We start from the raw sequence: 57,671 nt of genomic DNA, 5'->3' as shown, positions 1-57,671 counted from the left end.
CTCCTTGTCGGCCTACGCCCGTCCTTGCGTCCCCTGAGCGTCCCCTGGCGGTCCCTGCGGAGCTGCCCCTGAACGCCCACAGGCGAGTCCGGCGCAAGCTGAGGCCGCATCCGGACTCTCGCGCAGCGGATTCCCCTTCCAAAGCAAAGAGGCCCCGCCCCCGTAGGTAGGGGCGGAGCCTCGGAGCCCTGGACGGGCCGACACACCTGCAGCCACTCCGGCCCCGCCGACACCACGACGCCCGGGTGACCGGGAGCGCGTGGCGCCCCGCGCGCGGCCCGGGATCCGGTTTCAGGGCACTCGATTCGGGCCACGTTGGAGTCATGACAAGGGCATATAGCGCCTGGGCGTCGGACTGGCGGCGGCTCCGATGCCTCGGAGGATTGACGAGCCGGTGAAGCGGGCGGTTCATGCGTGGATCGAGCTGGGCGGGACACGTTCCGGGAGTTGGTTGACGGCTTATCCCACTGACGCTGGGCAGGCAGTGGCCGATGAGTTGCCGGCTCCGGCTGATGAGCAGTTGTACGTGCTCGGTGTGGCGCACCGCGCTTGTCTCGATGCGGGCCGCGGTCCTCCGGCGGGAGGCGGGGCCGTGTTGGATGAGCCCCTCCAAGAGCTCTTCGTGGATACGCCTCCGGGCGGTCACACGCACCCGAACCGGCTGCCTACGCCCTGCGGTCGCTTTCCGTTCTGCCAGGATCTTCACCCGGATCCCACGAAGGAGGACATCTATCCGATCTGGTTGGTTAAGGAACTGCATCGCCTCGGGGCGAGGATCAACTCGTCAGATCCTCTCCGCCGCAAGGTTGTTTGGCCGACGACTCCGGTGTGCAGACGTTGCAACAACACGTGGATGTCCGCTCTGGAGAACGATGTCTCAGGGATCTTGCGGCCGATGTTCCTCCACACCCGGATGGTCAGCGAGGTCGACCAGAGGCGCTTGGCGCTACGGGCGGTGATGAAGGCCATCTTGCACGATGTCCGTCGTCCCCCATGGGTTCGGTCAGAGTCTCAATATCTTTCGGCAGCCTCACCCTGATGTCCACGTCTGGATCGCCGCCTATCACGATCCAGACCCCCTTCCGCTGATACTTCGACCCATCTACGCGGAGTCGACAGAGGAAGCCGAAAAGCTCAGCGGTTGGTGCGTGACGTTTGCAGTTGTCAGGGTTGCCTTCCAGGTCTTCATCGCTCTCGTCGAGGGGGAGCTCGCTCCTCTGCCTGACTTCCGTGGCTCGGTCGTTCAGGTGTGGCCGCCAACAGGTTCGGATCTCGACTGGCCTCCGCCGTACAGGTTCGGCAGCGAGTCCCTTCGGGCTCTGGCAGCCCGCGTGAACGACAACAGAGAGGTGGTCGAGATGGAGGTCACGCTCGTCGAGGCCGTACGAGAGCCAGCCCCTGCCACGGATGTCGACGTGACCTAGGGAGGCTGCCCTCTGAGGCGTTCGACCCTGCAACCGCAGAGGACGGTGCACGTGATCATCAGACGCGCACGAGCGAGAGGATCGTTGCCACGCTGGACAGGGCCGCCAGAAGAAGGAAGGGGTGGGGATTGGCCGACGATGGTGCGCGTGAGGGCGGTGCCGGCCCAGGGGCCCAGGGCTGCGGCAATGCGGGGGGACGCCAAGCAGGGGTGGCGAGGCAGCCGTAGTGGGTGTGCCGAGCAGTCGGTGACCGCAGCGGCGGGCCGGTCTACTGCGGTGATTCCCGGCCCGGGCGGTTTCAGGCGCTAGGGGCGGGGCGGAAGCCCGTGCCCAGATGCCGGGGCTGGGGGATAGTAAATAATGACCTCCAGGGTGGCGCCATCACACCCCCGAAACCATCGGCATTACACCCAGTCGGCGTGAAAAATTCCATCGACCGCATTTCCCAGGAACCGGTATAGCTGATGTCAAGCGGGTCGAATATCGATCAATTCACCTCCAACGCAGGCGGCGAGCCATTCCAGAGCTTCTCGCGGAAATTGCTCATCATCGCACTCCAAAAGGATGGAACACGAGAGCGGATCGGCAGATTTGACGACATCCACTACTCGCCAATACTCGTTTTTCGGCGAGAACCAGTAGAGCCACTGCCCAAGCTCCCAACCTCGCTCCTCCTCAAGCCTCGCCTTCTCGCCCGATGAAGCAGCTCGCCAACGATGAAGCCAGGCAACCTTATCCGCTTCGGACATTTCCTTCGAGAATTTTTCCGCAAAATGCCTGGGGAGTCGGGAAGCTACTTCGGATTCTCGCTCCATCAGTTCCGGCCCGAAATCCTTGAGGATGTGTACTACGGCAACCAACTCATCGACCGCTGCCTCAGTTCCTCGAATTTCGATCTGTGTGAAAATTTCCATAGCTACCTTTCTCCCGAAGAGTGGGGGTGGGGAACACAAGTCCCACCCCCGACCCTGCGGTGATACTACTGTTCCCTACCGCTATCCCGAACCATGGCTTCGTACATAAGTTTCATGTGCTCAGGTCGGAGCATGTACTGATCGACTGCCTTCGTCGTGTCAACGACTAGCGGCGCAGACGGGTGATCCTTAGCCATCTTCTCCGGCACTGCATTTGCCCGCAGATATTCAAGGAAAGGCTTCTCGACATCGAAGGCCTTGATCACCGTGTCGTTGAATCCCTGAGCGTGACGCTTCTCCACGAAGTCTTCAGCCCTCGACTTCACGCCAAAGTTCAGGAAAATGGCCTTCTTGGTGTTTCTGAAAGTAACGAAACCGCCGGGGAGAATTCTCACCCTCTCATTTCCAGGGCCTTCCACACGATAAACTGTCACGACACCTTGTTTACCTATGTAGCGCGCCGAAATGGCGCCGCTCGCCATAGGGCCGACAGTCATCGCGGTTTTGTACCAAGAATTCCGGACCTTGCACACCCAGTCCGATTCTCCTGACACGCAAGGAAGATCCGGAATGTTTGATGATCCTACGGATTCTGGAGTGCTACATCCTCCTGCTGCCGCATAGACACACACACCATTGACGTGATGCCCGTCTACGTTTTTATACCCCTCCTTGCCCTCCTTGGTTGTTGGAGCAGGATCTGGACCCTTCTTCCAGACGGTCATCTCCACACTTGACTTCCGCCCGTATGTTACGACCGTCTGCAGCACCCCGGTTGACCCGTCGCTGAACTTAAACACAGTATGTCTGGTTTCGTTGTATGTCCAGCCAGACAAACCTCCGGTCCAGAATCCCTTGTTTTCCTCCAGGTATTTCCGTTCTGCCGCGCCCCCCTCGTCTGTAATAAGGGGCTTTAGGCCTGACGGGTCGGACATCGTAACGGGCGTGTTGTTTGCATAGGCGTAGCCATTCAGGGACTCGTGATCCTCAGCAGCCAGGACCGGGTCGACTGAAAGGAACCGGCCCACGGCCGAATCGTACTCACGGGCACCCACGTGCGTCAGGCCGGTGGAGACGTCAACCGGCTTGCCCAAGAATCCCTTGTCGTCGGGCCAAGCCGGCGGATTTGCGCCACGCCCTTCTCCAAAAGGCTTCGTATAACGACGCTTGATCGATTGCGTTGTCGCGTCGACCACCAGCCCAGCCGTATCATGCGGGTCGTCCACGATCCAGCTGAGGCCGGTATTAGTACGGACCGCTTTCCCATCCCCCGCGCCGTAGTAGCGAGTGGCTGAGAAGGTTTTTGTGCCCGGTGCGTAGTGGAGTTCCTGACCAGGGAGATAAAGTACGCTCTCGCTCGCGCCGGTTCGCAGCAGAATGTCACCGTTTGCGTCATACAGGTAAGTGGTTGTTGCTCCTCCCTCCGTCAAACTCGAGATGCGACCCTCCACGCTCCACTGCAGGTTCTGCAGTGCCCCGGACGACCCCTTTCGAGAAAGAGTGTTGCCGGTTTCATCGTACGTATACGAGTCAGTCTGATTTCCCGTGGTTCTGCTCTTCAGAGTGTGCGGCTGTCCGCCGCCATTTGCGTTTACGACGGGGTAATTGTAGAGAGTCTTGACATCTCCGGCGGTGGTGTGCACCGTCTGCGAGTCACGAAGACCACCGACCTTGTACGTCCAGCTGTTCCAGTACGGGGCCGGACCGCCGAGTGCGGTAATAGATCGAGCTGCCGCACAGTCGCCGGATGTCGGCGTCCACGCTTCCGTCAGACGCCGGTGCCCGTCATACGCGAAACATTGCTTGTCTCCATCAGCCTTGTTTGCGGAGGCGAGAACGTTTCCACTCGCGTCATGGGTGTAGTCGATGTCACTGGTGTAGCCGCTGTTCGTCTCGTCCAACGTGCGGCTATTGATCAGCCTCCGCGTACCGTCCTCGTATCGGTTCATCATTTGGAGGCGTTTTGCCGTGGCAGATGTGCCTAGGATCGTCTCTTCGACTTCTCCGAATGGGGAATAGCCGATGGAACGGACGTAATCAGCCATGCCTTCGACACCTGAGGGAAGGCCCAGTTCGTTATATGTGTAGGCAACCGTCTCCAACGGCAGCCCGCCGATCGCAGGGAAAATCGTGTTGGCCACCGTGCCATCGAGATTGTAGGTCGTGGGCGTGGTGTAGACCTGCGGTGCGCCCGCTAGGACCAGCGGATCCGACGCCGCCAGCACTGTCTTGACTCCTGCGACCCGGCCCATGGAGTCGTATCCGCTGACTACTTGGGAGTAGATCTTGCCCGCGGTTCCGCCGACATAGCGAATTGAAGCAGTCGGCTTGCCTTTGGACAGCGTGTCGTAGGTGAACTTGGTCAGCTGGTGAGCGCCGTCCTTCGTACCATCCCACGTGCCGGTCTTGCGGCCGAGCTCGTCCCACTCCTGGATAAGAGTCCGGGGCACGCCGCCCTGGGTTGTAGTTGTGGTGATCACTTGGTCGAGATCGTCGTAGGTGGTCGACAACGTCCCGGAATCGGGGTCGGTCTTCGTCAGTTGACGCCCCCGTACGTCATAGGTGTAGGACCACTTGGACCCGTCAGGACCGGTCATCTCCTTGACCTGACCCGCGGGCGTGTAGGCGTACTTCGTGCTCGTGTAGTCAGCGCCAGTAGGGACCGTTCCACTGTACTGACGGCGCTCGGTCACCCTTCCCTTGGCATCCGTGATCGTACGAACGCCGGAGCCTCCGGTCGCGGCAGTGGCAGCAACCTCGTTGCCCGTGTACTCCGTGCTTGTCTGCCATTTCGGCTGACCGTAGACACGAAATATCGAGGTCTTCGCTCGCCCGGCACCGTCGAAGATGCTCTCCGTGGATGCCGGGACTGAACCAGACGTCGTGCTCATCAGCGTGCCGCTGGGCATCACGTTGTCGTGCACCTGAGCATTGGCGATATAAGCCAGACCGCGATCGTCGTAGAGGTTCTCCGAGATCACGCGGCCACCGCTGGGAGACGGGGATTGCTTCTGGCGAGAGCGGAACTGAGAGTCGAAGATCTCGTACGTGGAGATGTACGTCGCCGCATCGGCCTTGAGCGAATCGGTCCGGATCCAGGAAGCCTGGGTCTGGCTGACACTGTAGGTGTAGACGATGCTGGCAGTGTCACCGAGTGCACGGGCTCGGTTCGGCTTCCATACTGATGTGAGCCGCCCAAGAGCATCGAAGCTCCACTCTGTGACAGCTCCGTCTATGTCGACAGTCTTGGTCGCGAACCCCCAGGCGGGATCGACGGAAGTGGTCTGGGCAAAACCCTTCGCGTCGGTTACGACCTTCTTGGTCAAGGGTCCGTAGCCCGTGTCCGACGGAGAGTATTCGGTTTGCTCGGTGTGGTTCAGCGCGTCCGTGGACGTCTTGACGCGTCCAAGCAGGTCGTAGGTGGATGTGCCGACCACCTGATAGGTCGGCTTCCCTTGCGAGTAGCCACTGACTCGGTACGAAGCAGTTATGTCGCCCTTGGTCGGAGCCACGCCCACAGCCTGACCGTCGTATGCAGTGGTCAGGTCCGAGAGCACATCGTCAGGAAGCGACGCTGAATCCCGGGCAGCGCAAGACACGGAATAGCTCTGCAGACGGGATGAATGCTGCACTATCCATGCTGTCGTGTTGGGTACGTACGTGGTGACAGCGCAACTCTCATCGCCCGACTTCGCGACGTCACCACTGTCCTCAAGCATGGTTGCCATGCCATACGTGGAGTCATAGGTAGTGGTCGTCGCCGTTGTGCGAGTACCGCCCGATACCTGCGCGCGTGTCGTCACCGTGCCAGGTTGGACGAACCACGCCTCTGTCGTTCCCCAGTCATACTCGTGTCTGGCTGTCCGATGTGACCAAGGGTCGGCGATATTACTGGTGAGCTCGATCGCACCGTCGTAGCTGATCGTCTCGCGTACGAAACCCGCGTACTGACGCGAGTCATCGATGGCTTTGCCCGTGGAGTCGGTGACTTTCTCCACGCGTGGGGTGTCGTCGAGCTCCTTGTCACCATCGAGGCCGCGCATGTAGAGGGTGAACGTCTTGCCCTTGGGGCCGGTCTCGTCGCCCGTGGTCGTCGTGACCTTTGAATAGCCGCGCCACTGGGACCAGGTGCGGTACTTCTCCTTGGTCATGCCGTCGTCGTCGGCATAGGCCCAGCCGGCTCCGCCGGCGTAGTCGTAGTACGTCTCCTGGGTGTCGCCGCCTCCTGTGGGATCTTCCTGGAAGACGGAAGTGACCACGTACTTGTGGAACCAGTCGAGCTCCGGCGTGCCCCCTCCTGCCTGGGACCAGTAGACAGGGAAGCACCGGAGGCTGTTCTTGTCCGGCGAGGTAGGCATCTTGGTGCCGCTGATGCACTCGGGGGCGGAGTAGTTGACCGTGATGACCGAGCCGCTCTCCGACTTCACCTGCCGAACACGCCACTTGTAATACCGGAGGGTGTTGTCGCCGCCCTCGACGTGGTTAGGCAGCTGGTCGCCATAGAAGACGACGGGCGGCATGGGGGGGACGTCAGTTCCTCCTGCCTTACCCGTAGAGCGGATCGACTTCAGCCAGAGACTCGGCGCCGAGGCGTCACCGGAGGCCGGGAAGGAGTGGTCCAGGTGCCAGTTGTCCACCTGTCGGTTGGTGGTACCGGTGCCGGTCCACACGTACGTGTTGACGTCGGTGAGGCGGTAGCGGGTGAAGAAGGCTGGACCGATCAGGCCGGTGCAGGCCTTGCCTGTGTCGCACACCATGTCGAACGGGACGTCCGGCCAGTCCTTCTTGGTGTCCACGGTCAACGAGGTGCAGCCGCCGACCACGACACACCGCTGCGCGTATATGAAGGTGACCTTCTGTGCGGCGGGCTTGGTGAACAGCTGGTCGGCGCGCTGGCCGTAGTCGATCCTCTTGAGGTATCCGCCGCGGGTGTAGGCGGTGCCGGGCGAGGCGACGCCGGATTTGGCGTAATTGTTCTGTTCCTTGCCGTACCAGTAGGTCATGGCGTTGTTGTGGGTGTCGACGACATAGTCGAGGTTCCACCTCCACGCCTGGTTACAGAAGGAGGTATCGAAGCTGGCGCCGTGGCAGGGTTCACTGGCGTCATCACCGGAGACCGGTACGGTCCAGGTGGAGCTGGTGACTTCATCGTCGGCCGCCGTGCCGTGGTCGCTCCAGCCGGGGAGCTTGTGCTGGCCGAAGTAGTACTGAACACCGTCAGTTGTGGTGACGCGCCAGTACTCGCCGTTGTTGTCTCCGTTCGGGGCTCCGGTTAGGTGCTCGACCCTCGTGGCGTCATCGTTCTTGAGACGCCAAGTGCCACCGGCGGCCTCTGACTGCGCAGCCGCTGTGCAGCTAGCTTCATCGGCACAGTCGTTGACGAGTTCTGCGGCTTTGCCGTTCAGGACAAGGGCGGCATTCGCGTACTTCCAGCACAGGTCGCCCTTGCCGGTCTGGCCGTCCTCCTTACATGGGCCGTACTTGCGTTCGATGTACGACTCGGTGAGGGAAAAGCCTTCACCGACGACGGAGGTCTGATTGTTCTCGGCCGAGGTTCGGCCGTCGACACTGCCCGAGTTGTAGCTGATGGACAGCTTCGGAGCCGGTCCCGCTGTGGCAGGAGGGACCCGCATGGGGTAGTTCCAGTTGAAGTCGCCGGTGGATCCGCCGGCTTCCCACGTAGCGGAGGGCCCCAGCGGTGTCGCTCCGTAGTCACCTGCCGAAGACGAGGATCCGCTCTCCGCAGCCAGGAGCATCGGGCCCGCGGCCAAGCTCTTGGCCTGAACGTCCGCCGTCAGCGTCTTAGTCGCGGTGTTGTTGTCGCCGGCGATGGGCTGTCGTGTACGGCACTCGGCGCGCTCGGGGGTCGTGAGCGCACAGGCGGGAAGCTGCACCAGGCGCAGTCGGGCGCCGTAGTCGCCTCCGTACATCGAGCCGAAGGTCGAGTAGTTCAGCGAGAGCTTCATGGTCTCGCCGGCCGGTGCCTTTGCAGCCGTCAGCCCGAGCAGAACACCTGCCACGCCGGCGCGTTCTGTGGCGTTCTGGTCATGGACCTGCACGCGGACGCTGTTCGCGTCGGTGGTGACCTTGCGTGGGTCTTCCTTTTCCACGGCGCTCTTGCCCGGCGTGGCCTTGAGGGCCTGACGACCGTCGTGCAGTGCGATGGGCAGGTCGCCTGTCCCACTCTGGGCGGTCTTACCGGGGGCCGAGTTGAGCGTGACGGCGCCCGCGGTGGGCCAATGCGCCGCGGCGACAGCCTGCTTCGCGCGTTCCGCGGCGGGGCTGACGTGGTCGGTGGGGGCCTTGGCGTTCTGGTTCTTGAACGGTACGACCTTGTCGATCTTCGGCTTCGTGGGCTCGGGGAACTTGTTCCCGGTGCCGGCGGCCGTAGCACCCATGCTGGGCCCCAGCAAGGGTGGCAGGAGCGCGAGTGAGACGGTCACCGCGCCGCGAGCGAGCCAGCGGCCGAGGGTGCCGTGCACCCTCGGTCCGCGTGCGACAGGTTTCACAGTGGATCTTCCTGTTGTGAGTTGGGTAGGACGAAACGGACCCGGTGGTGTGCGGGCCGCGCTTGGGAAGGTGTGGGTGTGGCCCGGCCGAGACGGCCGGGCCACACCAGGTGAGCCGGGGCTTACTGCTCGCCCGCGTAGAGGTCACCGATCGTCGAGGCGGACATGGCGCCCGTCCAGACGCGGGCATCCGCGATGTGTCCGGGGAAGTAGCGCGTTAGGACGCTGTTGGCCATGCCTCGGCCGACCTCGAAGTTGCCGGTAGCCTGCCACGGCTGTGTGTAGCTGATGCCGGTGGATCCGCCGGACTGGGCCGTGTTCACGTACAGGTACAGCCCACCGCGGGTGACAGCATCACCGTCACCGCTGCTCCTGGCCTTCTGTGCGTCGTACACAACCGTCAAGCGAACCCACCGGTCCTTGTCCGCGACGTCGGATTGGGTCACGACCGTGTAGGTCGGGGAATTCACGTCGCTGTTCGGGCGAGCGAACTTCCACTTCCCGGCGCTGGAGCCGACGGGCTGTTCGTAATAGACGTACCAGGACCCATTGGTGGTGCCGTTCTGTCCCATGGCACGGACGTGGTAGGCCTTGGTCGTGTCCTTGAGCTTTTCGCTGTCCAAGCGGACCCAGGCCGTGGCCGTGAACGATCCGGTCTCGTCGACCAGCGGGCCCGTAACACTGGCGTAGGAGCTGGTGCCGTTCAGTGCCATCACTTGCCGGGTGGGAAGCCCGATGTCCGGATTGCCGACGGTGTCGGGATCGATGCCGAGAGTGGCTCCGTTGAGGGTCATCGTGCGTCCGTAGCCGGACTTGTCCATGATGGTGGTGCCGCTGGCAGTGGTCGCGTTCCAGTCTCCGGCCTTCGCTGCGATCGGATCGCCCACTACGCCATCGCTCGCGTCGTCGTCTTCGAGACTGGCTTCCTGAGCGATCTCATTTGCGGTCAGCTCACGAGACCAGGCCTTGACTTCGTCAATAGAGCCGGGGAAGTAGTCGACGTAATTGCCCTGCCAGCGGGCCCTTCCCACTTGGAGGGCGCCGTTCGCCTTCCACACGGACGGAACGGCGGTGGTCTCCTGCATCCGACCGTTGACATAGAGGCGCATCTGCTGGGCAGCCGCGTCGTAGATGGCCGTGAGATGAGTCCACACACCTGGGGTCGCCGCCTGCCGGCTCGTGGCCCGGTAGTACTCAATGGAGCCCGTGGCGTCAGTCTTGGGGATACGGAGCGACCAGGTCTTGGCCGAGTGCTCATAGGACAGGTAGAAACCGCTGCCAAACTGGCCGTCGAGACCGAGGACCGTCTTGTTGCCAGACGCCCCGGGGTTGAGCCGGACCCATGCCGACACCGAGTAGGACTTCGTGTTGTCGAACGGCGCTGCGGTGGAGGCGGCGTAGCCGGTAGTGCCGTCGGTGGCCAGGGCGCCTGAACCGGCGCGGGCTTGCGGCGTGAAGGATGCCGAACCTGCAGGCGTTAGGGGGCGCTTGGTCGCTCCAGGGTTGGTGTCGGCGCCGGAGCCGTTGAAGGACCACACACCGGTGGGCGCTTCGCCGCCCTTGACCTTGAAGCTGTAGTACCCCGTCAGGGAACTGTGCCCGGCAGCGTCGTAGCCCCACACCTGAATCGTGTTCTCACCGGGCTGGTCCGGAGAGACGGTCACAGTAGTTGCGGTGCCAACAGGGACGGTGATCGGTCCGTTCTGGGCACCGCTGTTGAGACGCCACTTGTACGACACAACGTCGGACTGGATTCCGGCCTGTGCCGCATCGGTGTCGACAGGGGTGAAGGTGAACTTCCCCGCTACGCCGACCCCACCTGCGGCAGGGTCCGTTGCGGCCGGTTTGTAGACGCCGTCCGCGCTCGCCACCGTTGGCGCCGGTGGACTGTCGGTGTCGATTCGGAAGTAGCACCACGTGGACCACCCGGAATAGAGGACGCCGCTTTCTCCCCGGTCTGTCGCGTAGTAGGCCTTGGTCAAGAACCGCGCCGCATAGTCAGTCTGGGGAGTCAAAGCCGGGGCGGTGAAATCCCGAAGGGCATCGTCGGCAACCCAGGCATTGTCGGGCGACGAGGCGCCCCAGACGATCTGGGAACCGTCGGCCTTCCACACTTCCACTGCGGCTTGAAGCTGCGCCTGCGAGCCGTCAGGGGACTGGACACCGGCGAGGAACCGCGGCGTCGTGGAGCTGGTGACGAACGGCGTGGTCGAAGGATTGCACGCCCGCCCCGTTGTACCGCTCTGGATTCCCACGGGGTCCGGAACGCCGGGCTGAGAGATGTAGGTGACCGACAGCTTCGCGTCATTGCGGAAGCGGGCCCACGAGGCGGCGTTCGACTCGTCCTCTGCGCGAAGCTCGAGGGTGAGGCTCGGCCTCTGCGTGTCGGCGGACCACTGGATGGTTGGGGTCAGGTTCTCGTCGGGTTCGTCCCCGACGTTGTCTCTGAAGCGCAGCCAGTCCGCCGGCTGGGCCGGGTCGCAGAGCGTCCCTCTGCCCATGGCGGACCAGCGGTCAACCATCAGGTCCGCGTAGTTGGGCTTCGAACTCCACGAAGTCGAGCTCGAAATGTCCTGGTCGACTCGGACCAGCCAGTAGTTGTGCTGCGAGCAGGTGAAGGACCAGGTCTGGTACGCCTCGAACGTCGCATCCAAGATCTTTTTGCCGTACAGCGACGTCATCGGGTACTCGAAGTACATGCGCTGCGTGTACGGAGAATTCGAGCAGAGGTAGCCGCCATAGTTGGAACAGCGGCCGACGCCCTTGTCCCCGCTGAACTCCCAGAAGCGGTCGCCATCGGACGACAAAGCGGTCCAGTCCGCGGCTGTCAGCCCAGTTACCGGGGGGTCGACGTAGACGGGAAAGACAGCGTCGGGGCTGCGCAGCAGTCCTAGGTCAGGGGTCAATTCAAGCTTGTTGCCGGCGATGGCGACCGACACATCTGCAGTCTTGTCTCCGTCACTGGGCGCGGCAGAAGGGACCGGGGTGCCTCCGCCGTCATTGGGCTGGAGGGTCTCGGCAGGAGCAGAGAGCATCGCCAGCTTGCTGAAGGCCAAAGGCTTGATCTGCTGGTCCCCGGACGAGTCCCACATCTGGCCGACCGGGCTGTCGAAGACGGTCGCACCGTTCGCGTCGACGAAACGAAGTCCGCCGTCACGGCCGGGCAGGGCACTGACACCGGCGCCCTGCACCGTCATCGTCAGCTTGTCAAGCTTCGGGTTCTTTGCCGCCGCTGCCGTCTTGACCACCAGCACCTGGGTAAACCCTGTGCTGACGGCTGTGAGCTTCAGGTCGACGTCAGGCAGCACGTTGGCGTAGGTGGCCGTGCTGCCTTCCAGGGAGGGTTTGGGCAGGCCCCCAGGCCACTTCAGGGCAATGTTCATGCCGCCCTTCGTCAGAGAGACCGTGGAGCCCTCAGAACCGCCCTTCGAAAACTCCACCCGAGTTGCAGTGGACTTGGCTCGAACTCGACCGTCGGGTGTTTCGACCAACGTGGTGTCGATCGGCGCCCACGATCCGTCGTCTTGGCGCGCCCGCACCGGGGCCGCACTCGACTCCAAGGTGAGCGTTCCGTCCGGATTGGCGAACGTCTGGGACGTCTCCGTGCTTCGCGAGGTGATCTCAACTCGCTCACCACTCCGCGTGGCGCGTTTCGCTGCCTCGCTCTCAAGTGACATGCCCGCGGTGTGCACCGACGCTGCGGCGGCCGTCGCCGGCGCAGCAGCCGCCACAACACCAACCGCAATCAGGACACATGCTTGATTTCGGGCACGCCAAAATAGGCCCCTCAAACCCCACCCCTACCCTTACAAGATCTTTACCAACCGGCCAAATATGTGGTTCCGATTCACACGCGTCAAGAGTGATGCCCGTCACGCGTCGGTGAATCTGGCAGGTCGGAGCTCTTTTTGATCTTGATAATGCAGGCGGTTTCCCCTCAGCAAATACATAGAAGCGTCGGCACGTTGGAAGGTTTCACTTGCGGCCACAGACCCCTGAGCTGATTCCCCATCAAACTTCAGGTTGCGTTCAGACCGCGCCGCGCATCGTCCGATCCACGACCTCTGCTCACCTGGCAGCGGATTGCGGCTCGACCGAGAACACCGGAAGCCCAAAGCCCACGCGGGCCGGCATGGGCTTGCAGATCGAAGCGACCTGACCGAGGGCCCGTCGGCTACCCCCCGGAGCCCGCGCGGACGGCCGAACCGGTACCGCCGGGGGGCGAACGTCGTGGCCGGCGGGGCCGCAGGTGACCGTCAGCGCGGGCAGCAACTGCGGCGGCAATGGCCGCCCCGGGAACGTTCAACATCGAGTTGTCCGACCCCGGACACCGCCGTCGCCGACCTGACGCTCAGCGGGTCCTCGTCGAATCCCGCCCTACTGCCCGACCGGCAACGCATTCCCCCGAGGGGACCGGTGCGAACCGCGCCGTCACCGCCACCACCGTCGGAAACCTTACGGGCACAGCCATCCTCACCATCGCCGCCATCGACGGTCAGGACACCGGTACCGGTGCGGTCACGTTGAAGGCGGCAGCAGCGACCGCGACACCCTCAGCGGTGGCACTGGTGACGACATCATGATCGGCGGCCCCGGCCGCGGCACGGCCACCGACTTCACGCCCGGCGACGGCGGCACACGAGACTCAATCTCGCTCCGACCGTCGAGGGGGGGGACACGGCGCAGCCATCAACGCACTGCGTCTCTCTCGATCTCGCGACCCAACAGGCCGCCGAGCGAGCCGCTCCCTCCAGCCGGCACCGCATCAACGGTTCGCGCCGACGAAACCGATGACGACGGCACCCCACGCGACACGCCCCACCGGAGCAGCTTCACGAGCCGCTGAGGCTGCTGACCGCCTTCATGACTCAGCTTCGTTGGGTCGGCCCCAGCATCCGAGAGCAGGCACTTACACGCCGTTTCTTGTTGGGGCCGAGCCGGGGAACCGCAGCGGACGCGCCTAAGACGCGGACCCAAACCCCTCAAATCCGGCGGGAGCTCGTCCCCTGGCTCGTCCCCTGGCGCACCAGAGAGGCTCTCCATGAGACGCGGAGTCCAGATTCAAAACGCACCGCGACCACAAACGTGCAGGTCAGAACGTTTCTGCATGTTCACGACGTGGTGGGGCGGGTGGGACTCGAACCCACGGCCGACGGATTATGAGTCCGCTGCTCTAACCGGCTGAGCTACCGCCCCTTCACGGCGTGGCGCGTACATGTGTGCGCGCCGTCTGCCGCAGCATAGCCGCTCATACGATCTCCTGCCTCGGATGCCTCGCATGATCGGCTTCGCCTGTTCAGAGAGACCGTCCTGAGGGCTGCCCGGTTCCCGGACAGGGCAAAAAAAGAAGAGGACCCGCTGGGGGCCCTCTTCTTTTCTTACTTGCTCCCCCGGCTGGACTCGAACCAGCAACCCTCCGGTTAACAGCCGAATGCTCTGCCAATTGAGCTACAGGGGACCGCGCTCCCCCGACTGGACTCGAACCAGTAACCTGCCGGTTAACAGCCGGCTGCTCTGCCAATTGAGCTACAGGGGATTGCTGCGGTGCATCGAACGGCCCACCTCCGGCCTTGCCGGGGGGCGAGCGCCCGTTGCGAGTCATAGATTAGCGCAAGCAGGGGGGTGCTCCGCCAATCGGTATCGACAGCAGGCCGGGCACCACACGACGAAGGGTGACAGGCATGCGGTACAAGGTCACGTTCGCGCTGGGACTGGCCCTCGGTTACGTGCTCGGAACCCGGGCCGGGCGCGAGCGCTACGAGCAGCTGAAGAAGTCCGCGCGGGAGCTCGCTCAGAACCCGGCGGTGCGCAACGCCGCCGAGTCCGCGGGGCAGACCGGGCGCGTCTACGCGGGGAAGGCCTTCTCCGTGGTGAGCGAGAAGGTCGGCGACGCCGTGCCGGCCTCCCTGGCCGGGCGGGTGCGCGGACTGCGCGACCGGGTCGGCGGCGGCGGCTTCGAGGACGACTGGGGAACCAGCAACACCTGAGGTGCCCGGGGGTGTCGTGTCGGTCGGGCCGGATCGGCGTCCGGCGACACGACACCCCGCTGGGTACGCAGTGAGATTCCTGGGGTCTGTGAGGTTTCGGGGACTCCGGAGAGGTCAGGACCGGTCCCGCGTGCGGCAGAATTCACCGCATGGGGATAGTCGCCGGGCTGGACAGCTCTTCCGCCTTCACTCGCATCGTCGTCTGTGACACCGACACCGGTGCCGTGCTGCGCCAGGGCTACGCGCCCCATCCGCAGCCCACGGGCGAACCCGACGCCGCGAACCCCCACGAAACCGACCCCCAGGCCTGGCTGCTCTCCCTCGGCGAGGCCGCCGGCGGCGGGCTCCTCGAAGGGGTCCAGGCCATCGGGGTCTCCGCCCAGCAGCACGGCCTGCTGCCGCTCGACGCGCAGGGCGCCCTCGTACGGGCCGCCCTGGTCGGCAATGACAAGCGCGGCCAGGTCGCGGCCGCCGACCTCGCCGACGCGCTCGGTGGGCGACACGCCTGGGCCGAGGCAGTGGGTTCGGTCCCGCACGCGGCGCAGCCCGTCGCGAAGCTGGCCTGGCTGGCCCGCACCGAGCCCGAAGCCGCCCGCCGGGTGGCCGTGCTGATGTCCCCGCACGACTGGCTGGTCTGGCAGCTGCTGGGCCGGCCCGCCCGGCGTACCACCGACCGGGGTGGCGCCTCCGGCACCGGCTACTGGTCCGCGGCCGCCGAATCCTGGCGGCCCGACCTGGTCGAGCTGGCGCTCGGCCACCGGGCCCTGCTGCCCGAGGTGCTCGGCCCGGCCGAGGCCGCGGGGACCACGCCGGAGGGGCTGCTGATCTCCGCCGGCACCGGCGAGACGATGGCCGCCGCGCTCGGGCTGGGGCTCGGCCCCGGCGACGCGGTGGTCTCGCTCGGCGCCTCCGGGTCGGTGATGGCGGTGCACCACGAGGCGCTGTCGGAGCCGGGCGGGCTGATCACCTCGCTCGCCGACGCCACCGGCATGCACCTGCCCGTGGTGAACACCTCCAATGCCGTGCGTGCCCTGCGCGGCACCGCCGAGCTGCTGGGCACCGACCTGGAGGGACTGAGCGAGCTCGCGCTGAAGTCGACCCCGGGCGCGCACGGACTCGTACTGCTGCCCTATCTGGAGGGTGAGCGGACCCCGAACCTGCCGCACACCGCCGGGACCCTGTCCGGGCTGCGCCGGGACTCCATGAAGCCGGAGCACCTGGCCCGGGCCGCCTTCGAGGGCATGCTGTGCGGGCTGGTGGACGCGCTGGACGTGCTGCGGTCGCGCGGGGCCGAGATCCGCCGGGTGTTCCTGCTGGGCGCGGCGGCCGAGCTGCCCGCCGTACAGGCGGCGGCGCCGGGTCTGTTCGGGACGCAGGTCGTCGTTCCGGCTCCGGCCGACTACGCGGCGCTGGGCGCGGCGCGGCAGGCTGCGTGGGCGCTCGGTGTGGCGCAGGGCACGCTCGCCCCGCACGCTCCGCCGGTCTGGCCGGCCGCGGCGGCCCAGGTGTTCGAGCCGGGCGAGGACCTCCCGGCGGGGCAGGCGGTGCGCCAGCAGTACATCGCGACACGGGACCAGATCCACCCGGGCGCGTTCTAGGTCGGCGGGCGCAGGCCGGTCTACGCCTTTTGACCGGCCTTTGCGAAATCCGCTGGGGATCGGGGGGCCGATTGGCTCAAGATGGGGTGAACCCCTCGATCATGCCGACCGGAGCCTGCGCGTGCTCATACGACTTCTGCGGACCCACCTCCGTCCGTACAAGAAACCCATCGCCGCGCTGGTACTGCTGCAACTGCTGCAGACCAGTGCGAGCCTCTACCTGCCCACTCTCAACGCGGACATCATTGACAACGGTGTCGTCAACGGGGACACCGGCTACATCCTGCGCTTCGGCGCGCTGATGCTCGGCGTCTCGCTCATCCAGCTCGTGTGCAACGCCGGGGCCGTCTACTACGGCGCCCGCACCGCGGCCGCCGTCGGCCGCGACGTCCGGGCTTCCGTCTTCGACCGGGTGCAGAGCTTCTCCGCGCGGGAGCTCGGCCAGTTCGGCGCCCCGTCGCTGATCACCCGTACGACGAACGACGTTCAGCAGATCCAGATGCTGGTGCTGATGACCTTCACGCTGATGGTCTCCGCGCCGATCATGTGCGTCGGCGGCATCTTCATGGCGCTCTCGCTCGACGTGAAGCTGTCGGGCGTACTGCTCGCCGTGGTCCCCGTGCTCGGCGTCTCGGTCGGCGCGATCGTCTTCAAGACGCGGCCGCTGTTCCGCAAGATGCAGGACCGGCTCGACACCGTGAACCGGGTGCTGCGCGAGCAGATCACCGGCAACCGGGTGATCCGCGCGTTCGTCCGCGACGACTACGAGAAGGACCGCTTCCGGGACGCCAACGCGGACCTCACCGGTGTCTCGTTGGCCGCCGGCAAGCTGCTGGCGTACATGTTCCCCACCGTGATCCTCGTCGTGAACATCTCCAGCGTCGCCGTCATCTGGTTCGGCGCGATGCGCATCGACAGCGGTGACATGGAGATCGGCCAGCTGACGGCCTTCCTCGCCTACCTGATGCAGATCGTCATGGCCGTGATGATGGCCACCTTCATGTTCATGATGGTGCCGCGCGCCGAGGTCTGCGCCGAGCGCGTCCAGGAGGTCCTGGACACCCACTCCAGCGTGGTCCCGCCCACCGACCCGGTGCGCGAACTCTCCCGCCACGGGCTGCTGGAGCTGCGCGGCGCCGACTTCCGCTACCCCGGCGCCGAGGCCCCCGTACTGCGCGGAGTCGACCTGGTGGCCCGCCCCGGCGAGACCACAGCGGTGATCGGCTCCACCGGAAGCGGCAAGTCCACCCTGCTGGGCCTGGTCCCGCGCCTGTTCGACGCGACCGGTGGCGAAGTGCTCGTCGACGGTGAGGACGTGCGCCGGCTCGACCCCGAGCTGCTGGCCAAGACGGTCGGCATGGTCCCGCAGAAGCCGTACCTCTTCTCCGGAACGGTCGCCTCCAACCTGCGCTACGGGCGCCCGGACGCGACCGACGAAGAGCTGTGGCGGGCCCTGGAAGTGGCCCAGGCCAAGGACTTCGTGTCCGCGCTGGAGGGTGGGCTCGAAGCCCCCGTCACCCAGGGCGGCACCAATGTCTCCGGCGGCCAGCGCCAGCGCCTGGCCATCGCCCGCACCCTCGTGCAGCGGCCGGAGATCTACCTCTTCGACGACTCCTTCTCGGCGCTGGACTACGCGACGGACGCGGCGCTGCGCGCGGCGCTCGCCCGCGAGACCGAGGACGCGACCGTGGTCATCGTCGCCCAGCGGGTCTCCACGATCCGTGACGCCGACCGGATCATCGTGCTGGACGAGGGCGAGGTCGTGGGAGAGGGGCGCCACCACGAGCTGATGGCCGGCAACGAGACCTACCGGGAGATCGTGCTCTCCCAGCTGACGGAGGCGGAGGCCGCATGAGCGGGCCCGGAGGACGGATGATGATGGGGCCCGCCCAGCGGTCCATGGACTTCAAGGGATCGGGCAAGCGGCTGCTGGGACAGCTCGCGCAGGACCGGGCCAAGCTGTGGGGCATGGTCGCGGCCGTCGTCGGCAGCGTGGGCTGCGCGGTGGTCGGTCCGAAGATCCTCGGCGAGGCCACCGACCTGGCGTTCGCGGGGATCGTCGGCCGCGAGATGCCCGAGGGCATCACCAAGCAGCAGGCGCTGGAGGGGATGCGCGCCAAGGGGCAGGACGGGATGGCGGACATGCTGTCCGGCACCGACTTCACCCCGGGCAAGGGCATCGACTTCGGCGCGGTCGGGGTCGTGGCGATCTGGGCGCTGGTGGTCTTCGTCCTGGCCGGCCTGCTGATGCTGGTGGCGACGCGGCTGTCGAACCACGTCATGAACGGCACCGTGTACCGGATGCGCGAGGAGCTCCAGGCGAAGCTGTCGCGGCTGCCGCTGTCGTACTTCGACCAGCAGAAGCGCGGCGAGGTGCTCAGCCGGGCCACGAACGACATCGACAACATCGGGCAGACGCTCCAGCAGACGATGGGGCAGCTGCTGAACTCGCTGCTGACCATCGTCGGCGTGCTCGCGATGATGTTCTGGATCTCGCCGCTGCTGGCGCTGGTCGCGCTGGTGACCGTGCCGGTCTCGGTCTTCGTCGCGGCGAAGATCGGCAAGAAGTCGCAGCCGCAGTTCGTGGCGCAGTGGAAGACGACCGGCGCGCTGAACGCCCACATCGAGGAGATGTACTCGGGGCACAACCTGGTCAAGGTCTTCGGCCGGCAGAAGGAGTCCGCGGCGGTCTTCGCCGAGCAGAACGAGGCGCTGTACCGGGCCTCGTTCAAGGCCCAGCTGGTCAGCGGACTCATGCAGCCGGTGATGTTCTTCATATCGAACATCAACTACGTGCTGGTCGCGGTCGTCGGCGGTCTGCGAGTGGCCTCGGGCACCCTGTCGATCGGTGACGTGCAGGCCTTCATCCAGTACTCGCGGCAGTTCTCGATGCCGCTGTCGCAGGTCGCGTCGATGGCGAACCTCGTACAGTCCGGCGTCGCCTCGGCGGAGCGGGTCTACGAGCTGCTGGACGCGGAGGAGCAGGAGCCGGACGCCGAGGTTCCGGAGCGCCCGGAGGAACTGCGCGGGCAGGTCACCCTCGACAAGGTCGCCTTCCGCTACGAGCCGGGCAAGCCGCTGATCGAGAACCTGTCGCTGACGGTCGAGCCGGGTCACACGGTCGCGATCGTCGGCCCGACGGGCGCCGGCAAGACCACGCTCGTCAATCTGCTCATGCGGTTCTACGAGGTCACGGGCGGGGAGATCGCCCTGGACGGGGTGGACATCGCGAAGATGACCCGCGAGGAACTGCGCGGCTCCATCGGCATGGTGCTCCAGGACACCTGGCTGTTCGGCGGCACCATCGCGGAGAACATCGCCTACGGTGCCTCGCGCGAGGTGACGCGCGCCGAGATCGAGGAAGCGGCGCGGGCCGCCCACGCGGACCGGTTCGTCCGCACCCTGCCGGACGGCTACGACACCGTGCTGGACGACGAGGGCGCGGGCGTCAGCGCGGGCGAGAAGCAGCTGATCACCATCGCCCGGGCGTTCCTGTCGGACCCGGTGATCCTGGTCCTCGACGAGGCGACGAGCTCGGTCGACACCCGTACCGAGGTACTGATCCAGAAGGCGATGGCGCGGCTCGCGCACGGCCGTACGTCCTTCGTGATCGCGCACCGGCTGTCCACGATCCGCGACGCTGACGTGATCCTGGTCATGGAGAGCGGCTCGATCGTGGAGCAGGGCACGCACGAGGAGCTGCTGGCCTCGGGCGGGGCGTACGCGCGGCTGTACGCGGCGCAGTTCGCGCAGGCGGTGGCCGAGGTCGACTGAGACCCCGCATCGCCGGCGGCCGCGGGCCCCGGACCGAGCGGGGTGGGGCGTCCTTCGGGGCGCCCCTTCCCGTTTCAGTCCAGGTAGCCGCGGAGCTGATCGGCGAAGGCGTGGTCCCGCAGCTTGTTGAGGGTCTTGGACTCGATCTGGCGGATCCGCTCGCGGGTCACGCCGAAGATCCGGCCGATCTCCTCCAGGGTGCGCGGGCGGCCGTCGGCCAGCCCGTACCGCAGCTGGACCACCTTGCGCTCCCGCTCCCCCAGCGTGGAGAGCACCGCTTCCAGGTGCTCGCGCAGCAGGAAGAACGCGGCGGACTCCACCGGGGAGGCGGCGTCGCCGTCCTCGATGAGGTCGCCGAGCGCGACGTCGTCCTCCTCGCCGACCGGCGCGTGCAGGGAGACCGGCTCCTGGGCGAGGCGGAGCACTTCCATGACCCGCTCGGGGGTCAACTCCAGGTGGACGGCGACCTCTTCGGCCGTGGGCTCGTACCCGCGCTCCTGGAGCATGCGGCGCTGGACGCGGACGACGCGGTTGATGAGCTCCACCACGTGCACGGGTACGCGGATGGTCCGCGCCTGGTCGGCGAGGGCCCGGGACATCGCCTGCCGGATCCACCAGGTGGCGTACGTGGAGAACTTGTACCCGCGGGCGTAGTCGAACTTCTCGACGGCCCGGATGAGCCCGAGGTTCCCCTCCTGCACGAGGTCGAGCATGGTGAGCCCGCGGCCCACGTACCGCTTGGCGACGGAGACCACGAGCCGCAGGTTCGACTCGATGAGCCGGCGTTTGGCCATCCGGCCCATGACGACGAGTTTGTCGAGGTCGACGGCGAGTTGGGAGTCGAGATCGGGGGTGCTGCCGAGCTTCTCCTCGGCGAACAGGCCGGCTTCGACGCGCCGCGCGAGGTCGACCTCCTCGGCGGCGGTGAGCAGCGGGATCCTGCCTATCTCGCGCAGGTACTGGCGGAACAGGTCGGCGGAAGGTCCCGCCCCGCCTCCACCCCCGCCCCTGCCGTCCGCACTGCTGCGCCTGCGCTGCGCCGGTACCGGCTGCTCGATCAGCTCCAGTACCTCGGGCCCGGGTTCGGGATCGGGTTCGGGCTCTTCGTCCACGGCTTCGACCTCCGAGGACTCGCTCTCGTTCACGGTCAGGGTCCGGGTCTGCACGGGGGCGACCTCCAGGGCTCCGAGGACGGGGGCACCGAACTTCAGTGTGGGGTACGACACATCACGGCCACGAGGGGCGTGCGAGCACTTTCTGAGTCCGGCGCGTGACCGATGGTTACCCCTGGGCGGGAATCCCGATGCGGATCGGACGCATGTCCGAGAAGATCGGCGGCATGTCTTCGTACGAAACCCATGTCACGGTGCACTGCGCGGATGCGGAGGCCCTGGCCCGCCTCGACGCGTGGGCCGGGGCGCGGGAGCTGAAGGTGACGCACATCGTGCTGGCCCGTGGCCGGATGGTGTCGCAGCCGATGCTGACCTTGCGGGACCGCACGGGGCACGAGCGGCTGGTGCCCGAGCTTCGGGCGGCCGGCTTCGACCCGGTCCGCGTCAAGGTGGAGACGGTCCCCTGGACCACGGACCGCCCGGGCCGCGGAGGCGGCTACTTCGAGCACCACCTGAAGCTGCGGCTGCCGGCCTCGTACGACCACGCGTCGCTGGAGGCGCTGGTGGTCCCGCACGGGGCGCACCTGTCGTGGAACGCGCGTCGGGTGCTGTCCGGAGGCGCCTCCCACGAGCGGTTCGTGACCCAGCGGTGGCGCGGGGCGGAGGCGGAGGCGGAGGCAGCGTGCGACGCGCTGGTCGCCGCGCTGGGCTCGGCGGGGTACGAGATCCGCTCGGAGGAGCGGGAGTTCGTGCTGTACGACAGTGACCTGTCGGTGGACGACGGCTGGATCGAGGAAGGGATCGCGCGATGAGTTCGTGGCGGCAATTCGGCTTGGAAAGCACGCACGTGCCGAGCGAACCGCTGGACGAGGAGACGCGGGCGGCCCGGTTCCTGCCGCGGACGCTGCGTCCGGTCGTCGGCGACGACGTGCGCCAGCGCGCCGTCTTCGACCCGTCGCTGCGGCACAACCACCAGGCCTACCGTGCCGGTGACCCGGTCTTCGACGACCCGGCGAAGACGGTGGCCTGGGCACGGGCGCGGCGGGCCGCCATGGACGCCGTGCTGCTGGCGGTCTCGGAGTCCCCGTGGGCGGAGTCGCTGGTGCTGCGCGGGAGCGTGCTGCTGGCGGACCGGTTCGGGGAGGCTGCGCGGGAGCCGGGCGACCTGGACTTCGTGGTGGTGCCGCACACATGGGTGATGGAGGACGGGCGGACGACGGCGATGCTGGACGGCATCGCCGCGGCGGCCGATGGACGGGCCGGGATCAAGGCCTCGGGGGCGGTGTCCGAGGACATCTGGACCTACGACCGGGTGCCGGGGCGGCGGATGGTCCTGCCGTGGTCGGTGCCGGGGCTGCCGGACGGGCAGGTCCAGCTGGACTTCGTCTTCAACGAGAAGCTCGCGGAGCCGCCGGAGCCGGTCGAACTCGCCTGCGGGGCGGTGGTCCTGGCGGCGACGCCGGCCCTGTCCCTGGCCTGGAAGGTGCTGTGGCTGATCAGCGACCGGCACCCGCAGGGCAAGGACCTGTACGACGCGGTGCTGCTGGCGGAACACTGCCACCTGCCGAACGCCCTGGTGCAGGAGGTGTTCCGGGAGGCCGGGGAGTGGCCCTACCCGAATGCGGAGCTGGGTCTGGTACACATCGCCGACCTGGCCCCGAGCGGCTACGTCGGCGCCGAGTGGGAGCACTTCGAGGCGGAGTACCCGCACCTGGCCGGGCCCGGTGAGGAGGCGTTCATCCACCGCCTGGTCGAGGCCCTGCGCCCGACCTTCGCGGACACCCCCTGATCAGGCCGGCTCGACGCGGACCGCGCAGACCTTGAACTCCGGCATCCGGGAGGTCGGGTCCAGGGCCGGGTTGGTCAGGGTGTTGGCGCGGCCCTCGCCCGGCCAGTGGAACGGCATGAAGACCGTGTCCGCGCGGATGGCGTCCGTGATGCGGGCCGGGGCCACCGCGCGGCCGCGGCGGGAGGTGACGGCGAGGGGGGCGCCCTCGACGGCGCCGATGCGGGCGGCGAGGCGGGGGTGGAGCTCCACGAACGGGCCGGGGGCGGCCGCGTTCAGCTCGTCCACCCGGCGGGTCTGGGCCCCGGACTGGTACTGGGCGACGACGCGGCCGGTGGTGAGGAGGAGCGGGTAGTCGACGTCCGGGGTCTCGGCGGCGTCGCGGTGGGCGACGGGGACGAAGCGGGCTCGGCCGTCGTCGGTGGCGAAGCGGTCCAGGAAGAGGCGGGGTGTGCCCGAAGTGCCGTCCGGGCAGGGCCAGAAGACGCCTTGCTCGGCTTCGACGCGGGCGTAGCTGATGCCCGAGTAGTCGGCCGGGCCGCCGGCCGAAGCGCGGCGCAGTTCGTCGAAGACCTCCTCGGGGGCGGTCGGGAAGCCCTTCTCCACGCCCAGGCGGGCGGCGAGTTCGTGCAGGACGTACAGGTCGGTGCGGACTCCCGGCGGCGGGGTGAGGGCGCGGCGCCGGAGCAGGACGCGGCCCTCCAGGTTGGTGGTGGTGCCCGTCTCCTCCGCCCACTGGGTGACCGGGAGGACCACGTCCGCCAGGGCCGCCGTCTCGGAGAGGACCACGTCGGCGACCGCGAGGAAGTCGAGGGAGCGGATGCGGTCCTCGATGTGGGCGGCGCGGGGGGCCGAGACCACCGGGTTGGAGCCCATGAGGAGGAGGGCCTTCACGTCCGTGCCGAGGGCGTCGAGGAGTTCGTACGCGCTGCGGCCCGGGCCGGGGAGGTCGGCGGGGTCGATGCCCCAGACCCCGGCGACGTGCGCGCGGGCCGCCGGGTCGGTCAGCTTGCGGTAGCCGGGGAGCTGGTCGGCCTTCTGGCCGTGCTCGCGGCCGCCCTGGCCGTTGCCCTGGCCGGTGAGGCAGCCGTAGCCGGAGAGCGGGCGGCCGGCCCGGCCGGTGGCCAGGCACAGGTTGATCCAGGCGCCGACGGTGTCGGTGCCTTTGGACTGCTGCTCGGGGCCGCGTGCGGTGAGCACCATGGCGGACTCCGGGGCGCAGAAGAGGCCGACCGCCTCGCGGAGCTTCGGGACCGACACCCCCGTGATGCGTTCCACCAGCTCGGGCCAGTGCGCCATCGCGGCGGCCCGGGCCTCTTCCCAGCCGGTGGTGCGCTCGGCGATGAACTCCTCGTCCGTGCGCCCCTCCGCGACCACGAGGTGCAGCAGGCCCAGGGCGAGCGCGAGGTCGGTGCCGGGGCGGGGGGCCAGGTGCAGGTCGGCGTGCTCGGCGGTGCGGGTGCGGCGGGGGTCGATGACGATCAGGGTGCCGCCGTTGGCCTTGAGCTCGGTGAGGTAGCGCAGGGCGGGCGGCATGGTCTCGGCCAGGTTGGAGCCGACGAGGATCACGCAGCCGGTGCGGGGGATGTCCTCCAGCGGGAAGGGCAGCCCCCGGTCGAGTCCGAAGGCGCGCTGGTGCGCGGCGGCGGCCGAGGACATGCAGAAGCGGCCGTTGTAGTCGATCTGCGAGGTGCGCAGGGCCACGCGGGCGAACTTGCCGAGCGCGTACGCCTTCTCGTTGGTGAGCCCGCCGCCGCCGAAGACCCCGACGGCGTCCGGCCCGTACGCGCGACGGGTGCGGGTGAGGCCTTCGGCGACGCGGTCGAGGGCCTCCCCCCAGGTGGCCGGTTCGAGCCGCCCGGCGTGGGTGCGGACGAGCGGCTCGGTCAGGCGCACCCGGGAGGAGAGCACGGCGGGGGCGGTGCGGCCCTTGCCGCACAGCGCCCCGCGGTTGACGGGGAAGTCGGCCCGCTCCTCGACCGCCACGCCCGCGCCGCCCGGCTCGGGGCGGAGGTTCATGCCGCACTGCAGCGCGCAGTACGGGCAGTGCGTGGCGGTGACGGCGGTGGCGGCGTCCGAGGTGTGCATACCGCCCAGCGTGCGTCGGCGGTGTTACGCCGGCCGCCGCTCCGCGTTACAAGACCGCGTGCTCTGCCTCAGCGCCGCCCGGCGGCCGCGGTGAGGCGCGGTGAGGTCCGGTGCGCGGTTCACTGACCGGTCAGGTACTTCACGGTCAGGCCGGCCGTCCAGCCACCGTCGACCGCCAGCTCGGCGCCCGTCATGTACCCGGCGGCGTCCGAGAGCAGGAAGGCGATCGCGGCGGCGATCTCCTCGGGGACGCCGACGCGGCCCAGCGGGGCGCCCGGGTAGTTGCCCTCGCCGGCCTGGATGCCGATGGGCGCGGTCATCGGGGTCAGCGTCATGCCGGGGTGCACCGAGTTGACGCGGATCTTCGCCTCGGCGAGCTCCACCGCGCCGATCTTCGACAGGCCGCGCACGCCCCACTTGGAGGCCCCGTACCCGGCGGTGAGCGCGAGCCCGGTCAGGCCGGCTGCGGAGGATATGTTCACGATGGAGCCGCCACCGCCCGCGCGCAGCAGCGGGATCGCGGTCTTGATGCCGATGAACACGCCGACCAGGTTGATCTCGAGCACCTGGCGGAAGTGCTCGACGCTCTCGTGTTCGAGGAACTGGCCGCTGGAGATCCCGGCGTTGTTCACGAGGCCATCGATCCGGCCGAACTCCGCGACCGCGTGGTCCAGCGCCGCCGCCCAGTCGGCCTCGCTCGTCACGTCGTGCCTGATGAAGCGCGCCGCGTCGCCGAGCTTGGCGGCCGTCTCGGCGCCCTCCGCTTCCAGGACGTCGGTGATCAGCACCTTGCCGCCGCCGTCCACGACCGCCTGCGCCGCCGCGGCGCCGAGGCCCCGGGCTCCACCCGTGATGACGACGACCTTGCCGCTCAGATCCACAACAGCCACGGTTCACACCTCTGCTCGTACAGACAGATCGGTATATGACTAATCGGCATAGCCGATGTCGCCGTCAGTCTGCCAGAGCGGCCAGGACCCGCGACACCCCCTGTTCCTTCGGCCCCAGGAACCGCGGCTCGGGCTTGAAGACCGCGTCCAGCGCCGCCTTGCCCGCCGCGAACACCTCGCGGGTCCCGCCGTAGTACCAGGTGGCGTCGTGCTCGTCGTCCACCCCGACCCCGTACGAGTCCACGCCCGCCGCCTGGCACAGGGCCACGGCCCGGCGTATGTGGAAGCCCTGGCTGATCAGCACAGCCCGGTCCACCCCGAAGATCTCCTTGGCCCGCACGCACGAGTCCCAGGTGTCGAAGCCCGCGAAGTCGCTGACGATCCGGTCACCGGGCACCCCCTGCGCGGTGAGGTACGTGCGCATCGCGTCCGGCTCGTCGTACTCGGTGCGGCTGTTGTCCCCGGTGACCAGCACGACCTTGACCTTCCCGGTCCGGTACAACGCGGCGGCGGCATCGAGCCGGCGGGCCAGATAGGGCGTCGGCCTGCCGTTCCACAGGCCCGCCCCGAACACCACGGCCACCTCCCCGGCCGGCGCCTGCGCCGTCGTCCCCAGCCGGTCGGCGGCCGCCGCGTGCGTCCACGCCGACGGCAGCAGCGCCAGCACACACCCCGCCATCACCGCCTGAACGGCCCGCCGCCGCGCCCTTACCCCCCGCGGCAGTCTCGGCCGCCACCGCGCCACCGACCTCGCCCAGCCCTTGACCTTCATGACCGCTCCCCGCACAACCCCGCACCCCACGCCTCGCGCGCCTTTCGCACAGATTGACGATCACCTCCCGGCCCCCAGTTCCGCCGACGGCACCTTTCACTCGTACGAATGAGCGGGTGAGCAGCCGGAAAACACCCGTCACCCCCGCGCAACGCATCGGCAACCTGCGGCGCGCAGGATCGGTTCATGACGGAGCCGGTGCACCCTCCCGCCATCCCGCCCCTCCCCTTCGGCAGCACGGCCGAGCTGCTGACCCGGATAACCGCCCAGCTCGGCACACAGCTCAGCGGCCTGCGACCGCCCCGCGCCCGCCCCCACGGAGACCGCCCATGCAGCAGCCCACCCTCGTCGCCGTGGCCCACGGCAGCCGTGACCCGCGCGCCCTGCACACCGCCCTCGCCCTCCTCGACCGCGTCCGCGAGCTCCGGCCCCGCCTCGACGTCCGGCTCGGGCACATAGAGCTGAACCGGCCTCTGCTCGACGACACCCTGTACGAGGCGTCCGGCGCGGCGGTGCTCGTACCGCTGCTGCTCGGCCGCGGATACCACGTGAAGCGGGACCTGCCCGCGGCCGCCGCCCGGGCCGCGCACCTGCGCACCCGCGTCGCCGCGCCCCTCGGCCCGCACCCGCTGCTCGTCGAGGCCCTGTACGAACGCCTCGTGGAGGCCGGCTGGACCCCGACCCCCGGTGCGGCCGTCGTGCTCGCCGCGGCCGGGTCCCGCGACCCCGACGCGGCCGCCGACACCCGTCGCACCGCCGCCCTGCTGTCCGAACGCCTCGGCGGCGCCCCGGTGGTGCCCGCCTACGCCTCGGCCGCCGCGCCCACCGTGCCCGACGCGGTCCGGGCACTGGCCGCCCGCGGCCACCACCGGATAGCCGTGGCCTCGTACTTCGCAGCGCCCGGCCGCTTCGCCACCCAGTGCGCGGCGGCCGCACCGGCCCTGGCCGCCGCTCCGCTCGGCGACCACCCGGCCCTCGCCCGGCTGCTGCTCCACCGCTACGACGAGGCCCTCGCCCTGCCCGCGAGCCCCCTTCGGCCGGAACTCGTCTCCGCCTGATCCCGATTTGTCGGAGGTTCCGGTTACCGTCAATTCATGGAAGGCACCGCGCACGCCCCCGCAGACGAACTCGACGACCTCTACGACGCCTCCGCCACCGAACGCTGGGCCGCCGAGCCCGACAAGCGGCCCGGCCGGACAGCCTTCCAGCGCGACCGTGCGCGCGTCCTGCACTCCGCCGCGCTGCGCCGGCTCGCCGGGAAGACCCAGGTGGTCACCCCCGGCAGTCGTTCGTACGACTGGGACGCGAGCCCCCGTACGCGTCTGACGCACTCCCTGGAGTGCGCCCAGGTCGGCCGGGAGCTGGGCGCCGCGCTCGGTTGCGACCCGGATCTGGTGGAGGCCGCCTGCCTGTCGCACGACATGGGCCACCCGCCCTTCGGCCACAACGGCGAGGAGGCGCTGAACGAATTCGCCAAGGACTGCGGCGGTTTCGAGGGCAACGCCCAGTCGCTGCGGCTGCTGACCCGGCTGGAGCCCAAGCGGTTCGTGCCCGACCGGGCGGGCGGCGGCGAGCTCGTCAGCGTCGGCCTCAACCTCACCCGGGCCTGCCTGGACGCCGCCACCAAGTACCCGTGGGCCCGCGGGGAGCACCCCACCGACCCCGGCTCGGTGAAGTTCGGCGCGTACGAGGACGACCTGCCGGTCTTCGAGTGGCTGCGCCGCGGTGCGCCCGCGGACCGCAAGTGCTTCGAGGCGCAGGTCATGGACTGGGCGGACGACGTCGCGTACTCCGTGCACGACTTCGAGGACGGTCTGCACGCGGGCCACCTCGACCCCAACCTGCTGTTCGCCGAGCCCGAGCGCGCCGCGATCTGGCGGGTGGCCATCGGCCGCTACGTCCCCGCCGACACCGCGCCCGACGAGCTGCGCGAGGCCCTCGACCGGCTGATGGAGCAGGAGTGGTGGCCGCACGGGTACGACGGTTCGGCCGTGGCCCAGGCCCGCCTGAAGGACGCCACGAGCCAACTCATCGGCCGCTTCTGTCTGGCCGCCGAGGGAGCGACGCGGGAGGCTTACGGCAGCGGCCGGCTGACCCGGTACGGGGCGGAGCTGGTGGTGCCCCGGGCCGCGCGCAACGAGTGCGCGGTGCTGAAGGCGGTCGCCGACCTGTACGTCATGCAGCGCGACGAGCAGGAGCGGATCCGCGCCGACCAGCGCATCGTCCTGGCCGAACTCGCGGAGGCGCTCCAGGCCCGCGCGCCCGAAGGACTGGACCCGCAGTTCCGGGCGATCTTCGACGCGGCGCCGGACGAGAAGGCCAGGAAGCGGGCGGTCATCGACCAGATCGCGTGTCTCACCGACGCATCCGCCCGTTCTCTGCACGCGCGTCTCACGCAGCGCACGCGACGCGCCGAGGGGTGAGCTGATCGGGCCACTCCCCCTTCACGCGGCAGGCTCAGTGCGGGACGCTCGCATGTGGTCGCATGTGGCGGAGAGGTTATGAGGAGGCATCAGGTGGTCGACGCACACCGGACATTCGTCATCGTCGGCGCTGGGCTCGCCGGAGCGAAGGCAGCCGAGACGCTGAGGTCCGAGGGGTTCACGGGGCGGGTGATCCTGATCGGCGACGAGCGCGACCATCCCTACGAACGCCCCCCGCTGTCCAAGGGCTACCTGACGGGCAAGGAGGAGCGCGAGAGCGTCTTCGTCCACGAGCCGTCCTGGTACGCGGCCTCCGACATCGAGCTGCACCTCGGCCAGCCCGCGGTCCACCTGGACCGCGAGACCAAGAGGGTGGTCCTCGGGGATGGCACGGCGCTGCACTACGACAAGGTGCTGCTGGCCACCGGGGCCGAGCCGCGCCGCCTCGACATCCCGGGCACGGGCCTGGCCGGGGTGCACCACCTGCGCCGGCTCGCCCACGCGGAGCGGCTGAAGGGCGTACTGGCCACCCTCGGCCGGGACAACGGCCACCTGCTGATCGCGGGCGCCGGATGGATCGGCCTGGAGGTCGCCGCGGCCGCCCGCGGGTACGGCGCCGAGGTGACCGTGGTCGAGCCGGAGGCGACCCCGCTGTACGCGGTGCTCGGCCCGGAGATCGGCCGACTCTTCGGCGACCTGCACGCCGAACACGGGGTCCGCTTCCACTTCGGGGCCCGGCTCACGGAGATCGTCGGCCACGACGGCATGGTGCTGGCGGCCCGCACGGACGACGGGGAGGAGCACCCGGCGCACGCGGTGCTGGCCGCGATCGGGGCGGCGCCGCGCACCGCGCTCGCCGAGACCTCCGGGCTGGCCCTGGTCGACCGGGAGCACGGCGGCGGGATCGCCGTGGACGCCTCGCTGTGCACCTCGGACCCGGACGTCTACGCGGTCGGGGACGTGGCCGCCGCCCACCACCCGGTGCTCGGGACCCGGCTGCGCGTGGAGCACTGGGCGAACGCCCTCAACGGCGGCCCGGCGGCCGCGCGGGCGATGCTGGGCCAGGAGGTCGCGTACGACAGGGTGCCGTACTTCTTCTCCGACCAGTACGACGTGGGTCTGGAGTACTCGGGCTACGCGCCGCCGGGCGGCTACGACCAGGTGCTGATCCGGGGGGACGCGGGCAAGCGCGAGTTCATCGCCTTCTGGCTCTCGGAGGGCCGGGTGCTGGCGGGGATGAACGTGAACGTGTGGGACGTCACCGAGCACATCCAGGCTCTGATCAGGTCAAAGACCCCGGTGGACCGCGAGGCCCTGGCGGACCCGTCCATTCCGCTCGCGTCCTTGATTCCGGCATGACGGGCCCCAGGGGGCCTGACGGGTTTGTCGGTGCCCGGCCGTAGACTTCACGGGTGGCAGGACGGATCAACGACGACGACGTGAAGGCGGTACGGGACGCGGTCCCGATCGACGCCGTGGTCTCCGACTACCTCCAGCTGCGCAACGCGGGCGGCGGCAACCTCAAGGGCCTCTGCCCCTTCCACGACGAGAAGTCCCCGTCCTTCCAGGTCAGCCCCAGCAAGGGCCTCTACCACTGCTTCGGCTGCCAGGCCGGCGGGGACACCCTCGACTTCATCATGAAGATCGACCACCTCTCCTTCTCGGAGGCGGTCGAGCGGCTCGCCGGCCAGGCGGGCATCACCCTGCGGTACGAGGAGGGCGGGTACACCGCCGGCACCAGCGGCCGCGGCGAGCGCATCCGGCTCGTCGAGGCCCACAAGGCCGCCGCCCAGTTCTACGTGGACCAGCTGGGCAGCCCCGAGGCGGAGATCGGCCGCAGGTTCCTGGCGGAGCGCGGCTTCGACCAGGCCGCGGCCGCGCACTTCAGCGTGGGCTACAGCCCGGCCGGCTGGGACCACCTGACCCGCTTCCTGCGCGGCAAGGGCTTCACCGACAAGGAGCTGATCACCTCCGGGCTCGCCCAGGACAGCCGCAGCGGCAAGCCCATCGACCGCTTCCGCGGCCGCCTGATGTGGCCGATCCGCGACATCAGCGGCGAGGTGGTCGGCTTCGGCGCGCGCAAGCTGCGCGACGACGACAACGGCCCCAAGTACCTGAACACCCCCGAGACCGCGATCTACAAGAAGTCCCAGGTCCTCTACGGCATCGACCTGGCGAAGAAGGAGATCGCGAAGACCTCGCGGGCCGTGGTCGTCGAGGGCTACACGGACGTGATGGCCTGCCACATGGCCGGAGTCACCACCGCGATCGCCACCTGTGGAACCGCCTTCGGCGGCGACCACATCAAGATCCTGCGCCGGCTGCTGATGGACAACGCCACCGCCGAGGTGATCTTCACCTTCGACGGCGACGCGGCGGGCCAGAAGGCCGCCCTGCGCGCCTTCGAGGACGACCAGAAGTTCGCCGCCGAGACCTCCATCACCATCGCCCCGAACGGGATGGACCCCTGCGACCTGCGGCTCGCCCAGGGGGACGCGGCGGTGGCCGCACTGGTGGACTCCCGTACTCCACTGTTCGAGTTCGCGCTGCGGCACATCGTCGCCCGGCACAACCTGGAGAATCCGGCGGGGCGCGCCGCCGCGCTGGACGAGGCGGCTCCGGTCGTCGCCAACATCAAGAACATCGCGATCCAGCACGAGTCGGCGGTCCAGCTCGCGGGCATGCTGGGCATCCGCGACGAGCAGTTCGTGGTCAAGCGGGTCGCGCAGCTGGCGCGGTGGGCGCGGGAGCGCGGCAACCAGCCCCAGCAGCAGGGCAGGGGCGGCGGCCGGCAGCAGTCGTACGAGTCCACCCCCACGCCCGCCGCCCAGCCGGCCGGGGGCCCCGCCCTGAACCTGCGCAGCCCGGCCCACCGCACCGAACGCGAGCTGCTGAAGCTGGCGCTGCAGCGCCCGGCCCTGGTCTCCCCCGCGTTCGACGCCTACGGGATCGACGAGTTCACCGCCCCGCCCTACGCGGCCGTGCGCCAGGCCATCCAGGACGCGGGCGGCGCCTCGCTGGGCACCGAGGACTACCTGACCCGGGTCCGCGAGGCCGCGCCGAACGACACCGTGCGCGCGCTGGTCACCGAGCTGGCGGTCGAGGCCATCCACGCGAAGACGGTGGACGAGGTGTACGCGGGCGTCCAACTGGTCCAGGTGCGGCTGCGCGCCGTGGACCGCCGGGTGCACGAGATCCAGGGCACCCTGTCCCGGCTCGGCCCGCAGGCTCCGCCGGAGCAACTGGCCGCCGTGCAGGAGGAGCTGTGGGTGCTCCAGCAGTACGGCCGACGCCTGCGCAACCGGGGTGCCGAGGGGCTCTGAGAGCCCGCGGCCCGGACCACCCCCGCCGGGGTCGGGTGTGTGCCGGGGTGCCCCCGCAGGGCGCCGAACGCAACCACCCTCACCCCTCCGACCCCTGGAAACGTTCGGCGCCCGAGGAGGTACCCCGGCGCGCGCCCGGCCCCGGCGGCCCGAATATGCGGCTCCGCCGCGTGGGGGCTCCGCCCCCAGACCCCCGGTCCTCAAACGCCGGACGGGCTGAACGGGCGCCTCAAACGCACGGCGAGGCTGGATCGGCCCGGCCGGAGCCCGCAGGGTGCGCGCCCTACCGTCGCAGCCAGTCCCCGCCCGGTATCTCCGTGCCCGACTCCGCCAGCCGGCGGGCCAGCAGTGGGGCCGCCACGTAGACCCAGGCGCGGACGGGCGTGCCGTCGGGGCGCAGGGCCTCGCAGGCGATCCGGTCGTACACGTTCCCCGGGCGGCCCGGGCCCCGGTACTCCTCCAGCAGGTCCAGCGCGGCCAACAGTTCCCCGTACGCGCCCGGCGTGGCGGTGATCAGGTCCCCGACGACGGCCGAGCCGCGCCGCTGGACCGCGTACGGATACCCGGGGCCGTCGTAGAGCGCCGCGTCCGGAAGGCTCGCGGGCTCTTCCGCGGCCGTGCGGCCGCGCAGGAACAGGTCGTGGTTGACCTCACCCGGCCGCAGCGTCCCGTAGACGAAGAACGGAAGCGGAGCGGGCGGGTCTTGTGGCCGGACGACCGATGTCACGGAGCCCTCCTTCGGGTATGGCGCGGCGGCCGCGGGCCGGGCCGAAAGTCCCGACTTTCCCGCGTCACTCCACCGTACGCACCGCTGTTACACAACCTCCCGGTGCCCGTGACCCCCGCCGTCTAGCGTCGGTCCCCCGACCCTTCCCGCCCCACGGTGCCCCCCTCACATGACGCCTTCGTCCCGCCGCTTCTCCGCCGCCCTGCTGTGCCTGTGCGCGGCCGTCGCCGCCGGCGGCTGCGCCACACCCGGCGGGCTCGGCGCGGCCTCGCCCGCGCCGCCCGTGTCCATGCAGCCCCGGCCCGAACCGCTCTGGCCGGCCTGGACCGAGTCCCCCGGCGCCGCGGTGGGCCGTCGGGAGCCCCCGCCGATGCCGCTGAAGAACGCCCCCGCGCCGGGCCCGAACGGACTGGTCGGGTTGGACGCCGGGCAGGTCGCCGGGGCGGACCCGCGGATGAAGCCGTACCTCGGGAAGGCCGACGCCCTCCGGGCTCCGGGCCGGGCAGGTGTGCGCCCGCCCGTCTACAAGGACCTGACGGGCGACGGGAACCCCGAACTGATCGTCGCCGCCGACGTGCCGACCGGCCGCTCGGCGCTGAGCGTCTACGCGGTGGCCGACGGAAAGATCGTCTCCGTCCTCTTCACGATCGGCCGGCAGCTGACGGCCGAGTCGATCGGCTCCGACCTGCTGGTCCGCATCGCCGCCGATGACGGCTCCGAGCAGGCCGTCCGCTACCACTGGGACGGCGACCGGATGTCGGTGGTCAACGACGAGCGGACCTTCCGCGAGACCGGCTCCGAGTGCGCCGTCGAATCCCCGGCGCCCGGCAGCTCCGCGCACGACGAGCGGAAGGCCCGGTGAGAGCCCCCCTGATCCGCTGCCGGCAGTTGGTGCGGGCGCTCGGCCTGCGCTGGAAGATCTCCGTCCTGCTCGCCGTCGGCTGCTCCCTCGTCGCGGTCGCCATCGGGCTCCTCATCCACGAGGCGCGCACCCGCCAGATCGGCGACGCGGCGCGCGCGAGCGCCACCGCCCAGCTGATCAGCGTACGGAAGCTGTACGAGCTCACCGGCCGGCTCGACTTCGACAAGGGCGGCGACGGCGACGGCCGGATCGACTCCCCGAACCTCCCCCACCCGCTGCGGGCCGCGGCCCTCGCCGGGCAGCGCAGCACCTACCTCGACTTGTCCGGCCCGGACCCGGCGGTGTGGGCCGCCCGGCCGATCGGCGGGGAACACGTGCTCTCCGTACGGCAGTCGCTGACGGCCGACCGCGACGAGCTGGCCGACCTGGACCGCAAACTCGTGGCGTACGGGGCGCTGGTCGTGGCGCTCGCGGCGACCGGCGGGGCGCTGCTCGCCAGCCGCCTGAGCCGGGAACTGCGGACGGCGGCGGAGACGGCCCGCCGGATCAGCGCGGGCGAACTGGACGCGCGGATCGGGCCGCCGGGGCCGCCGGGGAGCCGCGACGAGGTCGCCGAGCTGTCCTCGGCGGTCGACACGATGGCGGCCAGCCTCCAGCAGCGGCTTGAGGCCGAGCAGCGTTTCACCGCGGACGTGGCGCACGAGCTGCGGACCCCGCTGACCGGCCTGCACACCGCCGCCGAGCTGCTGCCCGCGGGGCGGCCGACGGAGCTGGTCCGGGACCGGGTCGCGGCGCTGCGGACCCTGACCGAGGACCTGCTGGAGGTGGCCCGACTCGACGCCAACAGGGAGGAGGCGCAGCTGGAGGCGCACCGGCTGGGCCCGCTGGTGGAGTCGGTCACGCGGCGCTCGGGGGTGCCCGCGCAGGTGTTCGGCGCGGCGCAGGAGGCGTACGTGCGCACCGACGTGCGGCGCCTGGAGCGCATCCTGACGAACCTGCTGGCCAATGCCCGGCGGCACGGCGGGGACCCGGTCACGGTGACGGTGGCGGGGACGACCGTGACGGTCCGGGACCGGGGGCCCGGTTTCCCGGAGCGGGTGCTGCGCGAGGGCCCGCAGCGGTTCCTGACGGGCACGACCGAGCGCGGCCAGGGCACGGGGTTGGGCCTGACCATCGCGCTCGGCCAGGCGCAGGTGATCGGCGCCAGGGTGACCCTCGCGAACGGGGAGCCTTCGGGTGCCGTGGCCACGGTGGCGCTGCCTTCGGCCTGAACCGTCCGCAAGGCGGCTGCTCACCCGGACGGGGTGGGGTGCCACGAATGGCCCCTCGCCCTCGCTGACGTGCGCAAACGCGGGGCGGCGGGCCGAGCGGGGCGATATCTGACGAGACATCAGCAGGCGCGCCTCGGGAGGGCCGGGTTACCTCGGAAACACGACCCCGTGTCTCCAGGAGAGCCCCATGCGCCGACGTACCGCACACGCGCTGACCGCGACCGCGCTGACCGCCGCCGCGTTCACCGGCCCGGTGGCGGGGGCGGCCCTGGCCACGGACCTCGGCATGGTGGGCTTCGCGCCCGGGGACTTCGCCCCGCTGGAGGTGTGGCCGAAGTCCGCCGCCCCCGGCGCCACGGTCACCGTGAACACCAGCGCCTGCGGCTCCGGCAGCCACGCCGAGGGCGATGCGACGACGGTCGGCGGCGGCCGGTTCAAGCTGGTCCCCACCACCCACAAGGAGGTGGTCGTGGGGCAGTTCCAGGTCGCCCGCGGCACCCACCCGGGGAGCTACGCCATCGGCGTGACCTGCGCGAACGGCAAGTTCGCCACCGGCGACCTGGTCGTCACCGAACGCGGCCCCCAGGGCCACGTCCACACCGGGGTGGGCGGTGGCACGACCACCACCACCGACCCCGCCAAGATCGCGGCGGGAGCGGCAGTGCTGGCCGCGACCGCCGTCGGCGGTACCTGGCTCCTGCGTCGCCGGGCGAGCGGCACGCGGAGCTGACGGACGCCCACCGCGGCTCCGGCCGCGGTCCGACCGGTACCGTCCCCCGTCGCCCACCCCGCGAGGTCCCCCCCGTTCGCGGGGCGGGCGACGGCCAGTCACCCCGACACGGACGCCGAGGGGAAATACGCATGGGTGGGGCCCAGAGGGGATTGCGGGGCCACGGCGGTCTCGTCGCGATCGCCGCCTGCGTCGGCATCTGGCTCGTGTCCAGCGGTTCCCGCGAGCCGGTCGGACCGCCGCTGCCCTCCCCCACCGAGGCCCTGACCGCCGGAGACGTCGGCCCGGGTATCGCGCCGCTCCCCGGCTCCCCTCCCCGGCGGATCCGGATCCCCTCCATCCGCGTCGACGCCCCGCTGACCGGACTCGGTCTGGAGCCGGGCGGCAGCCTCGAAGTGCCCCCGCCCGCCCGGCGCGACCTGGCCGGCTGGTACCGCGAAGGCACCACCCCGGGCGCCACCGGTACCGCGCTCGTCGCCGGGCACGTGGACGACTCCGCCGGCCCGGGGGTCTTCTACCACTTGGGCGCGCTGCGCCGGGGGGCGTCCATCGAGATCGCGCGCGCCGACGGGCGTACGGCGGTGTTCACGGTCCACGCGGTCGAGGTCTACGACGCCGGGGCCTTCCCCGACAGCCGTGTGTACGGCCCTTCGTCGCGCGCCGAGCTACGGGTGATCACCTGCGGCGGTGGATTCTCGCCGCGCACGGGCTACCGCGGGAACGTGGTCGTCTTCGCGCACCTCACGGGGACGTACTGACGACCTGGTGCTGTGGCCGGAAAGGTTTGCCGGGGCGCGGTGTTCGGTGCGGTGCATCGCGAGGCGGAGGACCGCGGCTCGTACTGGACGTACTCGCGCGGCCCGACAACGCGGCGAGGTGCCGTGCCAAGCGCCGCGACCCGGTGAACCTTTCCGGTCACAGCACTAGCCCCACTGTTCGAGGCCGAGCTTCACCACGAGCGCGCCCACCACCGTCAGCAGCACGGCGCGGACGAAGCCGCTGCCCTTCTTGAGCGCCATGTTGGCGCCGATCATGCCGCCGGCCAGGTTGAACACCGCCAGCAGCGCGGCCAACTGCCAAAGGACCATGCCCTGGTAGGCGAACATGGCGAGCGCCCCCGCGTTGGTGCAGGTGTTGACGATCTTGGCGGTCGCGGAGGCGGTGACCAGGTCGAGGTGGAGCAGGGCGGTCAGCGCGAGCACCAGGAAGGTGCCGGTGCCGGGGCCGATGAGGCCGTCGTAGAAGCCGATGCCGAGGCCGGCCAGTCCGATGGCCAGCAACACCCGCCGGCGGCTGACGGGCGAGGCGGCCGGGGCCGTACCGAAGGCGGGCCTGAAGAGCACGAATCCGGCGACGACCACCAGCACCACCATGATCAGCGGGCGGAGCGTGTCCTTGCCGATGCCCCCGGCGAGGGCGGCGCCGCCCATCGAGCCTGCGAGCGCGGCCAGGCCGATGCGGACGGCGAGCTTCACGTTCACCGGGGCCTTGCGCACGTACGTGATGGCCGCGCCGGCGGTGCCGACGATGGCCACGCCCTTGTTCGTGCCGAGGACGGTGGCGGGGTGGGCGTTCGGCAGGCCGAGGAGCAGGGCGGGCAGGAGCAGCAGGCCGCCGCCGCCCACCACCGCGTCGATCCAGCCGGCCGCCGCGGCGGCCACGCACAGCACGATGATCATGGTCATTGATATGTCAGGCACGGTCACGACCCTATGGAGCATTGGGTGTAGTCGCCATCAATCACCGGAAACTTGCGCAAAGATTGAGCCTTGCCGCTCCGCGACCCGGTCCGGGGCCACCGGAGCGGCCGGGTCCAGGACCGCCGTCAGCACGCTCGCGGCCAGAGCACTGGCCAGCCCCAGCCCGACCGCCAGGCGCTGCGCGGGCCGTACGCAAACCAGCGCGGAGGCCAGGGCGGAGTTCAAGGCGGAGTTCAGGGCGGACGGCCTGCCGGGCTTTCGGTGCCGGGCCGTCCGGGCTGCCGCGGCGACGGGCACGGGCACGGACACGGTGACGTGGAGCGGATGGCGCACGGTGCGGTGACCTCTCAGAAGCTGAAGCACTCGGAATGGACACGACCGGCCGGCACCCCGGCCCGCAGCAGCGCGGCCCGGGTCGCGTCGGCCATCCCCGGCGGCCCGCACAGGTACACGTCGTGCTCGGCCAGGTCCGGCACCAGCGCGGCCAGCGCCTGCGGAGCGAGCGGGTCGTAGGCGGCGCCCGACGGACCGAGCAGGTAGTGCAGCCCCGCCTGCCGCTCGGCGGCGATGGCCTCCAGCTCGGAGCGCAGTACGAGGTGCTCCTCGGCCCCGGCCCGGTAGAGGAGGGTGATGTCCCCGGGGCCGCCGGGCAGGGTCTCGAACAGGGCCCGCATCGGGGTGATGCCGACCCCGCCGGCGATGAGCAGCACCTTGGGCCGGGTCCGCCGGGCGGCGGTGAGCGCGCCGAACGGCCCGGTGGCCAGGACCCGCGTGCCGGGGCGCAGCCGACGGATCCGCCGGGAGTGGCCGCCGAGCCCCTTGACGGTGATCCGCAGGGTGTTCCCGTACACCGGCGCGGACAGCGAGAACGGCAGGGCCGTGTGCCACAGCCGCCGCTCCAGGAACCGCCAGCGCAGGAACTGCCCCGGCTCCGCGCGCAGCTCCGCCAGGTGCTCCCCGCGGATGACGACGGAGACCACCCCGGGCCCCTCGGCCCGCACCTCCGCCACCCGCAGTGCGTGCCGCAGGGCCTGCCGTACGGGGACCACCGCGCGGTACCAGACCAGCAGGACCGCGACCACGGTGTGGGCGAGCGTCCAGAACCAGGCGACCGGGGCGAGGTCGGGCCCGGCGATCTGGTGCGCGAAGGCGAGGGCGGCCGCGAGGTACACGAGCAGGTGGACGCCGCGCCAGGTTTCGTGCGACACCCGGCGGCGTACGGCCCGGGCGGAGGTCACGCCGACCGCGACCAGGAGGACGGTCCCGGCCGCGGCGGCGGCGAGCGCGGGGTAGCCGAGCAGCTCCCGGACGGCGGAGACCACGTCGACCTCCTCGTGCACGGCGTATCCGAGCAGGGCGAACAGCCCGTGCCCGAAGCAGAGCAGCAGGACGTACCGGCCGCCGAGGGCGTGCCAGCGGGCGAGCCGGTCGGCGCCGACGCCGTGCTCGACGGCGGGCACCCGGGCCATCAGGAACAGCAGCACGAGCACCCCGTAGCCGGCGAGCAGGCCGGTCAGGTGCGCGGCGGTGGCGAACAGCGCGTCGGGCCGGGCCGAGGGCCGCACCTGCGCCGCCCAGAGCAGTGCCACCACCCCCGCCCCGCCGAGCATCCCGCCCCTGACCCGCACCACCGCATCTCGCATACGAAGCACGCTAAGCGCCCGCGCGGGTGCCCGGCGGCGGCGCGGATGATCCTTAAGCCCGCCTTGAGGAACGCCTCACCGACCCTTAACCCCTGCGCTGAGGTCGGCGTTCCGTCCGGGTAACAGGGGCGATGCGGCGGGGAAACAGCGGCCGCGCACGCTCTTGCCATGACCTCGGAACAGCGTGTGGTGGTGATCGGCGGCGGCCTCGCGGGCCTGCGACTCGCCGCGCGGCTGAACGGTGCGGCGGCGGTGACCGTCCTCGGCGAGGAGAGCCACGTCCCGTACAACCGGGTGCTGCTCGCCGAGGTGCTGGCGGGCCGGTACGCACCGGAGGTGACCGCCCTCCCGGCGGTCGGGCCGGCTCTGCGGCGGGGGGTCCGCGCGGTCCTCGTCGACCGCGCCGACCGGACCGTCCACTGCGACGACGGCGCGGCGCTCCCGTACGACACCCTGGTGCTGGCCACCGGCTCGAACGCGGTGCTGCCGCCGCTGCGGGGGCTGTTCGAGCCGGAGGGCCGGGACCTCCCCGACGGGGTCCACGCCTTCCGCACGATGGACGACTGCCTGGCCTTGTCTGCGGCCGTACGCCCCGGGGTGCGCGTGGTGGTGATCGGCGGGGGACTCCTGGGCGTCTCGGCGGCCCGTGCGCTCGCCGCGCGGGGTGCGCAGGTGGTGCTGGCCCAGCAGGGCGAGCGCCTGATGGAACGCCAGCTGGACGCCGATGCCGCTGCGCTGCTGCACAGCCACCTGACCTCACTCGGCGTGGAGATCCACACGGAATGCCGGGTCCGCGGCCTGGTCACGACCGGTTCGCCCGCGGCTCCGCTGCCGGGTCTCCGCCCCGAAACGGACGGCATCAGCCGAAATCCAGCCCCTCCGGCGTTTGAGGAGCGGGGTCCGGGGCGGAGCCCCGGCAACGGCGCCGCACGGGGCAACCGCCGGGTCACCGGGGTCGAGCTCGCCGACGGGTACCGGCTCGACGCCGACGTCGTCGTGCTCGCCTGCGGCGTACGGCCCCGCACGGGACTGGCCCAGGCCGCCGGGCTGGAGATCCGCAAGGGCATCGTGGTCGACGACCAGCTCCGCACCAGCGACCCCCGCATCCACGCCATCGGCGACTGCGCCGAACACGCCGGCCAGGTGTACGGCCTGGCCGGCCCCGCCCTGGAGCAGGCCGACGCCCTCGCCGCGGTCCTGACCGGCGACCCCACCCCCTACGCCGGGACCCGCGCCCTCACCCGCCTCACCCTTCCCGGCACCGGGGACTCCCTCGATCTCGCCGCCTTCGGCGAGACCACCCCCCGCCCGGGCGACGACGTGGTCCGCCTCGCCGACGCCACCCGCCGGACCTACCGGAAGGTCGTCCTGCGAGGCGACCGACTCGTCGGCGGGGTGCTGCTGGGCGAGCTCTCCACGGTGGGGGCCCTCGCCCGCACCTGGGAGGGCGACGAAACACCGCACGACCTGTTCCACCTGCTCACCGACGACGGAGGCCACTGACATGACCGTGACCGAGCCCTTGCCCACGATCGTGCTCATCGGGCACGGCATGGTCGGCCAGCGCTACCTCGAAGCACTCGCCGAGCGCGGGGTCACTGCCACGCACCGGATCACCGTGCTCTGCGAGGAGCCCCGGCCCGCCTACGACCGCGTGCACCTGACGTCGTACTTCTCCGGCAGCACCCCCGAGGACCTGTCCCTGACGCCCCCCGGCTTCATGGCGGAGCACGGCATCGCCCTCCACCTCGACGACCCGGCCGAGCACATCGACCGGGCCGCCCGCACCGTCACGTCCCGCTCCGGGCAGGTGTTCCCGTACGACGTCCTGGTGCTGGCCACCGGCAGCTACCCCTTCGTGCCGCCCATCTTCGGCAAGGACGCGCCCGGCTGCTTCGTCTACCGCACCATCGAGGACCTCCTCGCGATCGAGGAGTACGCGAAGGGCCGCACCTGCGGCGCGGTCGTCGGCGGTGGGCTGCTCGGGCTGGAGGCCGCCGGCGCCCTGCAGGGGCTCGGGCTCGACACCCGCGTCGTCGAGTTCGCCCCGCGCCTGATGCCCGTACAGGTCGACGAGGGCGGCGGCGCCGCCCTGCTGCGCACCATCGAGAACATGGGCATCACCGTCCACACCGGCGTCGGTACCCAGGAGGTACTGATCGGCGAGGACGGCCACGTCAACGGAATGCGGCTGACCGACGGGTCCGCCATCGACACGGACCTGGTCGTCTTCTCCGCCGGTGTCCGGCCCCGCGACCAGCTGGCCCGCGCCGCCGGGCTGTACATCGGCGAGCGCGGCGGCATCACCGTGGACTCCCGCTGCCGCACCTCCGACCCGTCCGTCTACGCGATCGGCGAGTGCGCCCTGGCCGTCGACGGCCGGGTCTACGGCCTGGTCGCCCCCGGCTACGAGATGGCCGAGACCGCCGCCGACGATCTGCTGGGCCGGGAGAAGGAGTTCACCGGAGCCGACCTCTCCACCAAGCTCAAGCTGCTCGGTGTGGACGTGGCCTCCTTCGGCGACGCGCACGGCACCACCGCCGACAGCCTCGACGTCGTCTGGTCCGACTCCCGCTCCGGGGTCTACAAGAAGCTGGTCGTCTCCCCCGAAGGTGTCCTCCTCGGCGGGGTCCTGGTCGGCGACGCGGACTCGTACGGTCTGCTGCGCCCGCTCACCGGGAGCGTGCCGCCCGTCGCCCCCGAGCAGCTGGTACTGCCCCCCGGCCTCGGCGCGCCGGTCGCGCTCGGCCCGTCCTCGCTCCCCGACCACGCGGTGATCTGCTCCTGCCACAACGTCACCAAGAAGGCCATCACGGCCCACACCACCCTCCCCGAGGTCAAGAAGTGCACCAAGGCGGGCACCGGCTGCGGTGGTTGCCTCAAGGTGATCGGGCAGCTGCTGCCGGCCGCCGCCGACAAGGGACTGTGCGGCTGCTTCCCCTTCACCCGCGCCGAGCTGTACGAGATCGTCCGCACCCGCCGCCTGACCTCGTACGAGGAGCTCCTCGACGGGCACGGCCGCCCGGAGGCCCGCGGCGGCGACGGCTGCGAGGTCTGCAAGCCCACCGTCGGCTCGATCATCGCCTCGCTCGCTCCGACCCTCGGCGCGAGCGGCTACGTCCTCGACGGGGAGCAGGCCGCGCTCCAGGACACGAACGACCACTTCCTCGCGAACATGCAGCGCAACGGCTCGTACTCGGTCGTGCCGCGCATCCCCGGGGGCGAGATCACCCCCGACAAGCTGATCGTGATCGGCGAGGTGGCCCGGGACTTCGGCCTCTACACGAAGATCACCGGCGGTCAGCGGATCGACCTCTTCGGCGCCCGCGTGGACCAGCTCCCCCGGATCTGGGCCCGGCTCGTCGACGCCGGCTTCGAGTCCGGACACGCGTACGGGAAGGCCCTGCGGACGGTGAAGTCCTGCGTGGGACAGACCTGGTGCCGCTACGGGGTCCAGGACAGCGTGAAGATGGCCATCGACCTGGAGCTGCGCTACCGGGGTCTGCGCGCCCCGCACAAGCTCAAGTCGGCGGTCTCCGGCTGCACCCGCGAGTGCGCCGAGGCGCAGAGCAAGGACTTCGGGGTCATCGCGACGGCCGCCGGGTGGAACCTGTACGTCGGCGGCAACGGCGGGGCCACCCCGCGCCACGCCGACCTCCTCGCCCAGGACCTGTCGGACGCCGAACTGGTCCGGCTCATCGACCGGTTCCTGATGTTCTACATCCGCACCGCGGACCGGCTGGAGCGGACTTCCGCCTGGCTGGAGCGGCTGGAGGGCGGCCTGGAGCACCTGCGTGACGTGATCGTGCACGACTCGCTCGGGCTCTGCGCGGAGCTGGAGTCCCTGATGGCCGACCACGTGGCGCACTACCGGGACGAGTGGGCCGAGACGCTCCAGGACCCGGAGCGGCTGCGCCGGTTCGTGTCCTTCGTCAACGCGCCCGGCGCCCCCGACCCGACCGTGAAGTTCGTGCCCGAGCGCGACCAGGTCAAGCCCGACCTGGCCGTCCTGACGATCGGAGGAGTCCGATGACCGTGGAACTGCAGGTGGCGGAAGGCTGGCTGACGGTGTGCGAGCTGTCCGCCCTGACCCCCGGGCGCGGGGTGGCGGCGCTGCTGCCCGACGGGAGCCAGGCCGCGGTGTTCGTGGACCGCGCGGGGCACACGTACGCCATCGGGAACCAGGACCCCTTCACCGGGGCGCAAGTGCTCTCCCGGGGCCTGCTGGGTGCCGCGGCGGGCCGGCCCTTCGTGGCCTCGCCGCTGCTGAAGCAGCGCTTCGACCTGGAGTCGGGGCGCTGCCTGGACGACGAGGAGGTGGCGGTCCGGACGTACCCGGTGCGGACCGCCGCGACCTCGTAGCGGGCGGGGAAGCCGTTCGGCTCAGCCCTGGACGGCGGCCGGGTCCATCCACACGAACTCCCAGACGTGGTGGTCCAGGTCCTCGAAGGCGCGGCCGTACATGAAGCCCATGTCCATGGCCGGGCGGGGTTCGGTGCCGCCCGCCGCCAGGGCGGCGTCGACGATCTCGTCGACCTTCTCGCGGCTGTCGGCGCTCAGGGCCACCATCACCTCGGTGGTGGCGGAGGCGTCGGCGATCGGCTTGGTCGCGAAGGTCTTGAAGTGGGCCTCGGTCAGCAGCATCGCGAAGATCGTGTCGCTGATGACCAGACAGGCCGCGTTCTCGTCGGTGAACTGCGGGTTCGTGGAGTAGCCGAGCTTCTCCCAGAAGGCCTTGGTGGCGTCCAGGTCCTTGACCGACAGGTTGACGAAGATCATCTGGGGCTGGGACATCTCGGTCTCTCTTCTCTCGCGTGGTGTGCGCTGCTTTCGAGGGGTAGACCGGGGGCCCGGAGGAAACTCATCGCTCGTCGCGAAGTTTTTTCGAGATTTCTTCCAGGCCCCGCCCGGCGTGGCGAAACCGCAGGTCAGGCCACGGAGCGCAGCTCCAGCGCCGCCAGCGGGACGAAGCCGAGGCCGTCCTCGCTCTCCATGGACACCTCCCGGCCCGCGAGCCGCTTGTGCAGGGTCAGGGCGATCCGCTCGCCCTGCGCCTTGGCCCGCTCCGCGTTGGGCCCGCGGTGCAGCCCGTCGATGGTCGCGTGCCACAGCTGCACCCAGCGGCCGAAGTCCGCGGCGGTCATCGCCCGCGCCGAGTTCAGCGCGGCGTGCGGGGCGAAGGCGTTGCGGCGGTAGTCGGCGCTGCGGAAGAGGGCGCGTTCCCAGAAGTCGGTGATGCGGGGCAGGTGGACCTCCAGGTCCGTGCCCGCGATCTCGGTGAAGAACGGCCCGATCCGCGCGTCGGCGAAGGCGGCCGTGTAGAAGCGGCGCAGCACGACGTCGAGGTCGGCGCGGCCCGTGATGTCGGCGTCGGCGGCGAAGTGGTTCATGAGTCCACCATCCTCTCGCACCGGCGGCCTCCCCAGGGGAGAAAGTCCCACGCTGCCGGGGCGTCCGGCTCGCAGTAGCGTCGGGGCATGGCCGTCAAGAAGATCACCGAGAAGCTGTCGGACGAGGCCCTGGCCGCCGAGACCGGACGGGACTGGTCCGCGTGGTTCGCCGAGCTCGACGGGTGGGGTGCGACCGGGCACACGCACACCGAGATCGCTCGCCGGCTCGTGGCGGAGTACGGGGTGAGCGGCTGGTACGCGCAGTCCGTCACGGTCGGCTACGAGCAGGAACGTGGCATGCGCGAGGTCGGGCAGTCCTGCGACGGGGACTGGCAGACGAGCTCTTCGCGCACCGTGGGCGCCGCCGCCGAGCGGGTCACCGAGGCCTTCACGGACGGCGCGGTGCGCGAGCGTTGGCTGCCGCACGCGGATTTCTCCGTACGCACGCACCGGCCCGGCAAATCCGTCACCGCCGACTGGGACGGCGGCAGCAGCCGTATTTCCGTCTATCTCACCCCCAAGGGCCCGGACCGTACGCAGGTGGGACTGGGGCACACGAAACTGGCCGACGCGGACGCCGTGGCGGTCTACAAGGCCTTCTGGAAAGAGCGGCTCGACGCCCTGAAGTCCCTCCTCGAGGATTGAACTCGTAGCGGTCGCTCGTGCGTCATGAGGAATTGCCTTCACGTCAACTCGGTGCTCCTAGGTTCCTGGACGCGTGCGACCCGTGCCCGACCGGACACGGGGCCTTCCTCCCTCAGGAGTGACCGTGGAACGTCGTACCTTCCTGCGCGGCGCCGTCATCGGCTCGTCGGCCGCCGCCTTCGGCGGGACGCTGATGCACGGGGCCGCCTACGCGGCGCCCGCCCAGCCCGGCGCCGGGCCCTACGGGGCCCTCGGCTCGGCGGACGCGAACGGCATCATGCTGCCCGCCGGCTTCAGCAGCCGCGTGATCGCCCGGTCGGGCCAGAACGTCGGCTCCACCTCGTACAAGTGGCACAGCGCCCCCGACGGCGGCGCGTGTTTCGCCGACGGCACGGGCTGGATCTACGTGTCGAACTCGGAGATCAACCCCTCCGGCGGAGCGAGCGCGGTGAAGTTCAACTCGTCGGGCACCATCACCGGCTCCTACCGGATCCTCTCCAACACCCGGCAGAACTGCGCGGGCGGCAAGACCCCCTGGAACACCTGGCTGTCCTGCGAGGAGGTCAGCCTCGGCTACGTCTACGAGACCGACCCCTACGGCGTGAACGCGGCAGTCCAGCGCCCGGCGATGGGCAAGTTCAAGCACGAGGCGGCCGCCGCCGACCCGGTGCGTCAGGTGATCTACCTGACCGAGGACGAGTCGGACGGCTGCTTCTACCGCTTCATCCCCAACACCTGGGGCAACCTCTCCTCGGGCACCCTCCAGGTCCTGAAGGCCGGCACCGCCACCTCGGGCTCCTTCACGTGGCAGAACGTCCCGGACCCGGACGGCTCCCCGACGACCACCCGCACCCAGGTCTCCGGCGCGAAGAAGTTCAACGGCGGCGAGGGCTGCCACTACGCCAACGACACGGTCTGGTTCACCACCAAGGGCGACAACCGCGTCTGGCAGCTGAACCTCGCGAACAGCACGTACGAGCTGGCCTACGACGACTCGCTCGTCCCCGGCGGCGCGGCCCCGCTGACGGGCGTGGACAACGTGACCGGGTCCTCGTACGGCGACCTGTACATCGCCGAGGACGGCGGCAACATGGAGATCTGCCTGATCACCCCGGACGACGTGGTCGCCCCGTTCCTGCGGATCACCGGCCAGTCCTCCTCGGAGATCACCGGCCCCGCCTTCTCCCCCGACGGCACCCGCCTGTACTTCTCCAGCCAGCGCGGCACGAGCGGCAGCTCGACGGGCGGCATCACATACGAGGTGACGGGCCCCTTCCGAGTCTGACCCCTTCCGGGCGCATTCCCGGCCCCGCGTTTGAGGCGCGGGGGCTCGGGGCAGCGCCCCCGCAACTGCGCCGCACGGCACCACCGGCCGCACCCCGGCGGGTTCAACCCACCGGGGTGCGGCCACCGTCATGACGCCACGGCCCCACCCTTCAGCAGCGCAGCCCCCAGCGGCGTCACGGTGTGCAGCACCGCGTTCCCGTGCCGAAGCGTCGTCACCAGACCCGCCTCCCGCATCACGCACGCGTGCTGGCTCGCGGAGGCCAGCGAGACCCCGGCCCGGCGGGCCAGTTCACTGGTGGTGGCCCCGTCCCCTATGGCCCGCAGTACCACCGAGCGAGTGTGCCCGACGAGCTTGCCCAGGGTGCGGACCCGCTGCTCCTCCAGCGCCGGCCGCGCCGACTCGCCACCCGTCGGCGCGGAGGCCAGCTGCGCGGCGGCCGGGTAGACCAGCACCGGCGGCAGCTCCGGGTCGTGCAGGGTCACCGCGGTGCGCCGGCAGAAGAAGGACGGCTGGAGCAGCAGCCCGCGCCCCCGTAGCCGTACGTCCCGGTCCACGGGGTAGTCGCACTCCAGCACGGGCGCCCGCCAGCGCAGCATCGGCGGCAGCGAGGCCAGCAGTTCGTCCGCGCCCCCGTCCAGCAGGGCGCGCCCGCGCGCGGCCCGCTCGGCCTCGATCTGGGCCTGGATGTGGGTCCAGTACGGCTCCACGGCCGCGCGGTGGTACGCGCGCAGCTCGCCCAGCAGCCTGGGCAGGTGCTTGGTGCCGTCCTCCATGAACTCCCGCAGCCGCGGCGACACGCCCGCGCCCGCGCCTCCGGCACCGACGCCACCGGCACCGGCACCGCCGCCCAGCAGTCGCAGCTCCCGCCGCATGCGCTCGGGGCGGATGCCGCGCAGGGCGTCGAGGCCCACGTCCCACCCGTACTGCCCCTCGACGGGCGTCAGGAAATCAGGAAAATAACCCTTGCTCGGTATAACCATACCGAGCATGCGTGTTTCACTGTTCAACCTGATTCGTGATTCCGTCCGCCATTCACCGAACAACCGGACATCTCGCCGGTCTCTTAAGCGATGAAAGCTGAGAATCGTTTCCCACAACGCATCGGGACGCCCTGCCATCCGTACGCGTGCCAGGTCCACTCCAGTGAAATGGATACGCAGCACCGAACCCCCACCTGTGCAACCGCAATCCCCCCGCCCCATGAGTATGCATGCCGTCACACGTGGTCACCACGCCCTTTCGGCCACAGTTGAAACCCCTTTCGGCAGAGCCGTGACAACCGAAATCCTGTACTCCGCCGGGCACACTCCGATGCGACCGAAACGCTCCGCGAAGGCCGTGGGGGGCTTTGCGGGGCCTGGCGGTCGGTCGCACGGGAAGCGCCGACGTGCCCGGCAGAATGACAGCGGCGGTGGACGGGTGGGGATCCGTCCACCGCCTGCTGGCGTAAAGGTTTGTTGAACAAGAAAAAATAGGCGCGTCTGCCCTCGGGGGTCAGGGATCCCGGGGGCAGACGCGCCGTCTTGGAGGGCCTTCTCAGGGCCGGGGGTCAGCGGCTGTCGCTGCCCTTCGCCTCGGCGGCCGCACGACCGGCCTCCAGGCGCGCCACCGGAATCCGGAAGGGCGAGCAGGAGACGTAGTCGAGGCCGACCTCGTGGAAGAAGTGGACGGACTCGGGGTCGCCGCCGTGCTCACCGCAGACGCCGAGCTTGAGGTCGGGGCGGGTGGCCCGGCCCAGCTTGGCCGCGTGCCGGACCAGGGAGCCGACGCCGTCCTTGTCGATGGTCTCGAACGGCGAGACCCCGAAGATGCCCTTCTCCAGGTACGCGGTGAAGAAGCTGGCCTCGACGTCGTCGCGGGAGAAGCCCCACACCGTCTGGGTCAGGTCGTTCGTGCCGAAGGAGAAGAACTGCGCGGCCTCGGCGATCTGGTCGGCGGTCAGCGCGGCGCGCGGCAGCTCGATCATGGTGCCGATGGTCAGCTTGAGGCTGGTGCCGGTGGCGGCCTCGACGTCGGCGATGACCTGGTCGGCCTCCTCGCGGACGATCTCCAGCTCCTGGACGGTGCCCACGAGCGGGACCATGATCTCGGCGCGGGGGTCGCCCTTGGCGTTCTTGCGCTCGGCCGCGGCCTCGGCGATCGCCCGGACCTGCATCTTGAACAGGCCGGGGATGACCAGGCCGAGGCGGACGCCGCGCAGACCCAGCATCGGGTTCTGCTCGTGCAGCTTGTGCACGGCCTGGAGCAGGCGCAGGTCGTTCTCGTTGGCGTCCTTGCGGGACTCGGCGAGGGCGACGCGCACCGACAGCTCGGTGATGTCGGGCAGGAACTCGTGCAGCGGCGGGTCGAGCAGGCGGACCGTGACGGGCAGGCCGTCCATCGCCTCGAACAGCTCGACGAAGTCCTTCTTCTGCAGCGGCAGGAGGGCACTCAGTGCCTCCTCGCGCTCCTCGTCGGTGTCCGCGAGGATCAGCCGCTCCACCAGTTCGCGGCGCTCACCGAGGAACATGTGCTCGGTGCGGCACAGGCCGATGCCCTGGGCGCCGAAGCGGCGGGCGCGCAGCGCGTCCTCTGCGTTGTCGGCGTTGGCACGCACCCGCAGGCGGCGGACGCGGTCCGCGTAGGCCATGATCCGGTGCACGGCGGCGACGAGCTCGTCGGCGTCGTCGGCGCCGGCGTGCATGCGGCCCTCGAAGTATTCGACGACCGGGGAGGGTACGACCGGTACCTCACCGAGGTAGACCTTGCCGGTGGAGCCGTCGATGGAGACGACGTCTCCCTCTTCGATGACCGTTTCGCCGACCGTCATCCGGCGGCGCTTGGTGTCGACGTCGAGCTCCTCGGCGCCGCAGACACAGGTCTTGCCCATGCCGCGGGCGACGACGGCCGCGTGGGAGGTCTTGCCGCCGCGCGAGGTCAGGATGCCCTCGGAGGCGATCATGCCGTCCAGGTCGTCCGGGTTGGTCTCGCGGCGGATCAGGATGACCTTCTCGCCCGAACGGGACCACTTGACGGCCGTGTACGAGTCGAAGACGGCCTTGCCGACCGCCGCGCCCGGGGAGGCGGCGATGCCGCGGCCGAGCAGCTCGGTCTTGGCGCCCTCGTCGAAGCGCGGGAACATCAGCTGGGCCAGCTGGTGGCCGGTGACGCGCTGGAGGGCCTCGGCCTCGTCGATCAGGCCCTGGTCCACGAGCTGGGTGGCGATGCGGAAGGCGGCGCCGGCGGTGCGCTTGCCGACGCGGGTCTGCAGCATCCACAGCTGGCCGCGCTCGATGGTGAACTCGATGTCGCAGAGATCCTTGTAGTGGTTCTCCAGCGTCGTCATGATCGTCATGAGCTGGTCGTACGAGGCCTTGTCGATGGCCTCCAGGTCCGCGAGCGGCACGGTGTTGCGGATGCCCGCGACGACGTCCTCGCCCTGGGCGTTCTGGAGGTAGTCGCCGTAGACGCCCGCGTGGCCGCTGGCCGGGTCGCGGGTGAAGGCGACGCCGGTGCCGGAGTCGGGGCCCAGGTTGCCGAAGACCATGGAGCAGATGTTGACCGCGGTGCCCAGGTCGCTCGGGATGCGCTCCTGGCGGCGGTAGAGCTTGGCGCGGTCGGTGTTCCACGAGTTGAAGACCGCCTCGACGGCGAGGTCGAGCTGCTCGCGGGCGTCCTGCGGGAACTCGCGACCGGCTTCCTTCGCCACGATCTTCTTGAAGACCTTGACCAGCTTCTTCAGGTCGGCGGCGTCGAGGTCCGTGTCGACGGTGACCTTCTTGGCGGCCTTGGCCTCGTCGAGGGCGTCCTCGAAGAGCTCCCCGTCGATGCCGAGGACGGTCTTGCCGAACATCTGCACCAGGCGGCGGTACGAGTCCCACGCGAAGCGCTCGTTGCCGGCCTGGGCGGCGAGGCCGGTCACGGACTCGTCGGAGAGGCCGATGTTGAGGACGGTGTCCATCATGCCGGGCATCGAGAACTTGGCGCCGGAACGCACGGAGACCAGCAGCGGGTCGTCCGACTGGCCGAGCTTCTTGCCCATCTTCGTCTCGAGGGCGGCAAGGTGGGCGCTGACCTCGTCGCGCAGCGCGGCCGGGGCCGTACCGCTTTCGAGGTAGACCTTGCAGGCCTCGGTGGTGATGGTGAAGCCGGGGGGCACCGGGAGACCAAGGTTGGTCATCTCGGCGAGGTTGGCTCCCTTGCCGCCGAGAAGGTCCTTGAGGTCGCGGTTGCCCTCGGTGAAGTCGTAGACGAACTTCTGATCTTTGTTTTCCGACACGGGTCTCGACTCCTCGAGGCTCGGTGGCTGCCCTGACGGCCAGGAACATACCCAGATCGAAGGCTTATGGGTACGTCCACTTGGCCGTCATACGGCTGTAACCACCCGTGCGCCAGCAGATCGAAAGTAACTCACGAGTAATCAGAAAGTACGAAGACCGTTCACAACCCGAAGGGAGGGAGGGCGTTTGAGGCATGTCCCCGCTCGGATGAGCGATCATCGATACATTTGCGTTCAAGTATTGAACACACAAAGGGTGGCACCCAGTGCCACCCTTTGAAAGTCTTACCCGTGACTTCTGCGCTCATCTGAGCGAAACCTCACCCATGCGTGGCGTATATCACGCGCCACGCAGGGCGATTTGTCAGCCGCCGGAGGTGTCCAGTTCGGCTTCCTCGCTCACACCCGCGCAGTCGTACGGGTCCTTCAGCCAGCCCTCCGGCAGGACAACTCGGTTGTTTCCGGACGTCCGGCCACGCGGGCCGTCCGCGCTCTCGGGCCAACCCTGGTCCAGGTCCAGCTCGCTCAGATGAGCGTCAAGTTCGGCCAGCGAAGAGGTCACCGCGAGCCTGCCCCGCATCTCGGAGCCCACCGCGAAGCCCTTGAGGTACCAGGCGACGTGCTTACGGAAGTCGATCACCCCGCGCGCCTCGTCCCCGATCCACTCCCCCAGCAGCTGCGCGTGGCGGAGCATGGTGCCCGCGACCTCGCGCAGCGTGGGCTTGTGGAAGTCCTCGGGACGCCCCTCGAAGGCCGCCACGAGGTCGTTGAACAGCCACGGCCGCCCCAGGCAGCCGCGCCCGACGACCACGCCGTCGCAGCCGGTCTCGCGGACCATGCGCAGCGCGTCCTCGGCGCACCAGATGTCGCCGTTGCCGAGCACCGGGATCTCCGGCACGTGCTCCTTGAGCCGCGCGATGGCGTCCCAGTCCGCGGTGCCGCCGTAGTGCTGGGCGGTGGTGCGGCCGTGCAGGGCGATGGCGGTGATCCCCTCCTCGACGGCTATCCGGCCGGCGTCGAGGTAGGTGAGGTGCTCGTCGGTGATGCCCTTGCGCATCTTCATGGTCACCGGCAGGTCGCCGGCGCCCGCGACGGCCTCGCGCAGGATCGCGCGCAGCAGGTTCCGCTTGTAGGGCAGGGCCGAGCCGCCGCCCTTGCGGGTCACCTTGGGCACGGGGCAGCCGAAGTTCAGGTCGATGTGGTCGGCACGGTCCTCTTCGACGATCATGCGGACCGCCTTGCCGACCGTCACGGGGTCGACCCCGTACAGCTGAATCGACCGGGGCTTCTCGGTCTCGTCGAAGTGGATCAGCTGCATGGTCTTCTCGTTGCGCTCGACCAGGGCGCGTGTCGTGATCATCTCGCTCACGAACAGCCCCTTGCCGCCCGAGAACTCCCGGCAGAGGGTACGGAACGGGGCATTGGTGATGCCGGCCATGGGGGCGAGCACCACCGGGGGCTGCACGGTGTGCGGGCCGATCGCGAGAGGCGGGGGGAGCGTGGTCATCCGCCCATTGTCCCGCATGCCGCGCCCATGGGTGCGGACGTACCATCGGCCGCATGATCGAGACGAGTTCCAGGCAGCGCACGCTCGTCCTGGCGATCTGCTGCATGAGCCTGCTGATCGTCAGCCTGGACAACACCGTCCTCAACGTCGCGCTCCCCACCATGCGCGGTGACCTGCACGCCTCGGTCGCGGGCATGCAGTGGACCATCGACGCCTACACCCTCGTGCTGGCCTCGCTGCTGATGCTCATGGGCTCCACCGCCGACCGGATCGGGCGGCGCAAGGTGTTCGTCACCGGCCTGGTGCTCTTCACCGCCGGTTCCCTGCTGTGCTCGCTCGCCCCCGGACTGGAGTGGCTCGTCTTCTTCCGGATGGTCCAGGCGGTCGGCGGCGCGATGCTCAACCCGGTGGCGATGTCGATCATCACCAACACCTTCACCGATCCGGCCCAACGGGCCCGGGCCATCGGCGTGTGGGGCGCGGTCGCGGGCATCTCCATGGCCGCGGGGCCCCTGGTCGGCGGTCTGCTGGTCGATTCCGTGGGCTGGCGCTCGATCTTCTGGGTCAACCTGCCGATCGGGCTCGCGGCGCTCGTGCTGACCCTGCGCCACATCCCCGAGTCCCGGGCGGCCCGGCCGCGGCGCCCGGATCCGGTGGGACAGCTGCTGGTCATGGCCCTGCTCGGCTCCGTGACGTACGGGATCATCGAGGCGCCGACCGCCGGCCCGCGCTCGCCGCTGATCGTGGGCTGCGCCCTGGTGGCCGTCGTCTCGCTGGTGGGTCTGCTGCTCTACGAGGCCCGGCGCGAGGAGCCGCTGATCGATCTCCGGTTCTTCCGGAGCGCGCCGTTCAGCGGGGCGACCGTGATCGCGGTCAGCGCCTTCGCCTCGATGGCCGGCTTCCTCTTCCTGAACACCCTGTACCTCCAGGACGTCCGGGGGCTGGACGCGCTGCACGCCGGGCTCTACATGCTGCCGATGGCCGCCATGACCTTCGCCGTCGCTCCGCTGTCGGGGCGGCTCGTGGGCAGCCGCGGGCCCCGGCTGCCGCTGCTGATCGCGGGCGCCGCGATGGGCGGGAGCGGGCTGCTGTTCGCCGCCTTCGGGGGCGAGACGTCCACCGCGCTGTTGTTCACCGGGTACGTGCTCTACGGCCTCGGCTTCGGCATGGTGAACGCCCCGGTCACCAATACGGCCGTCTCCGGGATGCCGCGCTCCCAGGCGGGCGTCGCCGCCGCGATCGCCTCCACCAGCCGCCAGACCGGCAGCACGCTGGGAGTCGCCATCGTCGGCGCGGTCCTGGCGGCCGGGCTGGCGGACGGCCGTGAGTTCACCGGGGCGGCGATCCCGGCGTGGTGGATCATCACGGTGTGCGGGGCGCTCGTCCTGGTGCTGGGCGCGGCGACGACCAGTGCCTGGGCGCTGGGTACGGCGGACCGCGCGGCCCGCGCCCTGGAGGAGCCCGTCAACCCTGCGGCGGAAGCGGGCGTCCCGCGCGCGTGAGGCCCTGGCGGGCCGCTATTCGTCGCACTTGAAGTCCTCGGCCGAGGTGTTGACCCGGTCGAGGAGGCCGCGCAGGAGCTCGCGCTCCTGACCCGTCAGACCGGCGAAAATGCCGCCTTCGACCTCGTCGAGGGCGGCGTTCGTCGTGCCCAGGGCGGCTTCGCCCGCCGCGGTGATGGCCACGTTGTGGCGGCGGCGGTCGGCCGGGTCCCGGCGGCGTTCGGCCAGGCCGTCGCCCTCCAGGTCGTTCAGGATGCCGACGAGCACGCTCGGGTCGACCTCCAGCCGATCGGCGAGGGCCCGCTGGCTGATGGGGCCGTCCTCCAGGTGCATCAGCGTCATCGCGTGCCGGGGGGTGAGCCCGGCGGCGCTGAGCGCCTTCTTCATGCGGGTCTGGGTGATCGATCCGTGCCAGGCGAGCAGCAGGCCCAGCCGCTGCGGGGGGTGCGGTCCGTCCTGATCTGCCGTCATGTGTCACATCGTAGCAATGGAGAAATGATTGCATGGATCATATCGTTGATGCTATTCAATGATTAGCAATCATCGACTGTTGGAGATTTCCATGTTCATCGCCTACGCCGTCGTCGGCGGCCTCCTCGCCCTGGTCCTCACGGCTTCCGCCACCTTCACGCTCCAGCGCAACGACCAGATCGTCGCGAGCATGCGACGCGTCCAGGTCCCGGACTCCTGGCTGCCGCGACTGGCCGGCCTCAAGGCGGCCGGCGCGATCGGCCTGGTCGCGGGCCTGTGGGTCACTCCGCTCGGCGTCGCCGCGGCGACCGGCGTGACCCTCTACTTCGTCGGCGCGGTCATCGCCCACCTGCGCGCCAAGGACTACGAACTCGCCCCGGCGGCCGTGCTCACGCTGGTCGCGGCGGCCGCGCTGGCGCTGCGGACCCTGGCCTGACACTGACGAGTGACAGATATTGAAATCTGTCACTCGTCATGCCATTCTCGTTTCATGACGACGAACGAGAGCACCATCGCGACCACCGACCACCGCGGCCACCGCACCCTCGGCAGCACCGGCCCCGACGTCTTCCCGTTGGGGCTGGGCTGCATGGGGATGTCCGCCCTCTACGGGACGGCGGACCGCGCCGAGTCCATCGCGACCATCCACGCCGCCCTGGACGCCGGCGTCACGCTGCTCGACACCGGCGACTTCTACGGCATGGGCCACAACGAGCTGCTGATCAACGAAGCCCTGCGCACCGCGCCCGCCGCGGCCCGCGAGCAGACACTGACCAGCGTCAAGTTCGGCGCCCTGCGCACGGTCGAGGGTGGCTTCACCGGCTACGACGGCCGGCCCGAGGCCGTCAAGAACTTCCTGGCCTACTCGCTCCAGCGGCTCGGCCGGGACCACATCGACATCTACCGGATCGCCCGCGTGGACCCGTCCGTGCCGATCGAGGAGACCGTCGGAGCCATCGCCGAGGCGGTCGAGGCCGGGCACGTGCGCCACATCGGTCTCTCCGAGGTCGGCGCCGACACCCTGCGCCGGGCCGCCGCCGTGGCCCCGATCGCCGACCTCCAGATCGAGTACTCGCTGATCTCCCGCGGCATCGAGGCCGAGATCCTGCCGACGGCGCGCGAGCTGGGCATAGGCGTGACCGCGTACGGGGTGCTCTCCCGCGGCCTGATCAGTGGCCACTTCACCCGGGACCGTACGCTGGGCCCGGGCGACTTCCGCGGTATGAGCCCCCGCTTCCAGGGCGACAACCTCGATCGGAACCTCGATCTGGTCGACGCCCTGCGCAAGGTCGCCGAGAGCAAGGGCGTGAGCGTCGCCCAGACCGCCATCGCCTGGGTGCTCTCCCGCGGCGAGGACATCGTGCCGCTGATCGGCGCCCGGAGCCGGGAGCGGCTGGCCGAGGCACTGGGTGCCATGGAGATATCCCTCGGCGACGCCGACCTGGCCGCGATCGAGGAGGCCGTGCCGGTCGGCGCCGCGGCCGGGGACCGTTATCCGGCGGCGCAGATGGCCCACCTCGACAGCGAGCGCTGAGCCGGCGGTACGGTCTTGTCCATGCCCCCTGCCGCGACTGAGCCCCTGACACCCGAGCGCATCCTCGAAACCACCGAGGAAGTGCTGCGCCGCTTCGGCCCGACCAAGGCGACCGTGGTGGACGTGGCCCGCGCCCTGGGCGTCAGCCACGGCAGCGTGTACCGGCACTTCCCGTCGAAGGCCGCCCTGCGGGAGGCCGTCACGGACCGCTGGCTCGCCAAGAGCGTCGTCATGCTGGAGGAGATCGCCTCGGCGCCCGCCGAGAGCGCGTCCTCCAAGCTGGAGACGTGGCTGGAGGCGCTCTTCGAGGCCAAGCGGCACAAGTCCGGCGACGATCCCGAGCTCTTCGCCACCTACACGGTGCTGCTCGCCGAGAACAGCGGTGTGGTCGAGACACACCTGAACGAGCTGATCGACCAGTTGGCCCGGATCATCGCCGAAGGTGTCGCGGCGGGCACGCTCGCCGCCGATGACGTGCCGGCGGCGGCCCGTGCGGTCTTCTACGCCACCGGCCGCTTCCACGACCCGCAGTACGCGGCCGACTGGCACTCGCCCACGATCCTCGCCGAGTTCGAGGCGGTGACCGCTCTGGTCATCCGGGGCCTGCGCGCCTGACGCGGAGATCGAACCTGTCCGGAACGAGTCGGTCCGGACGGCTTGGTGATCATTTTAGTGGCCTCGCCTTGTACATGTCATCGACATGTCCTTACGGTCCCCCTACCGCACTCATCAGGCACGTTCCAGGGGGAACCTTGTCAGCCCAAGTAGCCCGACCCGCACCTCCCGCCCGCTCAGGGGCCGCGACCGCCCTCGGCTGGATCCTGACCATCGGCCTCAATGTGGTCGCGCCGATCATCACCTACAACACGCTCGTCGACGATCACGGTTGGAGCGAGTTCTCGGCACTGCTCCTCAGCAGCGCCTGGCCGGTGCTCGACAGCGTCATCAGCCTGGCCTGGCGGCGCAAGCTCGACGAATTCGCCGTCGTCACCCTGGTCTTCATCGTGATCACGGCCGTCGTCTCGCTCGTCGGCGACCACTCGGCCAGGACCCTGCTGATCAAGGACTCCGCGGTGACGGGCCTGTTCGGGCTGCTCTGCCTGTCCACGCTGGCCGCGGCGCGCCCGCTGATGTTCTACTTCGGCCGCAAGTTCGCCACCGACGGCACCCCGGAGAGCACCGCCTGGTGGAACGGCCTGTGGCAGTACGAGGGCTTCCGCACCACCATGCGCACCATGACCCTGGTCTGGGGCGTGGCCTACGTGATCGAGGCACTGGTCCGGATCGTGCTGGCGTACGTCCTGGACACCAAGACCATGGTCACCCTCAGCCCCGTCATGATCTACGGGGTCCTGGGCGCGCTGGGCATCTGGACCGCGCTCTACGGAAAGCGGTCCCAGGCCGAGGGCGAGCGCCGCGCGGCCGAGGCGGCGGCCGCCGCCGAGCAGTCCACGGCGATCTGACCGGACCGCGGGAAGCGAAAAGACCCGTGGGCCCGGGGGCGGGTAGCCCCGCCGGGCCCCCGGCATGTTTAATTGCCCCC

At 69.8% G+C, this 57,671-nt stretch carries 42 protein-coding genes and 3 tRNA genes; 25 read left to right on the top strand and 20 right to left on the bottom strand.

Annotation, left to right across the window (positions count from 1 at the left end; genetic code table 11):
• Window positions 1–977 precede the first annotated feature (977 nt).
• Complete coding sequence (locus ACFV9H_RS26455) at window positions 978–1,424, top strand: hypothetical protein (RefSeq protein ID WP_385402671.1); 447 nt, start codon at window positions 978–980, stop codon at window positions 1,422–1,424.
• A 467-nt stretch (window positions 1,425–1,891) separates the two neighbouring features.
• Here ACFV9H_RS26455 and ACFV9H_RS26450 read toward each other — a convergent pair whose 3' ends face one another.
• The 6 genes from ACFV9H_RS26450 to ACFV9H_RS26425 form a co-directional block, all read right to left on the bottom strand.
• Entirely contained in the window at window positions 1,892–2,338 is a 447-nt protein-coding gene (locus ACFV9H_RS26450; protein ID WP_385402668.1) for a hypothetical protein, read from the bottom strand.
• Between the two features lie 65 nt (window positions 2,339–2,403).
• Window positions 2,404–8,820: an RHS repeat domain-containing protein gene (locus ACFV9H_RS26445; RefSeq protein WP_385402666.1), complete on the bottom strand. Its 6,417-nt coding sequence runs from the start codon at window positions 8,818–8,820 to the stop codon at window positions 2,404–2,406.
• A gap of 149 nt (window positions 8,821–8,969) precedes the next feature.
• Window positions 8,970–12,230, bottom strand: coding sequence for a LamG domain-containing protein (locus ACFV9H_RS26440; protein ID WP_385402663.1), 3,261 nt, complete (start codon window positions 12,228–12,230; stop codon window positions 8,970–8,972).
• A gap of 1,736 nt (window positions 12,231–13,966) precedes the next feature.
• Window positions 13,967–14,043, bottom strand: a tRNA-Ile gene (locus ACFV9H_RS26435).
• Between the two features lie 189 nt (window positions 14,044–14,232).
• Window positions 14,233–14,305, bottom strand: a tRNA-Asn gene (locus ACFV9H_RS26430).
• 5 nt (window positions 14,306–14,310) lie between these two features.
• A tRNA-Asn gene (locus tag ACFV9H_RS26425) sits at window positions 14,311–14,383 on the bottom strand.
• Window positions 14,384–14,528: 145 nt separating this feature from the next.
• On the opposite strand from ACFV9H_RS26425, the gene ACFV9H_RS26420 reads away from it, so the two are divergent.
• From ACFV9H_RS26420 to ACFV9H_RS26405, 4 genes are all read left to right on the top strand, one after another.
• Window positions 14,529–14,834: a YtxH domain-containing protein gene (locus ACFV9H_RS26420; RefSeq protein ID WP_385402662.1), complete on the top strand. Its 306-nt coding sequence runs from the start codon at window positions 14,529–14,531 to the stop codon at window positions 14,832–14,834.
• Window positions 14,835–14,983: 149 nt separating this feature from the next.
• Window positions 14,984–16,432 (top strand): FGGY family carbohydrate kinase, encoded by a 1,449-nt coding sequence (locus ACFV9H_RS26415; protein ID WP_385402660.1) that lies wholly within the window; start codon window positions 14,984–14,986, stop codon window positions 16,430–16,432.
• A gap of 121 nt (window positions 16,433–16,553) precedes the next feature.
• Entirely contained in the window at window positions 16,554–18,287 is a 1,734-nt protein-coding gene (locus tag ACFV9H_RS26410) for an ABC transporter ATP-binding protein (protein WP_385402658.1), read from the top strand.
• Window positions 18,284–20,206 carry an ABC transporter ATP-binding protein gene (locus ACFV9H_RS26405; protein ID WP_385402655.1) on the top strand — a complete coding sequence of 641 codons (1,923 nt, stop codon included), beginning with the start codon at window positions 18,284–18,286 and terminating at the stop codon, window positions 20,204–20,206. The genes ACFV9H_RS26410 and ACFV9H_RS26405 overlap by 4 nt, the downstream gene beginning before the upstream one ends.
• A gap of 74 nt (window positions 20,207–20,280) precedes the next feature.
• Here the strand turns inward: ACFV9H_RS26405 and ACFV9H_RS26400 are convergent, their stop codons facing one another.
• Window positions 20,281–21,432 (bottom strand): RNA polymerase sigma factor, encoded by a 1,152-nt coding sequence (locus ACFV9H_RS26400; protein ID WP_385402652.1) that lies wholly within the window; start codon window positions 21,430–21,432, stop codon window positions 20,281–20,283.
• Between the two features lie 92 nt (window positions 21,433–21,524).
• Here ACFV9H_RS26400 and ACFV9H_RS26395 point away from each other — a divergent pair, with 92 nt between their 5' ends.
• Together ACFV9H_RS26395 and ACFV9H_RS26390 are read left to right on the top strand one after the other, a co-directional pair.
• Window positions 21,525–22,130, top strand: a complete 606-nt coding sequence (locus ACFV9H_RS26395) for a hypothetical protein (protein ID WP_385402649.1) — start codon at window positions 21,525–21,527, stop codon at window positions 22,128–22,130.
• A complete protein-coding gene (locus tag ACFV9H_RS26390) occupies window positions 22,127–23,107 on the top strand; it encodes a nucleotidyl transferase AbiEii/AbiGii toxin family protein (RefSeq protein ID WP_385402647.1) in 981 nt (326 codons plus the stop codon). Before ACFV9H_RS26395 ends, ACFV9H_RS26390 begins: the two co-directional genes overlap by 4 nt.
• Here the strand turns inward: ACFV9H_RS26390 and ACFV9H_RS26385 are convergent, their stop codons facing one another.
• From ACFV9H_RS26385 to ACFV9H_RS26375, 3 genes are all read right to left on the bottom strand, one after another.
• Window positions 23,108–25,192, bottom strand: a complete 2,085-nt coding sequence (locus ACFV9H_RS26385; protein WP_385402644.1) for a molybdopterin oxidoreductase family protein — start codon at window positions 25,190–25,192, stop codon at window positions 23,108–23,110.
• Window positions 25,193–25,311: 119 nt separating this feature from the next.
• Window positions 25,312–26,082 (bottom strand): glucose 1-dehydrogenase, encoded by a 771-nt coding sequence (locus tag ACFV9H_RS26380; protein ID WP_385402642.1) that lies wholly within the window; start codon window positions 26,080–26,082, stop codon window positions 25,312–25,314.
• A 64-nt stretch (window positions 26,083–26,146) separates the two neighbouring features.
• Window positions 26,147–26,854, bottom strand: coding sequence for a vancomycin high temperature exclusion protein (locus ACFV9H_RS26375; protein WP_385402639.1), 708 nt, complete (start codon window positions 26,852–26,854; stop codon window positions 26,147–26,149).
• 329 nt (window positions 26,855–27,183) lie between these two features.
• Between ACFV9H_RS26375 and ACFV9H_RS26370 the strand changes: the two genes are divergently transcribed.
• The 4 genes from ACFV9H_RS26370 to dnaG all read left to right on the top strand — a co-directional run bounded on the left by ACFV9H_RS26370 (window position 27,184) and on the right by dnaG (window position 32,600).
• Entirely contained in the window at window positions 27,184–27,912 is a 729-nt protein-coding gene (locus ACFV9H_RS26370) for a sirohydrochlorin chelatase (RefSeq protein WP_385402637.1), read from the top strand.
• 36 nt (window positions 27,913–27,948) lie between these two features.
• Window positions 27,949–29,277, top strand: a complete 1,329-nt coding sequence (locus ACFV9H_RS26365) for a deoxyguanosinetriphosphate triphosphohydrolase (protein WP_385402634.1) — start codon at window positions 27,949–27,951, stop codon at window positions 29,275–29,277.
• Window positions 29,278–29,370: 93 nt separating this feature from the next.
• Window positions 29,371–30,636 carry an NAD(P)/FAD-dependent oxidoreductase gene (locus tag ACFV9H_RS26360; RefSeq protein ID WP_385402633.1) on the top strand — a complete coding sequence of 422 codons (1,266 nt, stop codon included), beginning with the start codon at window positions 29,371–29,373 and terminating at the stop codon, window positions 30,634–30,636.
• Window positions 30,637–30,689: 53 nt separating this feature from the next.
• Window positions 30,690–32,600 (top strand): DNA primase, encoded by a 1,911-nt coding sequence (dnaG, locus tag ACFV9H_RS26355; protein ID WP_385402630.1) that lies wholly within the window; start codon window positions 30,690–30,692, stop codon window positions 32,598–32,600.
• A gap of 283 nt (window positions 32,601–32,883) precedes the next feature.
• Here dnaG and ACFV9H_RS26350 read toward each other — a convergent pair whose 3' ends face one another.
• A complete protein-coding gene (locus ACFV9H_RS26350; protein ID WP_385402627.1) occupies window positions 32,884–33,327 on the bottom strand; it encodes a gamma-glutamylcyclotransferase family protein in 444 nt (147 codons plus the stop codon).
• 169 nt (window positions 33,328–33,496) lie between these two features.
• Between ACFV9H_RS26350 and ACFV9H_RS26345 the strand changes: the two genes are divergently transcribed.
• The 4 genes from ACFV9H_RS26345 (at window position 33,497) to ACFV9H_RS26330 (ending at window position 36,948) form a co-directional block, all read left to right on the top strand.
• The gene (locus tag ACFV9H_RS26345; protein WP_385402625.1) at window positions 33,497–34,189 is read left to right on the top strand and encodes a hypothetical protein; all 693 of its coding nucleotides are present in this window, start codon (window positions 33,497–33,499) and stop codon (window positions 34,187–34,189) included.
• Window positions 34,186–35,460, top strand: coding sequence for an ATP-binding protein (locus ACFV9H_RS26340; RefSeq protein ID WP_385402622.1), 1,275 nt, complete (start codon window positions 34,186–34,188; stop codon window positions 35,458–35,460). The genes ACFV9H_RS26345 and ACFV9H_RS26340 overlap by 4 nt, the downstream gene beginning before the upstream one ends.
• 187 nt (window positions 35,461–35,647) lie before the next feature.
• Window positions 35,648–36,190, top strand: coding sequence for a hypothetical protein (locus ACFV9H_RS26335; protein ID WP_385402619.1), 543 nt, complete (start codon window positions 35,648–35,650; stop codon window positions 36,188–36,190).
• Between the two features lie 131 nt (window positions 36,191–36,321).
• The gene (locus tag ACFV9H_RS26330) at window positions 36,322–36,948 is read left to right on the top strand and encodes a class F sortase (RefSeq protein ID WP_385402617.1); all 627 of its coding nucleotides are present in this window, start codon (window positions 36,322–36,324) and stop codon (window positions 36,946–36,948) included.
• A 165-nt stretch (window positions 36,949–37,113) separates the two neighbouring features.
• Here the strand turns inward: ACFV9H_RS26330 and ACFV9H_RS26325 are convergent, their stop codons facing one another.
• Genes ACFV9H_RS26325 through ACFV9H_RS26315 form a run of 3 tightly spaced genes read right to left on the bottom strand, consistent with a single transcriptional unit; the run spans window position 37,114 to window position 39,533 of the window.
• Window positions 37,114–37,890, bottom strand: coding sequence for a sulfite exporter TauE/SafE family protein (locus ACFV9H_RS26325; protein ID WP_385402614.1), 777 nt, complete (start codon window positions 37,888–37,890; stop codon window positions 37,114–37,116).
• 36 nt (window positions 37,891–37,926) lie between these two features.
• A complete protein-coding gene (locus tag ACFV9H_RS26320) occupies window positions 37,927–38,223 on the bottom strand; it encodes a hypothetical protein (RefSeq protein WP_385402612.1) in 297 nt (98 codons plus the stop codon).
• Between the two features lie 14 nt (window positions 38,224–38,237).
• A complete protein-coding gene (locus ACFV9H_RS26315) occupies window positions 38,238–39,533 on the bottom strand; it encodes a ferric reductase-like transmembrane domain-containing protein (RefSeq protein WP_385402610.1) in 1,296 nt (431 codons plus the stop codon).
• 168 nt (window positions 39,534–39,701) lie between these two features.
• Between ACFV9H_RS26315 and ACFV9H_RS26310 the strand changes: the two genes are divergently transcribed.
• From ACFV9H_RS26310 to nirD, 3 genes are read left to right on the top strand one after another with little or no spacing between them, the layout of a single operon-like run.
• On the top strand, window positions 39,702–41,036 hold the full coding sequence (locus tag ACFV9H_RS26310; protein ID WP_385402608.1) for an NAD(P)/FAD-dependent oxidoreductase: 1,335 nt from the start codon (window positions 39,702–39,704) through the stop codon (window positions 41,034–41,036).
• Between the two features lies 1 nt (window position 41,037).
• Entirely contained in the window at window positions 41,038–43,566 is a 2,529-nt protein-coding gene (gene nirB / locus ACFV9H_RS26305; protein WP_385402605.1) for a nitrite reductase large subunit NirB, read from the top strand.
• Window positions 43,563–43,895, top strand: coding sequence for a nitrite reductase small subunit NirD (gene nirD, locus ACFV9H_RS26300; protein ID WP_385402603.1), 333 nt, complete (start codon window positions 43,563–43,565; stop codon window positions 43,893–43,895). Before nirB ends, nirD begins: the two co-directional genes overlap by 4 nt.
• Before the next feature lie 21 nt (window positions 43,896–43,916).
• On the opposite strand, the gene ACFV9H_RS26295 is transcribed toward nirD, so the two are convergent.
• The gene (locus ACFV9H_RS26295) at window positions 43,917–44,327 is read right to left on the bottom strand and encodes a VOC family protein (protein WP_385402601.1); all 411 of its coding nucleotides are present in this window, start codon (window positions 44,325–44,327) and stop codon (window positions 43,917–43,919) included.
• Between the two features lie 134 nt (window positions 44,328–44,461).
• Window positions 44,462–44,923: a group III truncated hemoglobin gene (locus ACFV9H_RS26290; RefSeq protein WP_385402600.1), complete on the bottom strand. Its 462-nt coding sequence runs from the start codon at window positions 44,921–44,923 to the stop codon at window positions 44,462–44,464.
• A gap of 87 nt (window positions 44,924–45,010) precedes the next feature.
• Between ACFV9H_RS26290 and ACFV9H_RS26285 the strand changes: the two genes are divergently transcribed.
• Window positions 45,011–45,568, top strand: coding sequence for a hypothetical protein (locus ACFV9H_RS26285; protein WP_385402598.1), 558 nt, complete (start codon window positions 45,011–45,013; stop codon window positions 45,566–45,568).
• 124 nt (window positions 45,569–45,692) lie between these two features.
• Complete coding sequence (locus ACFV9H_RS26280) at window positions 45,693–46,853, top strand: alkaline phosphatase PhoX (RefSeq protein ID WP_385402595.1); 1,161 nt, start codon at window positions 45,693–45,695, stop codon at window positions 46,851–46,853.
• A gap of 128 nt (window positions 46,854–46,981) precedes the next feature.
• Here the strand turns inward: ACFV9H_RS26280 and ACFV9H_RS26275 are convergent, their stop codons facing one another.
• The 3 genes from ACFV9H_RS26275 to dusB all read right to left on the bottom strand — a co-directional run bounded on the left by ACFV9H_RS26275 (window position 46,982) and on the right by dusB (window position 52,639).
• A complete protein-coding gene (locus tag ACFV9H_RS26275) occupies window positions 46,982–48,019 on the bottom strand; it encodes a helix-turn-helix domain-containing protein (protein ID WP_385402593.1) in 1,038 nt (345 codons plus the stop codon).
• Window positions 48,020–48,405: 386 nt separating this feature from the next.
• Window positions 48,406–51,114, bottom strand: coding sequence for a pyruvate, phosphate dikinase (ppdK, locus tag ACFV9H_RS26270; protein ID WP_385402590.1), 2,709 nt, complete (start codon window positions 51,112–51,114; stop codon window positions 48,406–48,408).
• 364 nt (window positions 51,115–51,478) lie between these two features.
• Complete coding sequence (gene dusB / locus ACFV9H_RS26265) at window positions 51,479–52,639, bottom strand: tRNA dihydrouridine synthase DusB (RefSeq protein ID WP_385402587.1); 1,161 nt, start codon at window positions 52,637–52,639, stop codon at window positions 51,479–51,481.
• 35 nt (window positions 52,640–52,674) lie between these two features.
• Here dusB and ACFV9H_RS26260 point away from each other — a divergent pair, with 35 nt between their 5' ends.
• Window positions 52,675–54,123 (top strand): MFS transporter, encoded by a 1,449-nt coding sequence (locus tag ACFV9H_RS26260; protein ID WP_385402584.1) that lies wholly within the window; start codon window positions 52,675–52,677, stop codon window positions 54,121–54,123.
• Window positions 54,124–54,138: 15 nt separating this feature from the next.
• Here ACFV9H_RS26260 and ACFV9H_RS26255 read toward each other — a convergent pair whose 3' ends face one another.
• Window positions 54,139–54,594 (bottom strand): MarR family winged helix-turn-helix transcriptional regulator, encoded by a 456-nt coding sequence (locus tag ACFV9H_RS26255; protein WP_385402582.1) that lies wholly within the window; start codon window positions 54,592–54,594, stop codon window positions 54,139–54,141.
• A gap of 79 nt (window positions 54,595–54,673) precedes the next feature.
• Between ACFV9H_RS26255 and ACFV9H_RS26250 the strand changes: the two genes are divergently transcribed.
• The 4 genes from ACFV9H_RS26250 (at window position 54,674) to ACFV9H_RS26235 (ending at window position 57,591) form a co-directional block, all read left to right on the top strand.
• Window positions 54,674–55,030: a DoxX family protein gene (locus ACFV9H_RS26250; protein WP_385402581.1), complete on the top strand. Its 357-nt coding sequence runs from the start codon at window positions 54,674–54,676 to the stop codon at window positions 55,028–55,030.
• 54 nt (window positions 55,031–55,084) lie between these two features.
• Window positions 55,085–56,128 carry an aldo/keto reductase gene (locus ACFV9H_RS26245; RefSeq protein ID WP_385402578.1) on the top strand — a complete coding sequence of 348 codons (1,044 nt, stop codon included), beginning with the start codon at window positions 55,085–55,087 and terminating at the stop codon, window positions 56,126–56,128.
• A gap of 21 nt (window positions 56,129–56,149) precedes the next feature.
• A complete protein-coding gene (locus ACFV9H_RS26240) occupies window positions 56,150–56,743 on the top strand; it encodes a TetR family transcriptional regulator (protein WP_385402575.1) in 594 nt (197 codons plus the stop codon).
• A gap of 137 nt (window positions 56,744–56,880) precedes the next feature.
• Window positions 56,881–57,591, top strand: a complete 711-nt coding sequence (locus ACFV9H_RS26235) for a VC0807 family protein (protein ID WP_385402573.1) — start codon at window positions 56,881–56,883, stop codon at window positions 57,589–57,591.
• The last annotated feature ends 80 nt before the right edge of the window (window positions 57,592–57,671 follow it).

The organism is Streptomyces sp. NPDC059874 (assembly GCF_042731135.1).
GTDB lineage: Bacteria > Actinomycetota > Actinomycetes > Streptomycetales > Streptomycetaceae > Streptomyces.
Note: the sequence above shows the minus strand (reverse complement) of the source record. Positions and strands in the feature narration are given on the sequence as shown.

Bases quoted from the DNA above. Each gene is read 5' to 3' on its own strand.
- ACFV9H_RS26455 (WP_385402671.1), top strand. From the start codon at position 978: ATGTCCGTCGTCCCCCATGGGTTCGGTCAGAGTCTCAATATCTTTCGG.
- ACFV9H_RS26450 (WP_385402668.1), bottom strand. From the start codon at position 2,338: ATGGAAATTTTCACACAGATCGAAATTCGAGGAACTGAGGCAGCGGTC.
- ACFV9H_RS26440 (WP_385402663.1), bottom strand. From the start codon at position 12,230: ATGAACATTGCCCTGAAGTGGCCTGGGGGCCTGCCCAAACCCTCCCTG.
- ACFV9H_RS26420 (WP_385402662.1), top strand. From the start codon at position 14,529: ATGCGGTACAAGGTCACGTTCGCGCTGGGACTGGCCCTCGGTTACGTG.
- ACFV9H_RS26415 (WP_385402660.1), top strand. From the start codon at position 14,984: ATGGGGATAGTCGCCGGGCTGGACAGCTCTTCCGCCTTCACTCGCATC.
- ACFV9H_RS26405 (WP_385402655.1), top strand. From the start codon at position 18,284: ATGAGCGGGCCCGGAGGACGGATGATGATGGGGCCCGCCCAGCGGTCC.
- ACFV9H_RS26395 (WP_385402649.1), top strand. From the start codon at position 21,525: ATGTCCGAGAAGATCGGCGGCATGTCTTCGTACGAAACCCATGTCACG.
- ACFV9H_RS26390 (WP_385402647.1), top strand. From the start codon at position 22,127: ATGAGTTCGTGGCGGCAATTCGGCTTGGAAAGCACGCACGTGCCGAGC.
- ACFV9H_RS26385 (WP_385402644.1), bottom strand. From the start codon at position 25,192: ATGCACACCTCGGACGCCGCCACCGCCGTCACCGCCACGCACTGCCCG.
- ACFV9H_RS26375 (WP_385402639.1), bottom strand. From the start codon at position 26,854: ATGAAGGTCAAGGGCTGGGCGAGGTCGGTGGCGCGGTGGCGGCCGAGA.
- ACFV9H_RS26370 (WP_385402637.1), top strand. From the start codon at position 27,184: ATGCAGCAGCCCACCCTCGTCGCCGTGGCCCACGGCAGCCGTGACCCG.
- ACFV9H_RS26365 (WP_385402634.1), top strand. From the start codon at position 27,949: ATGGAAGGCACCGCGCACGCCCCCGCAGACGAACTCGACGACCTCTAC.
- ACFV9H_RS26345 (WP_385402625.1), top strand. From the start codon at position 33,497: ATGACGCCTTCGTCCCGCCGCTTCTCCGCCGCCCTGCTGTGCCTGTGC.
- ACFV9H_RS26335 (WP_385402619.1), top strand. From the start codon at position 35,648: ATGCGCCGACGTACCGCACACGCGCTGACCGCGACCGCGCTGACCGCC.
- ACFV9H_RS26330 (WP_385402617.1), top strand. From the start codon at position 36,322: ATGGGTGGGGCCCAGAGGGGATTGCGGGGCCACGGCGGTCTCGTCGCG.
- ACFV9H_RS26315 (WP_385402610.1), bottom strand. From the start codon at position 39,533: ATGCGAGATGCGGTGGTGCGGGTCAGGGGCGGGATGCTCGGCGGGGCG.
- ACFV9H_RS26310 (WP_385402608.1), top strand. From the start codon at position 39,702: ATGACCTCGGAACAGCGTGTGGTGGTGATCGGCGGCGGCCTCGCGGGC.
- nirB (WP_385402605.1), top strand. From the start codon at position 41,038: ATGACCGTGACCGAGCCCTTGCCCACGATCGTGCTCATCGGGCACGGC.
- nirD (WP_385402603.1), top strand. From the start codon at position 43,563: ATGACCGTGGAACTGCAGGTGGCGGAAGGCTGGCTGACGGTGTGCGAG.
- ACFV9H_RS26295 (WP_385402601.1), bottom strand. From the start codon at position 44,327: ATGTCCCAGCCCCAGATGATCTTCGTCAACCTGTCGGTCAAGGACCTG.
- ACFV9H_RS26290 (WP_385402600.1), bottom strand. From the start codon at position 44,923: ATGAACCACTTCGCCGCCGACGCCGACATCACGGGCCGCGCCGACCTC.
- ACFV9H_RS26285 (WP_385402598.1), top strand. From the start codon at position 45,011: ATGGCCGTCAAGAAGATCACCGAGAAGCTGTCGGACGAGGCCCTGGCC.
- dusB (WP_385402587.1), bottom strand. From the start codon at position 52,639: ATGCGGGACAATGGGCGGATGACCACGCTCCCCCCGCCTCTCGCGATC.
- ACFV9H_RS26260 (WP_385402584.1), top strand. From the start codon at position 52,675: ATGATCGAGACGAGTTCCAGGCAGCGCACGCTCGTCCTGGCGATCTGC.
- ACFV9H_RS26255 (WP_385402582.1), bottom strand. From the start codon at position 54,594: ATGACGGCAGATCAGGACGGACCGCACCCCCCGCAGCGGCTGGGCCTG.
- ACFV9H_RS26245 (WP_385402578.1), top strand. From the start codon at position 55,085: ATGACGACGAACGAGAGCACCATCGCGACCACCGACCACCGCGGCCAC.
- ACFV9H_RS26240 (WP_385402575.1), top strand. From the start codon at position 56,150: ATGCCCCCTGCCGCGACTGAGCCCCTGACACCCGAGCGCATCCTCGAA.